The following is a 54,472-nucleotide window of genomic DNA, read 5'->3' as shown; positions in this document are numbered from 1 at the left end:
GTCGTCGCTCTCGTTGGCGCTGTCCTTGGCGCTGTCGTTGGTGGTCCCGCTCATGCTGAGCCCTCGTTGGCAAACAGGCGGTCAGCAACGTACGGGTTGCTGGCGCGCTCCTCGCCAAAGGTCGAGACCGGCCCATGGCCCGGCACAAAGGTGACGTCGTCGCCGAGTGGCCACAGCTTGGTACGGATCGCGTTGATCAGGTCCGCATGGTTGCCACGCGGAAAATCGGTGCGGCCGATCGACCCCGCGAACAGCACGTCGCCGACGATGGCAACGCGGTCTTGCGCGCTGAAGAACACCACGTGGCCGGGTGTGTGGCCAGGACAGTGGAACACCTGCAGTGTGCGGCCTGCGGCTTCCACGGTGTCGCCGTCTTCCAGCCAGCGGTCGGGCACGAACGCCTTGGCGGGCGGAAAGCCAAAGCGCTGGCTCTGCGCTGGCAGCTGATCGATCCAGAACGCTTCATCCTTCTGCGGCCCTTCGATCGGCACGCCGAGCTGCGTGCGCAGGGCGTCGGCGGCGGCGCAGTGGTCGACGTGGCCATGCGTGAGCAGGATTTTTTCGATGCGCGCGCCGTGTTGCTTGGCGGCAGCCAGGATGCGCTCGATATCGCCGCCCGGGTCGGTGACGGCGGCAGTGCCATCGTCACCAATCAGCAGCGTGCAGTTCTGTTCAAACGGCGTAACGGGGACGACAACGACTTTCATGTGATCTTATGTGCGCATTTGCACGTGGCAGGGATAACCCGATTGTATCGGGCCGAGCCCGCGCCAGCACTGGGCTTGCGGGGTGCGCCGTTACATCGGAAAGAAAATATTACAAAATTGGTGCGAGATGACAGCATGATGTGATCGTTTTAATAGGAAATGTAAATAAACGATCGAAGCATGCATGTTAGACTCGCGGCCATGCTCAAGTTGACCCGTCCGATTTCCAGCCTTCCGGCCGGCCGCACCCTGCGTGCCTGGCTGACGCATGGCACCGCGCTGCTGGTGCTGGCGGGCTGTGCCGCAGTTCCTAGCGAACCGCCCGCGGGCAGGCAATCCGGTCTTCAGGCCAGCAAACCCGCTGCGCCTGCATTGAAGCTGGCCGACCCGCGCGACAACCCCGATGCCTGGGGCACGCTGTCGTTCCGTGGCGTGCCGGATTCGAGCAGCCTCAAGCTCGACGAGAACACCGATACGAGCCCCGGCCTGCGCGCTGACCTCGGCACCTTCGAACAGCGCGGCCTGGCGTCTTGGTACGGCCGCGGCTTCCACGGCCGCCGCACCGCCAGCGGCGAGCGCTTCGATATGCATGCATTCACGGTGGCGCATCCGTCGCTGCCGCTGCAGAGCTGGGTGCTGGTGCGCAATCTCGCCAATGACCGCGTGGTCGTGGCCAAGGTGACCGATCGCGGCCCCTACTATGGCAAGCGCATCCTCGACATGTCGTATGCCGCGGCCAAGCGGCTGGACTTCGTCAAGCGCGGCTCGACGCAGGTGGAAATCCGCCGACTGTCACGGGCGGAAGTTGAAGCGCTGCGCCCTGAGCTGACGCAGACCGATGTCGCCAGCAACGACGGCGATGCCGATGTGGGTGGTGATGAACCCGCACCGGCGAAGAAGAAGGCGATGAAGCGCCGCGCCAAGCACCGCTGAGCCGCTGATTCGGCCACCGTCCTGCCTCAGTCCTTCCCTTCGTTTTTCAACGCCAGCGCGCTCTGATACAGCGTGTCTACCGACGCGCCCGTAATCGCTCCGGCCAGCTTGGCTGCGCGCTTGGCGGGCAGCTCGACCAATAGCAGACGCAAGACCTGATCCGCCGCCATGGCGGTCGGTGCCGCGTCCTGCGCGCCTGCGCCTTCCACGACCAGCACGAATTCACCCTTGCCGTGCGAGGCATCGGCGGCAAGCCATGCGGGCCCATCCGCAGCGGGCAGCACGACGATCTGCTCGAACAGCTTGGTCAACTCGCGGCCGATCAGGATGCGTCGGGCGGGCAGGTGTTCTGCCAACGCGGCGAGCGTGGCCTCGATGCGATGCGGCGCCTCGTACAGAACCCATGCCGGCCCGTGCGTGGCCCATTGGCGGATGGCCGCTTCGCGCTGCCCGGCCTTGGGCGGCAGGAAGCCGACGAAGGTGAACTGCCCGCCGGACGTGTCGAGCAATTCCCCGGCGGCGGAAAGCGCCGTCACCACCGCGCTCGCGCCCGGTAGCGGAATCACGCGCTGGCCTGCAGCGCGCACCGCCTCGACAATGCGCGAGCCCGGGTCCGATACGCCCGGCGTGCCCGCATCCGACACATAGGCGATGCGCTCGCCCTGCGCCAGCCGCGCGACGATGCGCGCCGCGGCCTCGCGCTCGTTGTGTTCGTGCGCCGCGAGCATCGGCCGCGACAGCCCCAGCCGATGGAGCAGTTGCCCGGTATTGCGCGTGTCTTCGCAGGCCACCGCGTCGACGATGCCCAGCACGTAACGCGCCCGCAGCGACACGTCGGCAGCGTTCCCGATGGGGGTAGCCACCACATATAATGCGCCGGCGGGATAGTGCTGGTCGTGCGCCAGCAGGGTCCAGTCAGGATCACTCACGAGAACTTCTCTCTGTTACTTGATTCAAACCGCGAATGCATGCGCCGCAGCCCATCACAGCCGCCACCGGTGAAGCCGGTGAAGACCGCGCGCTGCGCTACTTGCAGGCACGCGGGTTGGCCGTGGTCAGCCGCAATTATCGCTGCAAGGGCGGCGAGATCGATCTGGTGATGCGCGATGCCGCCGGCGCGCTGGTGTTCGTTGAAGTGCGTGCCCGCGTGGCGCGCTCCACGCAGCGCTTCGGCGGGGCGGCCGCAAGTGTCACGCCCGCCAAGCAGCGTCGCCTGATTGCCGCGGCTGAAGATTTTCTCGCGCGGCAGGTTGAAGATGTGCCGGCCTGCCGTTTTGACGTCATCGCCATCGATGGCGCGCGTATCGAATGGATGCGCGATGCCTTTGGTGTTGACGCATGAACCCCGCTCTTCTTTCTTCCGCACTTCATTCAAGGACAGCATGAAACTCTCGTCGCCTACGTTTGCCCGTTTCCGTCGCACGGTCACGCGCACCGCCGTGCTGGCCGCCCTGGCCGGCATGACCGCAACGCAGTTGACCGCCTGCTTCCCGCTGTTTGCGGGCGCCGTGGCCGGCGGCGTGGCGCTTGCGACCGACCGGCGCCCAACCGCCACCCAGACCATCGACCGCGGCCTGCAGATGGAAGCCGAGAACACGCTGATCTCGCGCTACGACGGCCGCGCCCACGTGAACGTGACGGTCTACAACCGCAAGGTCCTGCTGACCGGCGAAGCCGGCACTGAGCAGACCAAGCAGGAGATCGGCCAATACGCGCAGAAGCTGCAGAACGCACGTGAGGTCGTCAACGAGATCGTGGTGACGCCGGAGTCGAGCACGTTCGGCTCGCGCACCAATGACACGTACATCACCACCAAGGTGAAGAGCGTGCTGGCCGGCACGGAAGGCCTGCCCTGGAACTCCATCAAGGTGACCACCGAAGCGCAGACCGTCTTCCTGCTGGGCGTGGTGACCGAGGCCGAAGGCAACCGCGCCACCGAAGCCGTGCGCACCGTGAGCGGCGTCAACAAGGTCGTGAAGGTGTTCGACTACGTGACCGAAGACGAGCGCAAGCGCCTGGACGCCAATGCCACGTCGACCAACCCGTCGACCGCGCCCGACGCGTCGCAAGGCACGCCAACCCGCACGCAGGGTACGCCGACGGCCACGCAGGCACCGGCCCCGGTCACGTCGGCCGCGCCGGGCGTGACCGTGTCGCCCACCACCTCGCCCGCGCTGCCGCCGGGCAAGCAACTGCCGTAAGCCAGCGCGGCCACACCGCATCGCAAGAAACGCAGGCACCGCGCTGCGTTTTTTGTTGGCTGCACGCATCACAGGGCGCATGGCCGGCCGTGCGTGTTAGCGTATGACGCTCCCGCGACTTCGCAGCCCCCCCGATGCCCGTCGTCCACCGCCCTGCCGCCGCAGCACTGCTTGCGGCGCTGCTTACGGCCCCTGCGCCCGATGTGGCCCATGCGGCCGATCATCCCCCCACCAATCTGCAGGCCCGCACCTGGGCTGCCACGTGCGCCAGCTGCCATCACGCCGATACCGCCCCTGGCGCCAAGCTCCCCGCGCAGACGTTGCCGCCGCTGACCGGTCGCTCGCAGGCCGAGCTGATCGACACCATGCAAGCCTTTCGCAGCGGCGCGCGCCCCTCCACGGTGATGGGCCAGATCGCCCGCGGTTATGACGATGCGCAGATCGCCGCCATTGCCGGCTGGCTGTCGCGCCAACCGCAGGAGGCGCCATGAGCGAACGGCTGCGCAAGGATCGACGCGCACTCCTGCGTGCGCTCGGGGCAACTGCGCTTGCCGGGCCGCTGGCCGCATGCGCTTCGCTGTCGGGTGTGCGCAATGCGCGCGTTGTAGTGGTTGGCGGCGGCTACGGCGGCGCGACGGCTGCCAAGTATGTGCGCGTGTTTTCCGGCGGCCATGTCGACGTGACGCTGGTCGAGCCGAACGCCGCGTTCGTCTCATGCCCGCTGTCGAATCTCGTGCTGTCGGGCGACCGTGACATGGCGTCGATCACCGTGCCGTATGACGCGCTGGTCGAGCGCCACGGCGTGCGGTGGGTGCGCGACCGCGCATCGGCCATCGACCCTGGCGCCAAGCAGGTGCGGCTGGCAGGCGGCGGCACGCTTGATTACGACCGGCTGATCCTCTCGCCCGGCATCGATTTCGTGCCCGGAGCCATCCCGGGTCTCGCCAATGCGGCCACCGCGGCGCAGGCGCCGCACGCATGGAAGGCCGGCGTGCAGACGCTGGCGCTGCGCCATCGGCTCGAAGCCATGCCCAACGGCGGCACGGTGGCGATCAGCATTCCGCTGGCGCCATACCGCTGCCCGCCCGCGCCGTACGAGCGTGCGTGCCTGATCGCCAACTGGCTGCAGCGCGCCAAGCCCGATTCGCGCGTGCTCATCCTCGATGCCAACGACGACGTCACGTCCAAGGGGGCGCTGTTCAAGCGCGTGTGGGCAGAGCGTTATCCACAGCACATCGAATATCGCCCGCAATACAACGCCGTCGACATCGATGCCACGGGCCGCGTGCTCAAGTTCGATGTGCAGGACGACGTGCAGGCCGATGTCGTCAACCTGATCCCGCCGCAGCGCGCCGGGGCGATTGCCGTGCAAGCCGGGTTGGCGACGGCCAACGGGCGCTGGTGCGAAGTGGACTTCCTGTCGTTTGAATCCAAGGTGGCGCCGGGCGTGCATGTGATTGGCGATGCCATCCAGACCGCGCCGCTGATGCCCAAGTCGGGCCACATGGCCAATCAGCACGGCAAGGTGGCCGCCGCCGCCGTGGTGGCGATGCTGGCCGGGCACGCGCCCGATGCGTCACCGCTGTACACCAACACCTGCTACAGCTTTGCCACGCCCGACGAGGCCATGCACGTGGCAACCGTCCACCGTTACGACGCGACCGAGCACACCATGGTGACGGTGCCCGGCGCCGGCGGGCTTTCCGACGTGCCTTCCGCAGCGGAGGGCAAGCTGGCGCAAGGCTGGAGCCGCGCCATCTGGTCGGACATGCTCGGTTGAATGTCAGGCGGAAGGTGCGGCCCCGGGCACAAACAATGCGCAAGATTGTGCAAGTCGTGTAAGCGGCCCGCGCCTACAGTGCGTCATGTGGCCGCACGGGCGGCCGTCCGAACCTTCCGATCATCATGTCTCCCAAGGATCTGCTGCTGGCCCTGACCGTTGTGCTGGTGTGGGGCGTCAACTTCGTCGTCATCAAGGTGGGCCTGCACGGCGTGCCGCCCATGCTGCTGGGTGCGCTGCGCTTTGCGCTGGTCGCCTTCCCGGCTGTGCTGTTCGTGCCACGCCCAAAGATTGCGCTCAAGTGGCTGGTGGCTTACGGCGCCACCATCAGCTTCGGGCAGTTCGCGTTCCTGTTCTCCGCCATGTATGTGGGCATGCCGGCGGGGCTGGCCTCGCTGGTGCTGCAGTCGCAGGCGTTCTTTACGCTGACGATTGCCGCCATCGTGCTGCGCGAGCCGATCCGCTGGTTCCATCTGGCCGGCATGGCGGTGGCCGCGGGCGGGTTGGCCGCTATCGGCATGGCGGGCGGCGGCTCGGTCACGGGCATGACCACCGCCGGCTTCTTGCTGACGCTGTGCGCGGCGTTTTCGTGGGCCAGCGGCAACATCGTCACCAAGCGGATCGGGCCGGTGAATGTGGTGAGCCTGGTGGTGTGGGGTGCGGCCATCCCGCCGGTTCCGTTCTTCCTGCTGTCGTACTGGCTGGAGGGGCCGGAGCAGATTGCGCACAGCCTGGCGAACATCAGCGCGTCGAGCATCGGCGCGATCGTCTACCTGTCCTTTGGCGCCACCATCTTCGGCTACAGCCTGTGGAGCCGCCTGCTGGCGCGCTACGCGGCCAGCCAGGTTGCGCCGCTCACGCTGCTGGTGCCGGTGGTGGGGCTGGTGTCGGCGGCCGTGCTGCTGGGCGAGCGCCTGGTGCCGGCCCAATGGCTGGGCGGCGCCGTGGTGATGGCCGGGCTGCTGCTCAACGTGTTTGGCGGCCGGCTGGCGGCGCGGCGGGCGATGGCCTGATCGCCGCATCCCCATCAAACCAGCGCCCGGGCCGAAAAGTACCGGGCGTTTTGCTTTGCGGGCGACATTTGCGGGCGACATAGGATTTGGCCTGTTTCGGGCACAATACCGGGTCCGATTCCCGCCATTTCGCCCGCACACGCATGCGGGCAGCCTCGTCTTCTGGAGACCACATGAAGTTCGCCCCCACGCTCGCGGCTGCGGCGGTGCTGGCCGGCCTGGCGCTGTCCGCCACGCCCGCCCTGGCTGCCGTTGATGCTGCCCGCGCCTTGTCCATCGCCAACCAGAACGCCTGCATGGGCTGCCACGCCGTCGACCGCAAGCTCGTCGGCCCGGCCTACCAGGACGTTGCCGCCAAGTACAAGGGCGATGCCGGCGCGCAAGCCAAGCTCATCAAGAAGGTGCGCGAAGGCGGCATGGGCAACTGGGGCCAGATCCCGATGCCGGCCAACCCGAAGATTGCCGATGCCGATCTGAAAACCGTGATCGACTGGGTGCTCGCGGGCGCCCCGGCCAAGTGAGGAACGGACGATGAACGACGCAATCAACCTGGGCCGCCGCGACGTGCTGCGCGCCGGCGCCATGATGGCACTGCTGGTGTCCGCCGGCATTGCCACGCCGGCCCAGGCGGCCGAGTGGAACAAGGCCGCCTTTGCCGTGAAGGGCGTGAACGACGTGCTCAAGCAACTGGGCGGTGGCGCGGTGGAGAAGGGCGGCGCCGGCATCCAGCTCACCGCACCGGACATTGCTGAGAACGGCGCCGTGGTGCCACTGGTCGTGACCAGCACGCTGCCCGGCACCGACCTTATCGCCATCCTGGTCGAAAAGAACCCGAACACGCTGGCCGCAACGTTCGCCATTCCGGCCGGCACCGACCCGTTTGTGAGCACGCGCGTGAAGATGGGCGAGACCTCAACGGTCTACGCCGCCGTGCGCGCCAACGGCAAATGGGTGCTGGCGAGCAAGGAAGTGAAGGTCACCCTTGGTGGCTGCGGCGGTTAAACCTCAGGAGAACACACCATGGCTGACCCGATGCGCATTCGCGCAATGGAAAACGGCGGCACCACCGACGTGAAGATCCTGATGAAGCACGACATGGAAACCGGCCAGCGCAAAGACGCGTCCGGCAAGGTCGTGCCCGCCTGGCACATCACCAACGTGACGGTGCAGCACAGCGGCAAGACCGTGCTCGACGCGCAGTTCGGCCCGGCCGTGTCGAAAGATCCGTTCCTCAACTTCAAGTTCAAGGGCGGCGCCAAGGGCGACAAGGTGACGGTCACGTGGGTCGACAACCACGGCGACAAGCGCACCGACGAAACGTCTATCCAGTAAGCCCCCGGAGGCCCAAATGCGACGCAGCTTCTTTCGTGTGACCGCCGCGCTGGCGGCCTTGGGCGTGGCCGGCAAGGCCGCTGCCCAGAACGCCCCGCGCGCTGGCGGCGGCGGTGCCCGCTACAAGGTGGTCTACCAGTTGAGCGAAGGCATCGACCAGGCTGTGCGCGCCATCGGCAACCTGCGCAACCACCTGAACGGCGCACCCGGCACGAAGATCGTGGTGGTGGCGCTGGGCCACGGCATCGACTTCCTCGTTGAAGGCGCCAAGGATGCGCAGGGGCGCCCGTTTGATGCGCCCGTGGCCGCGCTGGCCAGCATGGGCGTGGAGTTTCGCGTGTGCCACAACTCGCTGATGGCCTTCAAGGTGCCGGAAGACAAGCTGCTGCTCGAAGCCAAGGTGGTGCCGGCCGGCGTGGTGGAAATCACCCGCTTGCAGCAGGAAGAAGGTTTCGCCTATATCAAACCGTAGGCGACCCACGGAGGGGACCGTGAAACACAAGACATGGACGATGGTGCTGGCTGCGGCGTGGGTTGCCGGCAGCGCCGTCATGGCATCCGCGCAGGACGCCAAGGACAGCACCGCCGCCGGCATCGCGCAGTACCGCGAGATGCTGGCCGACGGCAACCCGGCCGAACTCTGGGAAGCCGCCGGCGAAGAACTCTGGAAGAAGCCCGCCGGCCCCAAGCAGGCCTCGCTCGAAGCGTGCGACCTGGGCCTGGGCCCCGGCGTGGTGAAGGGCGCCTACGCCAAGCTGCCGCGCTTCTTCAAAGACACCGGCCGCGTGATGGACGCCGAACAGCGCCTCATGCATTGCCGCATGACGCTGCAAGGGCTGACCAAGGAAGAGGCATCGGCGCGCCCGTTCTCGTCGCCCGGCAAGGCGTCGGACATTGAACGGCTGATGGCGTACGTGGCTTCGGAATCGCGGGGCGCGGCCATCGACATTCCGCTCGCCCACCCCGAAGAAAAGCGCGTGTACGAACTCGGCCGGCGCATGTTCTTCTACCGCGGCGGCGCGTACGACTTTGCCTGCGCCACGTGCCATGCCCAGCCGGGTTTGCGCATCCGCCTGCAGGAGTTGCCTGACTTGCTGACCGCCGACGGCGCGCGCTTTGCGTATTCCACATGGCCCGGTTATCGCGTCTCGCAGGGAGAGGTACGCACGATGCAGCACCGCCTGTACGACTGCCTGCGCCAGCAGCGCTTTCCGGAACCGCTCTACGGCAGCGAGGTGATTACCGCGCTGGAGATGTTCCTCGCCCGCAACGCCAACGGCGGCAAGATGGACGCGCCGTCCATCAAACGATGACACGATGAGGCCACGCATGACCCGACTGACCCCCATCGTTCTGACGGCGCTGACACTGGCCCTGGCTGCCGGCACGGCGCACGCAGCGGACGCCACCGCCAAGGGCGTAACCGCACCCAAGCCCGATGCCAAGGCCGACGCGGCACTCGCCAAGGCCATCCACGAGAGCTTTGTCTCCAAAGGCCCGGCCACCGTCGAAGGCGTGACCGACCGCGACGACGTGCAGAAGATCTGCAGCCAGTTTGCCGACCGCAACGCCGTGCCCGCAGCAGTTGCCAAGAAGCTGGAAGACGCGCAATTCAAGACCATCCACTACCCGGCTGACAACACCTGGCTGGGCGACTGGAAGGAAGGCGAGAAGACCGCGCAGAGCGGCCGCGGCATGCAGTTTTCCGACCCGGCCGGCGGCGCGAACGGTGCCAACTGCTATGCCTGCCACCGCCTGTCGAAAGACGAAGTGTCGTACGGCACCATCGGCCCGTCGCTGTACCAGTACGGCAAGCTGCGCGGCGATTCTGAGGCGATCCTGCGCTACACGTGGGGCAAGATCTACAACTCCAACGCGTATGCGGCGTGCTCCAACATGCCGCGCTTCGGGCACAAGGGCATCCTGACCGAGCAGCAGATTCGCGATGTGATGGCGCTGTTGTTCGACCCGGCCTCGCCCGTGAACCAGTAACGCCATGCGTACGCTTCGACGGTTCCTGATGTGGACGGCGGCAATGGTGCTCGTTGCCAGCACCGCGCAGGCCGTCGAAGTGGGCGACGTGGCGGCGCTGCCCGACGTGCAGCTGCTCGACGGCACGCGCGTGCCGGGCGATGCGTGGCGCGGGCACCCCGTCATCATCGCCACGTGGGCATCGTGGTGCCCGTTCTGCGCGCTGCAGAATCCGCGCCTGCAAAAGCTGTATGACGCCACGCGCGGCACGGACCTGCGCATCCTTACCATCAGCATCGACGCCAACCCGCAGCTTGCGAAGGACTACGTCGCCAAGCGCGGCTTCACCTTTCCGGTGACGATGGAAACCGACGCGCTGTGCGCCGCCACCGGCCCGCGCAAGGGCCTGCCCGAACTGCTCGTGCTCGACGCCAAGGGCCGCGTGGTGCGCAAGGAAGTCGGCGAGATGCTGGAAGACGACGTGGCCGACCTCGCACGCTACGCACACAACCCCAAGCAATGAACCGCCGCGAATTCGTTCAAGCCCTGGCGATTGCCGCAGCCGCCGGCCTGCGCCTGACCGACGCCCACGCAGATACGTTCAGCTACGACGTACCCCGTTTCGGCAACGTCCACCTGCTGCACTTCACCGACTGCCACGCGCAGTTGCTGCCCATCGAATACCGCGAGCCCAACGTCAACCTCGGCGTGGCGCAATGGGCCGGGCAGCCGCCGCATCTGGTCGGGCACGCGCTGCTCAAGCGTTACGGCATTGCGCCGGGCTCGCGCGCCGCGCACGCGCTCACGTCGCTCGACTTTACCGAGGCCGCGCGCCGCTACGGCCGCATGGGCGGCTTTGCCCACCTGGCCACGCTCATCAAGCGGCTGCGCGCCACGCGCCCGAATGCGCTGCTGCTGGACGGCGGCGACACCTGGCAGGGCTCCGCCACCGCGCTGTGGACCAACGGCCAGGACATGGTCGACGCCGCCCTCGCGCTGGGCGTGGACGTCATGACCCCGCACTGGGAAATGACCTACGGCGCCGACCGAGTGCGCCACGTGGTCGATCACGATTTCAAGAACAAGGTCGCCTTTGTCGCGCAGAACATCCAGACCGCCGACTTTGGTGATCCGGTGTTCGACCCGTATGTGCTGCGCGAGCTGAACGGCGTGCCGGTCGCCATCATCGGGCAGGCGTTTCCGTACACGCCGATCGCGCACCCGGCCGATTTCACGCCCGACTGGACCTTCGGCATTCAGGAAGAACGGCTGCAGAAGATGATTGACGAGGCGCGCGGCAAGGGCGCCAAGGTGGTTGTGCTGCTGTCGCACAACGGCATGGATGTCGACCTGAAGCTCGCCTCGCGCGTGCGCGGGTTGGATGCCATCCTGGGCGGGCATACGCACGATGCCGTGCCCGCGCCCGTCAAGGTCAGCAACCCGGGCGGTGTGACGCTCGTCACCAACGCGGGCGCCAACGGCAAGTTTGTCAGCGTGCTCGATCTGGATGTGCGCGGCGGCACCGTGCGCGACATCCGCTATACGTTGCTGCCCGTGTTTGCCGACCTCCTGCCGCCCGACCCCGCCATGACGGCGCTGATTGACCGCGTGCGCGCGCCGTACAAAGACAAGCTGGGCGAAACGCTGGCCACCAACCGCGGCCTGCTGTACCGGCGCGGCAACTTCAACGGCACGTTCGACCAGCTCATCGTTGATGGGCTGATGCACGCGCAGGGCGCCGAGATTGCCTTCTCGCCCGGCTTCCGCTGGGGCACCACGCTGCTGCCCGGCGAGGCCCTGACCATGGAAGCGCTGATGGCCCAGACTGCCATCACGTACCCGGCCACCACGCTGACTGAGATGACCGGCGCCACCATCAAGACCGTGCTGGAAGACGTGGCCGACAACCTGTTCAACCCAGACCCGTACTACCAGCAGGGCGGCGACATGGTGCGCACCGGCGGCCTGCGCTACACCATCGACCCGATGAAGCCCATGGGCCAGCGCATTACCGACATGCGCTTAGGCCCGGGCGACGGCAAGCCCATCGACGCCGACCGCCGCTACAAGGTGGCCGGCTGGGCCGCCGTGTCACCCGAAGCCCGCAAGGCCGGCGGCCGCCCCGTATGGGACGTGCTGGCCGACTGGCTGCGCGACCAGCGCGAAGTGACCGCAAGGCCGCTGAACACGCCGCGCATTGTCGGCATGGAGGGCAATCCGGGCATGGAAAACGCGGGTTAAACCCCCGATTGAAAGGGCCTGGGGAGTTCGGGTAGACTCATTTCCCACGGGCTGATAGCTCAGCTGGGAGAGCGCCGCGTTCGCAATGCGGAGGTCGGGAGTTCGATCCTCCTTCGGTCCACCACATAAGAAAAAACCAACCGTTTTCGGTTGGTTTTTTGTTTGCCCGTTCCCTCCAGTGTTGGTGGAGGTTCGGCTACCTAGCCCGCGTGAAAGATTGATTAGACCGTTCCGCCGACGCCCTTAAACTTTTCTACGAAAGCGGCGATCTTCCGAAATACGTTTTGCTTTTTGGACAGGTATTGCGGATTTAGCGGACTCATCTTGGGCAAGAGGGCATTGAGTTCGGTCCCATTGTCACTGGCAAATTCACGCTTGAGCGAGGTGGCGATATAGCGTCTCGCTGCTTCCGCATTCAGGCTTTCGTCGGTGATCAACTCTTGCGCCTCGCGCTGTTGCTCCGCTTGGGCAAAGGTGAAGAAGGCATCAATCACACTGGCTTTGTCGCCAATCTGATCCAGATCGGTCTGATTGATGAAGTCCACCAGCAAGCTCTCTTTGGCGCGGTTGCCCAGGCTTGCGCGAATTACGCGGCGCACTTCGTCCACCAGCTCCGACTTGCTCTTCACCTTCTTGTTGTGCTCGAAGATCAGCTCCAGGATGTAGTCCAGGTTGATTTCCTGCGATTTGAGCAGGTCCACCTCAAAGACCACGTCATCCCAGTCGACGGTCGATTTTTCCTTCTCAGCACCCGCCTTTTCGCGGCGCAACCAATCGCGCACATCGTTGTAGGTGGAGCGGTAATCCTGAATTTTTCGCTCTGTGGGGAGCTTGATAGCTTGCAGTTCTGTCAGATCCTCGTCGTTCAGATAGTGTTTGGCCTTGAACGCCTCCACCGCTGCGTTCCTTCTAAAGCGGATATCAACGTCATGCCGATTGGCACAACCCGGTGAGGTTGGCTACCGCTGCGGCGTATCGCAATGCTGTACACAACTTTTGACGGAAAGCGCCCGCACATGGGGCGAGCAAGCCCGCTCACGCCGTTCGAATGTTGGAGCGTGAAGCGCGAGCCTCGAACCGTCGAATTCGACGCTCTGACACTGACGCTCGACCCTCAGACGGTGAAACGTGACCCTCAGACAGTGAGGTTCGAGTGTTTGAGGCTCAAACGCGACCACCAAAGGGTCGAATTCGACTGTTTGACACTGGCGCTCGACCCTCAAACAGTGAAACGCCAGTGTTTGACTCTCGCGTTCCACTGTCTGAGGGTGAAGCGCCACTGTTTGAGGCTGGAGCGTGACCTTCCGACCGTCGCTCCTGACGAATCAAGAATCCAACTTTCGCCGCTGCCCCCGTCGCTATAATCCATTCCGCTGCCGCACCAACGGTAGCCGGGTGTAGCGACCTGATCTATGCAGTACCTCTGGACGGCACTCGCACAGCGATTCGCCGGCAGGCACTCGCGCGCTTTCAAGGGCGGGCCGGGTGGGGAGACCTTCGGGTCTGCCGGTGCTCCAGAGAACCGGTTCGCTACCCCCGCCGTCTGGCCCGCCACCCCCGTGTAGCGACGAGCTGGCGGGCCTCCAACCACCTCTGGAGGCTCTATGCCAAATGCTGAAAGCGGGCACCGCCCCGCGTCGTATCCATCTCCACCCGCACCACCCAGCACTGCGCCCACGTCCTCCGACACAGGCAGGCTCACCAAAAACCGCACCTACCTGAACGGCGCAATCGCAGCGCAGGCGTATCTCAAGCGCACACGCACCGCCATGCGCACACACGGCCAGTGCCGCCCCGGCATGCTGCGCGAGCAGCTTCAACATCTGTCCGCGCACGCATTTCCGCCGGCTTTTATCAAAGGCTTTGTGGACGCGATTGATGCGTACGTATCGATGTCGCTCGGGGGCCGCGACGTCGATCCGCAAACGTGGGACGTATTAGCCGCCATAGAGCGGCGGGGCTACAGCCAATAACAACAGATTGACGCATTCCCGTGACGGGCGGGGATGCCTGGGTGGGCTCGGAGTGGTAGTTGCGCGTTGGCTGTTGGATTTGCCCGCTTCCGGCCCGAAGCGGTCGTTCCGGTATCCCTCTTGTTGGGTCCCGCGACTGAGCAAGCGCTAGACTGAGCAACCCCAAACCGCTCTCGTCAATCATGCAATGCACCGCCAGAAGGCTGGCTATGATCAGCATGCTCTTGTTGTCAGGCGCTGCATTGGCTCATCAGCCGTCGCAGGCAGACAAGCCCAGCGAATCAGCGCATCGGGCGGGGCCGAATGGTCTTGAAGGTTGGACGGTGATCTATCCGTCTCCGGACGGTCGGGGCTACCCCACCACCTTGGTTATCGCCCAGTTGGGGCACGTTATCCGTCGAATCCAAGGAGATCCATTGGTGTGGAAATGGATGTTTTGGGAAAACGGAAACCAAGTCGCCTATCAGACTGGATCGTTGCACTTCAACATGGCGTGCGTGCTAGTCGATATCGCCAGTGGCCGACAACTGGCGAATCTTGATTGCTATCGCGAACTTGCCGAGGATGCCCCTGCATGGAAGAAAGCCTTGCAGGGCGCACAGTAGATTGGCGGTCAATACAACGCATTGATGGAATCGTTCCGCCGGCATATCGCAGCCTAGAATCTTGCGCGGATGTTCGGTGAGCCGTCTGGCGACGGCATTGAGCTTAGCCTGCGAACTGAGTCCGTCGCTTTGAGTTGGATCGCCTCTAGCATGGAGTGCGCCTCGTCTCCGACTACATCAAGTTCCCAGCCCGGATGGTTCGATACGCTTGAAACGTCCCGCTACCCCTCAGCCTCTCAACCCGTCAGCCAAACTTGCGCGCCGCATCGCGCGCCAGCCCAGAACCGATCCCGCCGAACAGGTCGCCCTCAACGCGCCGCGCCGACGGCAGCACTTGCGCCAGTTGCTCGCGCAGCAACGGCACCCCGCTGGAGCCGCCGGCAAAAAGAATGGTATCGACCTTTTCCGCTGCAACGCCCGCCGTCTTCAGCATGGCCTGCACCGTCGAGACCGTCTTGCCGACCAGCTTCCCAATCGAGTGGTCGAAATCTTCGCGCGTGACGGGCTGCTTCAACTCGGGCGCGATGCGGTGCAGGTCGATCTCCGCCACCGGGGCGTCCGACAGCGCGATCTTCGCGGCTTCCACCTGGATGGCGAGCCAGTGGCCCGCGCGCTCGCGGATCAGGCGGATGAGGCGGTCGAGTTTGTTGGTGTCGGCGGCATCTCGGTAGTTGTCCATCACCACCGCCCACGCCTTGCGCGTGTACACGTGGTTGATGGTGTGCCAGCTCGCCAGGTCGAAATACTGGCCGGACGGCATTGCCTTTCCGTTGCGCACTGAACTGTTCAGGCCCAGTAGCGGCATCACGCTGGCCAGGCTCAGGGCGCGGTCGAGGTCGGTGCCACCGATGTGAACGCCGCCGTTGGCGAGGATGTCTTCGCGGCGGTCAAGGCGTTTCGCGCGGTCGGGCGACAGGCGCACCAGCGAGAAGTCCGACGTGCCGCCGCCAATGTCCGCCACGAGCACAAGTTCTTCGCCGCTGATGCCGGCCTCGTAGTCGAACGCGGCGGCGATGGGCTCGTACTGGAAGGCGATCTCGTCAAAGCCGGCATCGCGCGCGATGTCCGCCAGTGTGTCTTCGGCAAGCTGGTCGGCCTCGGGGTCTTCGTCGATGAAGAACACCGGGCGGCCAAGCACGGCGCGGCGGAATTCATGGCCGGCGGCGTGCTCGGCGCGCCGCTTGAGTTCGCCAATGAAATGCGCCAGCAGCTTGCGGAAAGGCATGGCTTGGCCCATGACCTCGGTGCTGTCGTCCATCATCGATGTGCCGAGCAGGCTCTTGAGCGAGCGCATCAGGCGGCCCTCGTAGCCGGCAAGATAGTCGGCCAGCGCGGCCCGCCCGTAGCTGACCGTCGGGTCTTCGGCATGAAAGAAGATGACGGAAGGCAGCGTAGCCTTGCCGTCTTCGAGCGGCAGCAGGGTGGGCGCGTCCGGTCTCAGCCAGCCGACGGTGGAGTTGGACGTGCCGAAATCGACGCCGCAGGCGTTTGACATCATAGGATTGGGGCTTCTGGAGTGCAGCGGGAGGCATGCGCCTGCACGGGGTGTCAGGAGCGGGCGCCAACGGCGAAGGCGCGCTATTGTAGTGGCTTTGTGCGACGGATCTGCACGACGGTGGATGCCTTGGTTGCCACGGTTGTTTGGGCTTCCAGGTTGGGCTGTTTCATGCGGCTAGCGTTGCAGACCGAAACACAACGCAACACGCCCACCGCGTGCAAAAGACACGGGCGGGCGCATTGCTGGCTGACCAATGAACGGTGAAGGCGGCGAAGGCGGTGAAACAACCCGCCCACCCAATTACTTCAACCGCGCCTTCAGCTCTTCACTGGCTTGATGCAGCGCTGCACGCGTTGCAGGCACACCGGCCAGCGCATTGAGCAAGCCGAAGTCGTGAATCATGCCGTTGTAGCGCGTGGCCGTGACGTCCACGCCGGCGGCGTCGAGCTTGCGTGCGTAGGCTTCGCCTTCATCGCGCAACACATCCTTCTCGGCCGTGATCACCAGCGCTGGCGGCAGCCCCTTCAACTGGTCGGGGGTGGCCAGCAGCGGCGATGCGTAGATCTGCTGACGCTGTGCCGGATCAGTCGTGTAGGCGTTCCAGAACCACTGCATCATCGGCTTGGTCAGGAAGTGCCCCTGCGCAAATTCGTCGTACGACGCGTTCTCGAAGCTGGCATTCGTAACCGGCCAGAACAGGACTTGCGTGCGCAGTGCGGGCGTACCGTGCGCCTTGGCCATCAGGGTCACCACGGCGGCCATGTTGCCGCCCACGCTGTTGCCGGCAATCGCCAGCCGCTTGCCGTCTACGCCAATCTGCGCGCCGTTTTCTGCCACCCATTTAGTGGCGGCGTAGATCTGGTTGATGGCTACCGGATACCGCGCCTCGGGCGACGGCGTGTAGTTGACAAAGACAGCGACGGCGCCGGAATCGGCCACCAGGTCGCGCACAAAGCGTTCGTGCGTGGGGAAGTCGCCCAGCACCCAGCCGCCGCCGTGCACGAAGATGAAGCCAGGCAGCGTGCCCTTCGCGCCGGCCGGGCGCACGATCGTCAGGCTGATCGGCTTGCCATCCACGGTGATGGTTTTCTGGCTAACGTCCGCGGGCGGCAGCGACACCTTTGCTGCGGCCTGCGCGCCCACCAGCACGGCACGCGCATCTGCGGGGGACAGTGTTTCCAGCGGCTGTCCGCCGCCCGCGGCCAGGGCGTCGAGGAAGGACTGGGTGTTGCGTTCCACGCCCGGGCTGCCCGCAGCAAGGGCAACGCTTGCTGCCACAGAGAGCAGGGTGCCGGCGGCAAATTTGGTCATGCGGTTCATAGCAGTGCTTCTTATCGGTTGTCGGGGGAGGGGGGTGCGGGTCAGACCAGGCTCAGGCGTACGTCGATGTTGCCGCGCGTTGCGTTGGAGTACGGGCAGACGATGTGCGCGCGGTCGATGAGCGTTTGCGCTTCGGCCGGGTCCATGCCGGGCAGGCTGATCTTCAGGTCGACTTCAATGCCAAAGCCGTTCGGAATGACGCCGATGCCAACGGTGCCCTGCACGGACACATCTGCCGGCACGCGGATCTTGTCGCGCGCGCCCACAAACTTGATGGCGCCCAGGAAACACGCGCTGTAGCCGGCGGCAAACAGCTGTTCGGGGTTGGTGCCTTCGCCGCCGGCACCGCCGAGTTCGGTCGGGGTGGTCAGGCGCACGTCGAGCCGGCCATCGTCGGTGATGGCGCGACCATCGCGGCCGCCGGTGGCGCGAGCATTGGCACGGTAGAGGACGTTTTCGATCGACATGGTGGTTCTCCTGTGAGAGGGGGGGTACGCGCATCGGCTGTCGAGGCCGCGCCGCATTGCTTACTATTAAATAGCGCACTACTTAATCAGTTTAAAAAAACGGACGCGATCAGGCGCCCGTCGGCGATACGCATGTGCTCAGGCGGCGTTCTTGAGGAGCCGCCCCCGCAATGCATTCAACTGTGTGCGCAGTTCTTCCAGCTCGCCGGGCGCGCACTCCATGGCCGCAGCCATGCATGCCGGCACTTTCTCGGCCCGCTTCTCCAGCGCCTTGCCGGCCGCCGTGAGCGAGATGATCACCCGCCGCTCGTCCTCAGCCGAGCGCTGCCGCTCGATCAGCCCCGCCGCCTCCAGCCGCTTCAACAGCGGGGTGAGCGTGGCGGAGTCGAGGAACAGGCGCTCGCCAATCTCCGACACCGTTTGGGCGTCCTGCTCCCACAGCACCAGCATGACGAGGTACTGCGAATACGTCAGGTCCAGCGCCTTGAGCAGTGGCCGGTACGCCTTGTTGATCCCGATCATGGTCGAGTACAGCGCAAAGCAAAGCTGCTCGTCCAGGGCGAGGTCACGGCGTGCGGAGGAAGGCTTGCGTGTGTTCATGGAGGAGAATATATATAGCGTGCTATTGAATTGCGAGCTAATTTTTTAGATGAGCTGTTCGGTGCGGGCGAGGCGTGATCAACGCGCGCAAAAGCGGGCCGCTAGAATGGGCCGCACACACGTTGCCAGCACTCCGAGAACTCAGCGGTTTCCGAGTCTCCAATTCTGGATATGGGCGGGTCATGACCACGTTGATTTTTATCGCACTGTTTCTGGTTGCCCTGCTATGGGCAGCGTTCCCTGGAACGAAGTTGCCTGCACCGTTCAGTGGCCGCAGCTGTCAGGGAAAGAGCTGGCGCAGAGCTTTCCCGTCTGCCTCGAAGTTGGAAATCCGAGAATTTTTGCTCGTCTTTGTCCGAGCGTTTGCGCTGCGCGATGGGGAGAAGCTGATGCTCAGGCCGGACGATGAAATTCTGGCCATATACCGCGCGCTATACCCACGACGATGGACTCCAGACGCGCTTGAACTCGAAACCCTGGCAGAGGATATTGAGAAGCGGTATGGGCTGGAGCTGCGCCGTATCTGGAACGAAAGGCTAAGCCTCGGTCAGCTGTTCGCACACGCCCAGCAGCCCCCGCTGGCGACGCCGATCAAGGTTTCGGCGATCGACTGAGGTCACATGGCTGCCTTGCTGGAAGACTAACAAATGCCGCGAAAACTCAGTGTCTTTTTGATTGCGGCGGTCTGCGTCATCGCGCACGCCGAAGAGGCGGAGCAACCAGCATGGCGCGCCAAACCTCAGGCATACGCCACAGTCAACAATATCTTCGCGACGCGCGAGCCATTCAATCGGGCACTTGTTGTTGACCAAGCGTTTGTAGAACCGACGCCCGACAAGGGGCTACGTTTCTGGTTTCGCGTCTATGGCCCCAACTACCGCGTTTACTCTGAAGCGGGCGATGCGAAAAAAATCGCCGAGGGGATGTACCGCTACACCGGAAACGGAGAAACGACTTGCGACCTGCTGTTCCGGCTCTCGCCCTTGCGTACCCTTCGCATCCAAGGCGTGCCGACGCCCGACGGTAACCAAGGCGGCGCCCGATTCTGCCCCACCGCAATCACTCTATCCTTCAAGCCATAAATGACCACAAGGAGAACCGCATGATCAAAGTGACCGTGATGTACCCCTACGCCGAAGGCGCACGCTTCGACCACGACTATTACCGCGAACGCCACATGCCGCTGGCGAAGGCGCGACTTGGCAATGCCTGTGCGTATTACACCGTCGATAAAGGCCTGGCCGGCGGAGCACCCGGCACCCCACCTGCCTACGTGGCGATGTGCGCGTTCATCTGTGAATCGGCCGATGCGTTCCAGGCGGCCATGAAGCAGCACGGCGCGGAGATCCTGGCCGATATCGTCAACTACACCGACATTGCACCGGTGCTTCAGATTAGCGAGGTCGTCGTCGAGCGCTCGGATCGTTGAGTGCGGCGGGCCGCCAGCGAGATCGTGTATCCGGCGGGGCGGCACCGTGATTTACGGGCGGGTCGCCGGCAAGCCGGAAGCCGCCCTGGGCCGCCCTAGGCCGCGCCCTTCTGCGGCTTAGAGTGGACCGAGCCGTCTTTGCTCGGCGGGCTGGGACAGGGGCGAGTCGCTCAATCAACGCCATGCCATTCCGGTTAGCGAGGTGGCAGCTTGGCTCACTGCAAACCTCACGTCGCGCCGCAGCGCGTAAAGCAGGCGCGGTCGCGCTTTGCGGCGCTTCGACCTATAGCGACCTGAGCCAGGCCACCGATTGCGCCAGCGCACCCTTGCCGGCGTCGGTGTCCAACCGGAACTGATATTCGTGCCCGAGCTGGGGCTGGTAGTCCTTCGGGAAGAAGAGGCTCGTTACATTCACTCCCTGCGCCTGCAGCGCGGCTGCGAGGGCCACCGACTGCGGCCCGAGCGGATCGGCATTGCCCGCACTCACAAACGCGCGCGGAAAGCTGCGGGCGATGTAAGGGGTGATCGACATGGTGTCGAACCCCGGCACCTGATGCCAATCTCGCTTGCCGCTGTACGCCCACGCGGTCGCCTTGACGAACCAGGCACCCAAGCCGCCGCTTTGGCCCATCTGCGTGATGTCGTACACGCCGCAATAGAGCAAGACGCCGGCGATCTGGTTTGCCAATGGCTCGGGTGAGATTTCCAGCGCTTGCGCATAGCGCTCGTTCGTCACCAGGGCCGCCGTCTGCGCCGCGATTTGCGCCCCCGCACTGTCGCCCGCCAAGACCATCTTGTTTGCATTGATCTTCAATTGCGAAGCCTGCGCGGACAGGAACGCAAGCGCCCTGTTGGCCTGCCGGATGGGCGTGGGATAGGTCGCCTCGGGCGCGATGGTGTAGTCCACATTGACGACCGTAAAGCCCTTGCCTGCGAGGATCTTCAGATAGTTGGCGAGATCGGCCCGGCGTCCGGAAACAAATCCGCCGCCATGAAACCACACGACGACAGGGCCGTCCGGGGTGGCCGCCTTGCCGCGATAGATGTCCAGGCGCCCATCCGGATCGCTGGGGTCGTAGACCAGGCCGGTTTGCACAGCCACATCGTCGGGAACAAACGGCTCCAATGCGTTGGATGCCTGCGCAGCGCCGTGATCGAAGATGGCGCGGATGGCCAACACGCTGGGCCATGGCGATGCAAGGACAGCGATCACCACAATCATCAACAGAAGCAGGGCAGAAAGGACAAGGCGTTTCATGGCCATAGCGCAAATCCTCCCGGGTGAGTGGTATTGACCTTTTTGCGGCTGGTCGATGGTGGCAGTTCGCGCGATTCTAGCTTCCCATCGCCGGCGGGTGGTTGGAGTCCATGGCGTGACCGCCTTGCCGGGAGCGAGCCAGCGTGCCTCATGGGGTGAGAGCGTCGTCGCTGTCGCGGTATGTGCGTGAGTGTCGACAAACGTAGCCGCTTCACGGCTGAAACATTCCATTTGGCATGCCTGACCGGACGATCCCTTGTCCGGGCAGGTTTGCTTCCCTCAATTCAGTGACTTGCCTGTTTCAGCCATGACACAAAAATGCGTGCTGGAGGGGTGCGTGGTCTCTCCTGATGGGTGATTCCCTAGACAAATCAGGCGGTTAGTCGTCATGGCATGGATGTCGCTCTAGGGCCCCCGGGGAGGAGCGAGCCATGCCGACAATCACCTCACAGCGCCATGCTTGGCGTTGGGCGACCTTTTGCGCGATGGAGCCGACCGCACTGGCTGCGTGTCTGGCGATGGCGCTTGCTTTCGCGCCGGCACATGCCGATGAAGGCGACATCATCGTGCAGCGCGATGTCACCCCGCGCGTCGCCTATCGGGGCGTTCAGACCGATGCATTGCCCGTCCGCACGGCAGTGAGCCCGTTTCCTACGCAGGCGTTCAATCAATCCGTCGGGTCGGTCATGTCCGTGCTGTCTGACGGCGAACTCGGCGCATCGCGCGCTGCTACCAGCAACGCAACGACAGGCCTGCAGCGCGCCCTGACTTCATCCACGGGAAGCGGATTGCAACCCACCGCCGGCGGGCTTTCCGTCGGTAACGCCGTGAGCGGCGCTGCCGTCGGCGGCGTGGGCGGGCAAGTGGTACAGGCCACGGCGGGCATTGCGTCGCAGATCAGCGGCGCACTGGCGCCGCTCTCGCGTGGCGGGCAGCCGTGAGGTCTCTAACGTGGCACTTCGTTGTGGCGGTGCTGGGCGCCGTGCCGGCTGGCGCGGCGTGGGCCCAAAGTGCGCCGGTGTCCGCCGTGGTGGAGGGCGATGCCGCTGCAAACACGGCCGGGCGCGTGGCCGTCAATCAGGCCTCGGGGGCGGGCAACGTGCAGGCCAACGTGGCCGCCGTGTCGACCGATGAGGCCCGCGTCGTGTCATCGCAGTTTGTTGGGCGGGTTCGATCAGGCATATCGGCATCGAGCCGGCTGGCGGGCGCGTCTTTCAATGGTGCGGCGGGTCTAGTGTCGATCAATCAGGCCAGCGGTGCCGGCAACGCACAGGTGAACGTCGCGGTGATCGCCCCCACTGCGTCGGTTGTGCAACAGCAATCCCATCACATCGAGCCACTTGCCGACAGTGCCCTGTCGGGCGTGGCTTCACAGTCTCGTCGTCAGGATGCCGCGCCCGCGGCGGAGGGCAGGCAAGACGCGTCGATTGCATCGACGGCGTTGCGCAATACCTCCGGCGTTGTGCAGGTCAACCAGACGGCAGGAACGGGGAATGTCGTATCCAACGTCTTTGTGCTCCGTCCCCCGGCGGGCACTCTTTTTTAACAGCAACAGAAGGAAGGGAGATCACCATGAAAGCCAAACTGACTGCCATTGCTGTACTCGCCCTGCTGGCTGCAGGTGCAGCCCACGCTCAGGGACGAGACGATGGTCCGCGCTCCTCCGGGGCGGTTATCAGCAACGTGACCGAAATCAGCAATGACATCCACGTGCAGGGCTACGGCCTCGCGCTGGGTTTTGTGCCGTTCAGCTCGGAATCGTCGGCGGTTGTCGATTCCACGCAATCCAGCAACAACAACTCGGTCGACCTGCGGCGTGGCAGCAATACGGCGACGGTTGATGGACAGGCGCTCAAGGGCGCGCAAGGTGCGGTTGGGGTGAACGTCACGTCCGGCGCTGGCAATGTGCAGTCCAACGACGTTGCGCTGGCGGCCGTGGATGCCGGCAAGGTGTTCGCTTCGGCCCAGGTGTTCAACAACCAGGCGGACCCGGGTGAGTCGCTGTCCATCGGCAATGCGCTCAACAAGGCATCGCTGGGCGGTAGCGCTCTGAACGGCGCCAAGGGCACCATCGGCGTGAACATCGCTGCGGGCGCGGGTGAGCTGCAAGAGAACGGTATGGCTGCATCGACCAACACCTCGGGCCGTATCGCCAAGGCCACCGACTACAACAAGCAGTCGGCTGACAACAACTCGCTGCGCCTGAATGGTTGCGATCCGACCAATGTTGCTTCGCTGAACGGCACTGCCCTGATGAACGCCATGGGCAACATCGGCGTCAACATCGCGGCTGGCGCGGGCAACCTGCAGCACAACGGCCTGGCAATCGCCACGGCCAAGGCCGCCAACTAAGGCTAGCGTCCAAACACCCGGCCGCTGCTCCGGCGGTCGGGTGTCCGTTCCCCAAGGGGGGGATTCATGCGACTGAACCGGCAATCGGTGGGCAGGGTGATGTTGTGTCTCTTCTGCGCAGGCGGCTTGTGGGCAACGCAGGCCAGTGCCCAGGAGGGCGCGATTGCGTTGCGCGCCGACAGCGAAATGCCACTGAACAAGCCGGTCAAGAGCATGGCGGAGCTGCGCTATCGCAGTGTGATGCGACAGCAGCAGGATTTCAGTTGCGGGGCGGCTGCGGTTGGCACGTTGCTGCGCTACGGCTATGGCTTGGACATCGATGAGCGCCGCGTCATTGCCGACATGATGAAAGTGAGCGACCCGAAGCAGGTCGCCGAGCAAGGGTTCTCCATGCTCGATATGCGCAACTATGTGCAGACACTCGGCTTTCGGGGCCGTGGCTACCGTGTGGACATGGCGGCATTACGCGATCTGGCGATCCCGGTGATCGTCTTGTTGAGCTTGAACGGGTACCAACATTTCGTGGTCGTCAAGCGCGCGGCCCAGGGGCGGGTGTTTATCGCCGACCCCGCACTGGGCAATCGCATCATGCAGGAGTGGGAATTTGCGCCTGCGTGGAATGGCCTCGTATTTGCAATCGTCGGCGACGTGTCGGTCCAGGCCGATTCCGGATTGCTGCAGACGAATGCTCCCAGCTTGCGCGCGCGTGAGAACGCCGCGTTCTCGGGAGGGATGCTGCCGATCCAGATGGAATTTGGACCTGCCCGGTGGGACCTGTTCTGATGAAAACCAAGACACTCGCATGGATGCTGCCGCTCGCGTATGCCGGCTGGTGTGCCGGAGCCAGCGCCGGGCCGCTCCCTGATCCTTCCGCGCCGGCCGAAGCGCACGACAGTGCCGTGCTGTTTCATTCCGGCACCGCAGTCGAGCTGGCCGATGACGGCGAGCTGGCCCAGCAGCGCGGCAAATACCTCGGCGCCAGCATCGTCAGCGGATTCATGATTGAAATGGCCTCGCAATGGCGCAACGAAGCAGGGCAGGCAGCGGCCGAAGCGCGGATGCTCGCCACCAACCTGCGCACCAGTACCGCCAGCGTCGCAGTGAGCACACTGGCGTCGGTGCAGATGGGCATGGGTGCTCTGGCGGGCGCCGCACCCGGGGCGACAGCCTCCGGCGGGGCCGGTGTACAGGTCAACGGTGTCGGCCAGGTGACACAGGTGGCTGGCAACAACAATCTGGCGAGTAACACCACATCGATCTCGATGCAGGCCGCTCCATTGCCTACACTGCCTTCGGGCAGCGCGTTGGCAACGGCGGCGCAGAACGGATTCACCGCCCAGGCCCAGGTGGGCGCGGGCGGCGTGCAGGTTGCCATCACCAGCCCGATGGGCGTCGTCTCGCAGTCGGTGACGCCCAATCTGGCCGGGGCGGCGGGGAGCGTGATGCAGGTGGCGCAAATGGCGGGCAATGCGCAGTTGATTGCCAATCAGTTGTCGATCCAACTGCAGATGCAGACGATGTCGCGTCAGCAGCTGGCTCAGATCGGCGTGGCGCAGGCATTGCAGGCGGTGGCGGGTTTACGCCGCTAGACGTGCCGATGCAGAATTCCCTATAACGACGCAATAAAAGAACACACAGGCAGGCAGTGAGAGGCGGCGCCCGGCAATAGGGCCGGTGCGCTGAAATGGAGGCTCTTCAGCCTCCGCCTTGCTTTCCGGGGGGAAACATGGGACACCGACGCACGGCAGTGGCGTGGGCAGTGGCATGTTGGTTGTTGCTTCCTGCGGCGGCCGAAGCGCAATCGGCACCGGCTGCCGCAGACTCCTTTGACGCGCGCCTGGCGCGCCTGCAGCGCATCATCGAGCGGCAGCAGAAGATCATTGATGCATTGGAAGAGCGCGTCGGCGACCTGGAGCTGGTGCGCGTGCGCGGGCGTGGCGTTGGTGCCAGCAACGCACAGGCATCCGCTGCGGGCGCAACCACGGCAACACAATCGCCGTCGTCTGCGCTGGTCGCCCAATCCGGCAACACGGCGCCTGCGTCGGAAAGCACAACCGCCGCCCGCCCCGACCCCAACGACAAGCCTCGCATCCAGAGCAAGGACCTTGTCTTTCAATCCGAGCACGCGCCGCTGTTTGAGCGACGTTTCACAATCGATACCGGCATCAGCTACAGCTACTACGACCGCCGCAACCTCGCGCTGTCGGGCTTTCTGGCGCTGGATGCGATCTTTCTCGGGCAGATCAACCTGGTCCAGACCAAGGCCAATGTCACGACCTTCGACGTCACCGGCCGCTATGGCTTCAGCGATCGGCTGAGCGCGGATTTCACAGTGCCGGCCGTGTATCGCTCCAGCACGTTCTTCAGCGGCGGTGCGGGTGGGGCATCGAGCACCGTCAGCGAGGCAGACAAGACGTCCGCGGGCTTGGGCGATGTGAGTGCCGGCATCTACTATCAGCTCGTCAAAGAGTCAGCGGATTTGCCGGACATTGTCGGCAGCTTTCGCGTGCGTGCACCGACCGGGCGTTCACCGTTTGGCATCAAGCTGATCCATGCCGACAGCAATAACAACAACCTGATCATCGACCAGCAACTGCCGACCGGCAACGGTGTCTGGAGCGGCACGCTGGGCATGTCTTTCCTGAAGACGTACGACCCGGTGGTGTTGTTTGCCAATGCCAGCTACACGTACTACGTGCCGCGCTCGTTTGCTGACATCTCCTCGACCGAAGGCGTGGTGCAGCCGGGCAAGGTCAAGCTGGGCGATACCATCACCTTGGGCGGAGGCCTTGCATTGGCGCTGAACGACCGCACGGCGCTGACGATGGCTTACAGCACCGCATTCTCCGGCAACACGCGCATCACCCCAGAGGGTGGCGCCGAACAGTCGGTGGTGGGCAGCAAAACCAACGTAGGCACGATGACGTTCGGGATCAGCCATGTGCTGACCAAGAACTTGTCGATCAGCGCCACGCTGGCCATGGGCCTGACGCCGGACGCGCCGAACTACGTCTTTACGCTTCGCTTCCCGTACACGTGGTAGCGCAGGGGTTGTGGCGCCCGGCAGACGGCAAGGCGTGGCGTAGGTGGAGCGAACGGCAACGCAACGAACGCGCCTGAGCGCCGGGTGTTCTGCCTTGGATCGAGAGATGCGCCTGCAAAGTCACAGGCTAGTCGGCGTCCCGGCGAGCGGATCCCGGTGCAACGCGTTTTTGACGATCGACCGCATTCAACGCCCGTAGCACGGAGCGTCCGGTATCGGTCAGCCGCGCACGGCGGCGGTGCCCTTCGGCGGAGCGTTCGAGCATGACCACTTGCCGCTCCAGCAACGCATCCAATTCAGCGCGGTTCATGTCGACCTGCTCGGGTGACTGAGTGATCAACATCAGGGTGGCAAATTCGTGTGCACTCAGCATCTTTGTCTCCGAGTAACCAACATCCGTAACCAGGGGGCACGGTGCCAAATGCAGGCGCGCAAGGAGCGCGCCCGCTTGCAAGGCAAAACAGCGGCCGGTGATGCGCTCAGCCGGCGTGGACTTCGATACGCCGCGGCTTCGCCTCGTCGCGGCGCGGGATGGTCAGCTTGAGAACGCCGTCGCGCAACTGCGCATCGATGCGCGAAGCGTCAAAGTCCGGGCTCAGCACAAAGGTGCGCGAGAAATGCGGGTGCCGAACTTCGCCATGCTGCAGACGCAGACCTGACGGGGTGGGCACCATCAGTTCGGCATCGACCGTGAGGGTGCCATCCTGCACGCGAATATCGAGCTTCTCGCGCGGCACGCCCGGCAGGTCGGCAAACAGCGTGATGCCCTGGCGGTTTTCGAAGATGTCGACAGGCGGCGCCAGGTGCGTCTGGCGTGCGGCGGGTTGCTCCGCCGGCTGCTTTGCGACCGTGGCACGACCCGGCTGCGCCTGGGTCGCCAATTGTGCGGTGTCGTTCATGATGGGCTCCTTCATGCTTGGGCAAGCTGTGGCTCAGCCTTGCACTGTGATCTGACGCGGCTTCGATGCCTCCGACTTGCCGACGCTGATGGTCAGGCAGCCGTTGACGTACCGTGCATTGACCTTGTCGGGGTCGACGTCCTGTGGCAACTCAATCACGCGGCGGAACGCGCCGGTGAAACGCTCGTCGGCATACACGCGCGTGTCGTCGGTCATCTCGAAATCCGGGCGCTTGCGCTCGCCGCTGATCGTGAGCAGCCCCTTGTCGATCGAGACATCGATCTGCGCGGGGTCCAGCCCCGGGGCGAACGCGACGATCTCGACCGAGTCATCGGTGCTGCCAATGTTGACAGGTGGAAAGGTGCCCAGGCGCGTGGCGCGCAGGCTGGCGGGTGCCCCCGCAAAGAGAGTGGCCATCTGCCGTTGCAGGCGATCAAATTCGCCCAGCAGATCGGTGCCAAAAAACAGATCGCTCATGGCTGGCTCCTGAAGGGCCCGCACGGAGATTGAACCGAACTACGCGCTCCAGTTCATCCGTCCGTGGTGGGCCACTGACACACAAATCGAAACACGCAGCGCGAGAACCGCGACTGCATTGACGAAACCTAAAATAGGGAAGCAGGCAGAAATTTCAAGAGGCCATTGGACACATCATTCGGAGGCTTCATGGACCTTTTCAGCACAGTGCATGAACAGATGGACGCGGTGCGTCTGCCGTTGGTCGCGGTGACCGTGACAGCGGCCCGGCGCCTGAATACGCCGCTCGTGGCGATCCTGCATTGGCATGGATTTCGCCGCGCCAGCCCGCTCGTGTTGCCGGGAGTCGACATTCCACCGCGCTCCGTACCGGGCTCGGCCATTCAACTAACGCACGCCTGGCAGAGCGTCGAAGCCGTTGACGAGGCGCTGCTCGACGCCGCCTGGCAGCTCGGCGCATGGGATCTTGAGCGTGTCGAGCGACGCGGTTGCAACGTGGTGGGCGCATCCGCAGGTGAAGCGCTGGCATGCCGTCAGGCATTCGGCGATTACGAGGGTGCATCGGCGGACGAGGCACTCATCGATGGCGCCCCCGATCGTGCCGAGTTGATGCAGATTGCAGCGAACGAAGGCTACCTGCGCTGGCTGTTCCGGCCCGTCAAGGGTGGCGTGTGGCAGGCGCTTGAGGAGCCGGACGATACGCTCGGCCCGGATGGTGGACGCGAGCCGCCCTGTCCTGTCCTTCCAATCCCCCGCCAACTACCGCGCCACCGGCCGGTACGCAGCCGTACGGTCTACCGCCTTGGAGCCGTCCGGCGCATCCTGTTGCCGTGAAACATTTTGTTACAAACACGCCGTTCGCGAGCCTCTTGAAGTCGCCGCGGAGCGCTTCTATTTTGCAATCCGCCAAGCATTTGGCACGGTTTGTCAGCCCCGTTCAGGCGCCATGCTTGAACGGCGCGCAAGCCGGATTCCCTTTTTTGGTGATCTATCGCTCAGGAGATGGAAATGAAGATTCGTCCCCTCTACGACCGGGTTATCGTCAAGCGAATCGAACAGCAACGGACGACGGCCTCGGGCATCGTGATTCCTGATTCCGCCGCAGAAAAACCCGAGCAAGGTGAAGTCATTGCGGTCGGCACGGGCCGCCTGCTTCAGGACGGCACGCAGCGCGAACTCCAATTGAAGGTCGGTGACCAGGTGCTGTTCGGCAAGTACGCCGGGCAGACCGTCAAGGTCGATGGCGAGGAACTCCTCGTCATGCGTGAAGAAGACGTCATGGGCGTCATCGAAACCCACGCCGAGGCGGTTGCCAAGGCCGCCTGAAGCCTCGAGCCGCTCGCGGACACTGCCGGACAGGACACCGCAAATAGGCCGGTTGTTCGCGACGTGTTGAGTCAACGACTTATCCGGAGCAACAAACATGAGTGCAAAAGACGTCAAGTTCCACGACAGCGCGCGCGTCCGTATCGTCAAGGGCGTGAATGTTCTTGCCGATGCCGTGAAGGTGACGCTCGGGCCCAAGGGCCGCAACGTGGTCATCGAGCGCAGCTTTGGCGCCCCGACCATCACCAAGGACGGCGTGTCTGTCGCCAAGGAAATCGAGCTGAAGGATCGCTTCGAAAACATGGGCGCGCAGATGGTCAAGCAGGTCGCATCCAAGACTGCGGACATTGCCGGTGACGGCACCACCACCGCCACCGTGCTCGCTCAGGCCATCGTGCAGGAAGGCATGAAGCACGTGGCCGCCGGCATGAACCCGATGGATCTCAAGCGCGGTATCGACAAGGCCGTGGCCGCCGTGCTCGATGAGCTTCGCAATCTGTCGAAGCCGATTTCGACCAACCGCGAGATTGCCCAGGTGGGCTCCATTTCGGCCAACTCGGACGAGGCCATCGGCAAGATCATTGCCGATGCCATGGAGAAGGTCGGCAAGGAAGGTGTCATTACGGTCGAGGATGGCAAGTCGCTCGACAATGAGCTGGACGTTGTCGAAGGGATGCAGTTCGACCGCGGCTACGTCAGCCCGTATTTCATCAACGACCCGGAAAAGCAGGCGGCCTATCTGGACGACGCGCTGATCCTGCTGCACGACAAGAAGATCTCGAATATCCGCGACCTCCTGCCGATCCTGGAAGCGGCATCGAAGGCCGGCAAGCCGCTGCTGATCGTGGCGGAGGATGTCGAGAGCGAAGCGCTGGCCACCCTGGTGGTCAACGCCATGCGCGGCATCCTGAAGGTCGCTGCGGTCAAGGCCCCCGGCTTTGGCGATCGCCGCAAGGCCATGCTTGAAGACATCGCCGTGCTGACCGGCGCAACGGTCATCTCCGAAGAAACCGGTAAGCAGCTCCAGAAGGCTACGTTGGAGGACCTCGGCCGGGCCAAGCGCGTGGAGGTTCGCAAGGACGACACCATCATCATCGACGGTGCCGGCGACCAGGCCAGCATCGATGCCCGCGTCAAGTCCATCCGCGTGCAGATCGACGAGGCCACGAGCGACTACGACCGCGAGAAGCTGCAGGAACGCGTGGCGAAGCTTGCCGGCGGCGTTGCCGTCATCAAGGTGGGCGCGGCGACCGAAGTCGAGATGAAAGAGAAGAAGGACCGTGTCGACGATGCCTTGCACGCCACCCGCGCGGCTGTGGAAGAGGGCATCGTTCCGGGCGGTGGCGTGGCCTTGCTGCGCGCCCGCTCTGCAGTGCTCAACCTCAAGGGCGCGAACAGCGATCAGGATGCCGGCATCCGCATCGTGCAGCACGCGCTGGAGGCACCGTTGCGCGCCATCGTCGCCAACGCCGGTGAAGAGCCGTCCGTCGTCATTGCGAAGGTCGCCGAAGGCAAGGGCAACTACGGCTACAACGCAGCCACCGGCGAGTACGGCGACCTCGTGGAAGCAGGCGTCGTCGACCCGACGAAGGTCACGCGTACGGCGCTGCAGAACGCTGCGTCTGTCGCCGGGCTGATCCTGACCACGGATGCGACCATCGCGGACGCACCGAAGGAAGACAAGCCCGCGCAAGTGCCGGCCCCTGAGCTGGACTACTGAACCACGCAGTTGTGCTGCCATCGACTGGCCGGTTCGCCGGCCGGTGCAACTGCATTCCGGCGCCGCTATCCCCGTTGCGGTGCCGGCTTTTTGAGGTTCGATCACGCCCATGAAGCTGCAACTCACCATTGACGCGAAGCACCTGGACGTAGAGATCGATGACGTCGTTGCCGGCTTGCTGGCTGCACGCCTGGGCCTTCCGGAAGGTGCCGACCACTGCGATGCGATCGCGCGGCATCTCAGCGAGGTCAGCGCTCCGTGGGTGCTGGACGAAGAGCACATGCGCAAACGCGTGCTACGTCGTCTCATTCTCGAGATCGCGGACCCGGCACTGTTGATGCGTCATCTCATGATGGATTGGTGCTCGACTTACCAGCTCGGGCCCGGAAGACGTCACGCCTGCAACGAGGCCATGTAGAGCGCGAGAACGCCGCTGCACGCCCAACCATGACGGCATTCCTGGTCCCGTATCGACCCAGCTCAAAAGGGGATAGGGGCGCGCGCATGTGCTGCCCGGTCGATATTTTCAGGCTTGGCTCTTTCCGAGCGTCTTGGCCATACAGAGCAAAGGCTTGCCAGAACCCACGTCCACGACACCGCTCCAGCCCAGAGACGCCCCTATTGCCCGCCTATCCGGCACAGGGTAAAAATCGGTCTATTGCCCCCCAATCTCGACTGGGAGTCGCGCATCCATGGACCAATCCGCCAAGCTCAATGCCGATTCCCTGGGTATCGTTGAATCGGTGATCATGGGCATCGCCGGTACTGCCCCGGCCTACAGCATCGAGATCACGACTTCCACCATCATCGGGACGGCCGGCACGCAGTCGCCGGCCAGTATCCTGGTGTGCGGGCTCATCATGTTTGGCATCGCGTACGCGTTCATCAACATGAACCGTGCCCTGGCGAGTGCCGGCACCTCGTATTCGTGGGTGAGCATGGTATTCGGGCGCGCACTCGGCTTCTTTGCCGGCTGGGCGCTGCTGGTGCTGTGCTGCGTGTTCATGGTGTCTGCCATGATTCCGGCGGCAAATGCCACGCTGCTCATCTTTGATCGGCCCATGATGAACAACGTGCACTACGTGACGTTGATCGCGGCGGCATGGCTCACGTTTGTCAGCGTGGTGGTCGTCAAGGGCATCAAGCTCACCAGCTACGTGCAGGTGCTGATGACGATTGTCGAGGGTGTCATTCTGCTGGGGATCATCGTCGCGAGTTTCATGGTGTTTCCGCGTACGCCGCAGCACCCGTTCTCGTGGGTCTGGTTCTGGCCTTTCGCGTTCACACCCAAGCTGTTCGCCAACGGCGCGTTGGTGGCGATCTTCTTCTTTTACGGCTGGGACGTGACGATGAACCTCAGCGAAGAGACGCGCGACGCGAACCGCACGCCCGGCCGCGCCGCGTTCTGGTCGATGGTGTTCTTGATGGTGTTCTTCCTTGTCTTCATCGTCATCACGCAGCTCGGGCTGTCCGATGCCGAGATCCAGCACTACAACACGAACATCATCTTCGCCATTGCAGAGAAGCTGTTTGGGCCGACCTGGGGCTACGTCGCGATCGTCGCGGTCTTGCTGAGCACGGTGGGAACCGTCGAAACCCAGATGCTGCAGTTCACGCGCACGCTCTTTGCCAAAAGCCGCGACGGCGCACTGCACGCGCGCTATGCGCGCCTGCATCCGGTTTGGCGCACGCCGCACATCGCCATCTTCTTCATCTGGCTGACGGGGCTCGCACTGCTGTTCGTGTCGTCTTATCTGCCGACGATCAACGTCATCCTGCAGGATTCGATTACCGCCATCGGCTTCCAGATCTGCTTCTACCTCGGGCTCACCGGGCTGGCTTGCGGCTGGTACTACCGCAAGGTGCTGACGCAGGGGCCGTGGGTCGCCATCACCCATGTCATCTGGCCGGTGGCAAGTGGGCTCTTCCTCTTCTTCATTGCGCTCTACAGCATCCCGACCTTCGACTGGGTCACCAATGTGGTGGGCATGGGCGGCATCGCCATCGGTGTCATTCCGCTGCTGCTGAACCGTAAAAAGATCTGGTCGGCTCGCTCCGCCTGAGCCAGTCCGATGCACCCGTTGCCATTCACCCGGCGCCAACCTGGGGCGCCGAATGCTGTCAGGCTGCGCTGACAGCGCCTGCCGTATTCACCTACAGAAATAAGGGCGCGCCCGGACAACATAATGAGCGCCCGCTGATAGCGACAACTGGGCGTCACACAGATACTGAAGTCGGTGACATCCGGCTCTCGATAAAGGTCATTGCCATGGACGACTATTGCACGCTGTGCGGGCGGCGCGGGCATTCTGCGTCGCACTGCCCATGGGGTTCGTATATGCGAATCCGTCGCTGTTCTCCGGTCGTGTTGAAGAACGACCGTTCATTGACGTTTCTAAAATGCCCCACTTGATGCGCCACACGTAACGGGTGGGCTTTCCATTCGGTCGAGTGGAAGACGCCTACCGACCGGATGGCAAATCGAGCGCGATCGCTGTCCGCGGAATCGCAAGCTGGATGCGGTATCCGCCTTGCGGGAGCGGCCCCGCAGCGAAAGTCCCTCCCAGGCGGCGCACGCGCTCGCGGATGCCGGCGATCCCCGATGACGGCGGCCGCCCGGCTGCGGGTTTGGTGGAGTGCGTGACGACGGCGCCATCGTTGTGAATCGCCAGCTCGCAATTTGACCGGTCGCATCGGAGATCGACCACGACTTTCGTTGCCGACGTCGCATGCCGGGCAACGTTGGTCAGACCTTCCTGCACGATCCTGAACAGCGCGGTGGAGGCGGCGTCGTTGAACGCCACCGTATGCGTATTGCAGTTCAGTGCGACCCGCAGGCCGGTATGTTGTCCGAAATCGGTGACGAGCCAGTCGAGCGCGGGCAGCAGCCCCAGGTCGTCGAGCATGGTCGGCCGCAGGCCCGCGGCAAGACGCCGGACCGACGCGAGCGCGTGGTCAATAGCATGGCTCATCGCCAGTGTTCTTTCGCGCGCGTACGCCAGGGCTTCCGGCGTGGTGCTGTCATCTGCAAGCAGGGCGGTGATGATCATCTTCAGCGCAGTCAATTGCTGCCCGAGGTCATCATGAAGCTCGCGTGCAATACGCTTCTTTTCTTCTTCGCGAGTGGCTTCGACCCGGGATGCCAGCTCGCTCGCGTACTCGAGCTGCTTGAGCCGCTCGCGCTCGGTCAGGTCCCGGGTGACCTTGGCAAAGCCGATCAGGTCGCCGTCTTCATCCCGCAGGGCAGTGATCACCACGTTGGCCCAGAAGAGCGAGCCGTCCTTGCGGATGCGCCATCCTTCGTCTTCCCAGCGGCCAAGGGCGGCCGCGCGTTTGAGTTCTTCGCCCGGATGGTTCTGCGCAATTGCCTCGGCAGGATAGAAGACCGAGAAGTGTTGGCCGAGGATTTCGTCGGCGTGATAGCCCTTGATGCGTTGGGCACCGGCATTCCAACTGGCAATGTGACCTGTGGGATCCAGGAGGAAGATTGCATAGTCCTGTATCGCGTCGACCAAGGTGCGATAACGCTCCTCCACGGGCACGTGGGCGATGGCTGCATCGCTTGCCGGTTTTCGCAATCTGTCTGCGTTGGTATCCATATCAAGCCCCGTCGCAGCGGGTTCGGGCGTCTAAGGCAGGCCAGTTGGAGGCCGTTTTCCGAGCATCTACCCAAGAATATGATGCTGGAGGATGGCAATCAAAGGCACCGATCTGGAAGCGCGCTTGCGCGCATGGACATGGTCGCGATTGCCGCTGTGGATATGTGGATAAGCGCGTGAAGAACTTCAGGGACAACTGTGTTGGCTGCCCGGGGTCAGGTTGTCCGCAGCACGGGAATAACTTTGATGGTTGCCGAGAGGGTGGGGCGTGCCCTGCACGAGTCATCCACGCAACGGCACACACTGTCCGATGGGTTGTGCAATTCGCAAGCCGTTGACGCTAAAGCGTTTTCTGCAGCTATCCACAGAAACGGTCCACCGTTATCTACTACTACTATTTTTATATACAGAAGAAATAAAGAAGACAGCAAAGACGGGCAGGGCAAACGCTCACGGGTGCTTGATGTTTGATGTGCGTTACGTGAGCGCGCCCAGCAGAAACGCGGCGATGCTGGCCGTGGTGAACGCAGTCAGCGCGCACATCGGCATGAAGGGGTTGGTCGCAGGCCATTGCAGGCCTGCGCGTGGTGCAGCGACGCCCAGCGTCAACAAGATCAGCAGCGCAATCGCACCGGCAAACGTCGCCTGCCGGCGTGTGTCCCGCTGAATCAGACAAATTTCCATTCATCCCCGGGGTTCGAGACTGTGCGTGTCCGACCTGCCCGCGTGTCGGTGTGCCTACATCCTAGGGAGCGTCAGGCGGTGGGAAAAGCCTAGGCAATGATCCGGGCAAGGAGGAGATCGCTACGGCTGGCCTAAGTCGGGTGGCCTAGGCTTGCCCACAGGCCGGTTCCAAGGGAATTGAAGGGAATTTTTAGTAGTGTGGGTCCGGCATCTCACGGTTGTTGAACCCCCCGGGCCCTTGGCCAACGCTGTATGGAATCACTCAATCACACGCTGTTTCTTTGGATCAACGCGCCGGCCGACGCATCGGCTGCCACCGTCTGGCTGGCGATGGCCTTTGCCGAATACGCGATCTGGCTGGTGCCGCTCACGCTCGTCGCCGGCTGGCTGTGGGGTGAGCCCACCACGCGCAGGCAGGCACTGCAGACCGGCGTGGCTGCAGCGCTGGCGTTGTCGATCAACGTCGGCTTCGGCCTCGCGTGGTATCACCCCAGGCCGTTTGCGATTGAACTGGGCACGAATCTGCTGCCGCACGCGCCGGATTCGTCGTTCCCCAGCGACCACCTGACGGCGCTGTGGACCGTGGCATTCAGCCTGATGTGGAACGCACGCCTGCGCCGCGTGGGCGTGTTGCTGGCGCTTTTGGGCTTGCCCATGGCGTGGGCGCGCATCTACCTGGGCGTGCACTATCCGTTCGACATGCTGGGCGCGGCGGCTGTGTCGGCCCTGTGCGCATGGCTTTGCAGCGGGCGTGTGGCGTATACGCTGTCGGAGCCGCTGCACCGGCTGGGGCTGGCCTTGCATGGCGTGGTGCTGGCGCCCTGCGTGCGGCGCGGCTGGGTGCGCAAGTAAGCCCGCTCAGGCGTGACGGCGCCACGCGCGCCAGAACAGCACGAAGGACAGCACCGTCGCCGCCACGTTGTAGAGCGTGGCCAGCGCAAACGCGTGGCCGTAGTGCGCAGCGTGTGTTGCCGCTTCCGCCGCGACCGCGCCATCGGCCCCCTCCACCTGACCGAGCAGCGAGAACAGCAGCACGCCCACCACCGTCACGCCCACCGCATTGCCCACGGCCTGCATGGTCGTAACGGTACCGGCGCCCATGCCGGCCTGGGCTGTTTCCACGCCGCTCAGGATGGTGTTGAGCGACAGCGGAATCACCATGCCTTGCCCGAAGCCGTTGAGCATCAGCGGCAGGATCAGCCACGCAGTGCCCGCGCCCAGTTGCGCCATGGTGGCCAGGACAACCATGCCCACGGCGAAGATCGCTACGCCCAGCAACAAGGCGCGCTGCCCGATGCGTTCGGCCAGGCGGGGCGCCGTCAGCGAGCCCGTAAAGAAGGCGACGGCCGCCGGCGTGAACACCAGCCCCGCTGCCAACGCCGACAAGCCGCGCCCGAACTGCAGCAGGATCGTCAGCGCCAGGAAGTACGAACTGATGGCCGTGTAGAACAGAAAGATCGCCAGCACGCCCAGCACAAAGCTGCGGTTGCGGAACAGCGCCATCTCGATGATGGGGACGCGGCCCGCCGCCGACAGCGTCTGCTCCACCCGCACAAAGTGGCGGAAGACCAGCAGAGAAGCCAGCGGCACCGCCCACGACCACCACGGCCAGCCGGACTCGCGGCCCTGCATGATCGGCACCAGCAGCATTGCCAGCGCCACCGCGCCGGCCACGGCGCCGTGCACGTCCAATCGCGCGGCCACCGGCGCACGCGATTCCGCCACGGAGGCCCGCGCCGCCAGCAGCGCCGCAATGCCGATTGGCACGTTCACCAGGAATACCGCGCGCCAGCCCGACACGTTGGCCGCCAGCGGATGCGCGATCAGCCAGCCGCCGATGATTTGCGAGACCGACGCCGCCACGCCCTGCACGGCGCCCATGGTGCCGAATGCGCGGCGTCGCGCATCGCCGTCAAACAGTACGCGCAGCGAGGCCATCACCTGGGGCATGAGGATGGCCGCGCCCAGGCCTTGGCCGACACGCATGGCGATCAGCATCCACGGCGTGGTGGCCAGCCCGCACAGCGCAGATGCGAGCGTGAACAGCGCCATGCCTGCCAGAAACATGCGCTTGCGTCCGAACAGATCGCCCAGGCGCGCGCCGTTGAGCAGGAACACCGCATACGCCGCGCTGTAGCCGACCATCACGAGCTGGATTTCGGCAAAACTCGCATGCAGGCCGGCCCGGATGTCCGGAATCGCCACATTGACGATGAACAGGTCGAGAATGGTGACGAAGTTGCCGGTCAGCAGCGCCGCCAGCGCGGGCCAGTGCCGTTTGGCTGGCGAGGCAACGCTACCGGCGGAAAGGGATTCCGTTGACATGGGCGATCTCGGGTTATTAATATACGGTCGTACGTATACTAAAGGGCGATTGGCCCACGTCAAGGGTCGATTGTGTTGACCCCACTCATCGATAGGGCATTGCCATGAACAAAACCGACGGCCGCCGCCAGCGTGGCGAACGCGCGCGCGCCCAGGTGTTGGAGCACGCCACCGCCATCGCTTCCACCGATGGGCTGGAGGGCCTCACCATCGGCCGCTTGGCCACGGATGCAGGCGTGGGCAAGGGCAATATCCAGGTGCTCTTCGGCGACAAGGAAACGCTGCAGCTCTCCACGCTCGACGCGGGCGTGGTGCACTACCGCGAGAAGGTGGTGAAGCCCGCGCTGGCGCTGGAAAGCCCGCTTGCCCGCCTGCGGGCGCTGACCGACGGCTGGTTCGACTACGTGGCCAGCGGCGCATCGCCAGGCGGCTGCTTTGTCTGCGCGGCCAGCTACGAATACCGGGCCCGCCCGGGCGCGATCCAGGATCGTGTGCGCGGACACCGCGAGTCGGTGCGTGCGCGGTTTCGCGAGACGATTGCCGCGGCGCAGGCGGCCGGTGAATTGCGCGCGGATGTCGACGTCGATCAGCTCGTCTTTGAGATCGAATCGTTTCGCTCCAACGCCAACGTGGCGTTTCTGATGGGCGACATGGCGGTGTTCGAGCGCGCGCGCCGCAGCACGCAGGCGCGCATCGACGCGGCGCTGGCCTGAGCGCGGCTGACCCGCGGCCGACGCGCGCGCACAACGCTGGTACTCAGGTCAGTCCCTCTCCGTCACCTTTGGTTACACTTCAGCGGCATCGAGCGTGCGTGCCACTGCGCTCGAAGAAGGAAATGCCGATCTCAGAAAAGGTTGCCTTTGGGGGGGAGCGCATGACGCTCAGAATGACCGCCTCTTTGTTGGGAGGCGCTTTGTGGCTTGCGGGCTGCGCACAGCCGTATGTAGAACCGCCCGCGGGTGCCCGGACCGTGCCGGTTGAGTTTATACGGCCCGCCAGCGGCGCGGCCGCCGCATTGCTGGTATTCGATGACGCCCGCACATGCACGGGGCAACGCGTGGCAATTGCCACGAACCAGCCAGCGCGCTCCGTGCGTGTGCTGACCGACGTGCCGACGACCATGGCCGTGAACTTCGTGCGTCCGGCGGGGAACCTGACCTATTTCTGCTCGGTTGCGGTGAGTTTCGTTCCGCTGACGGGGCACCGTTACCAGTTGCGTTCGACTTACTCCGAAAGCGAGCGGGGCTGTCGGGCGGCACTCATCGAATCCAGCAATGGGCTGTCATGGCGCCCGGTGGCTGCGCGCTATCGGCAATGGGCAACGCAATCTGCTTGCCAGCCCTTGACCGACGCCGATATCGCGCACATGCGTGATCGCACCCGTTCGGAAGATGGATCGACCACGCTGAGCGACCTCAAAGATTTGCTGGTGCCCCAATGAGGCGGCCCGCTTGACTAACATGCATATCGTTCGACTGGTTTCACTGCTGGCTGCTGCCGTGGTCTGCGCCGGCGCTGCAGAGCGCGCGGTCGCGCTTGAGCCCGCAGCGGTCTTTGCCAAGGTCTCGCCTAGCGTCTGGGAGGTCCGCGTTGCGGGTTCGGACGGCCGGCCGCTGTCCATTGGCAGCGCAGTGGTCATTGCCGATGGTGTGGCGATTACGAACTGCCATGTGCTGCGCGGCGGCAAGCAAGTCTGGCTCAAACGCGGCAACGCAAGCTACGGTGCTCGCTTGCAGTATCCCGACGTGGAGCGCGACCTCTGTCAACTGCGGGTCGCGGATTTCCACGCGCCTGCAGTGACGCTTGCTCCGGGTAGCGCGCTCGTGACGGGGCAGAAGGTGTACGCAGTCGGCAATCCGCTGGGGCTGGAGCTGACGATCAGTGAGGGTTTGATCTCGTCATTGCGTACCGATGACGAAGGACGTCTCAAGAGCATCCAGACGTCTGCCCCAATCTCACAAGGGTCCAGCGGGGGCGGCCTGTTCGATGCGGACGGCCGATTGATTGGCATAACAGACCATCAAGTCGTGCTCACCATGGGGCAGAACCTGAACTTCGCGATTCCTGCGGACTGGATTGCCGATGTCCCTGCGCGCGGGCAGAAATCGCTGGCTCAGGCGACGGCTGCACCGGCCGCTTACGCATCGAGCGCGCAGGCGGCGCCACCAGGCCGCTCCGGCGAACTCGGGCGAAACCAACAGGCCGGCTTCGATATGTATCTGAAGAAAACGTGGCCGAAGATTTTTGTCGCCTCCGACGGCGATCACTACTCCTGGGCCGTAGGCCAGAACGCAGAATTTCGGGCGATGGCTTTCTGTACCGAGCGATGGGTCAATTGCCGCGTCTACGCCCGAGACGACACCATCGTCGAGGCCAAGTGACCACCGTTGCTACGCCGGAATGCTATTAAGATGTCGGCCTCTGCGGCATCTTGGGGCGCTCTTGTGCTGCGAGTAATCCCCGTCGAATAGGAACCTGCCAACATGAATTGGACCGCGACCCGGCCGATCCGCGTGATCGTGCTCGATGACCATGCGGTTGTCCGCCATGGTCTGGCTGCGCGCCTGAAACAGGAGGCCGACATCGAGGTTTCCGGCATGTTCGCCTCGGGTCGCGAAATCGTGCAGGCACTCAAAGACAAAAGCCTTGAGGTGGATGTCCTGCTGATGGACTACTCGCTCGGACCCACCGAGATTGACGGGCTGAACCTGATCCGCCTGATCCGCGTGCGCTATCCGGACTTGAAGATCCTGGTGGCGTCGGCGCATCACAACATGGCGACGGTGGGCATGGTCATGCATGCCGGCGCACGCGGTTTTGTCGGCAAGGAAGAGGATCTGTCGGAATTGGTACGCGCCATCCGCACGGTGGCCGCGGGCGGCAAGCGCCTGAATGCCGCGCTGGCTGCCGAGATGGAGCGCGATGCGCTTTCCGCCGATGCGCCCGCGCCCGTCACCAATGGCACCAAGCTGTCCGCCCTGATCGACCGCTCCGAACTCAGCCCGCGCGAGCGCGAGGTACTGCGCTGCTGCCTGGACGGCATGTCGGTCACGGACATTGCCGAGAAATTTGCGCGCAGCATCAAGACGATCAGCTCGCAAAAGCAATCGGCCTATCGCAAGCTGGGTATTCGCACCGATACCGAGCTGTTCAAGATCAAGCACGAGCTTGAGGGGCAGTGAGCGCTAAGCGGCACCCGCCCGAGCCCCAGCGCACCGGCAACGCTGTCGGCTGAGACTGCCCAACCGAAAACGCCTGATCCGATCAGGCGTTGTGCAGCACGCGCAACAGCAGGTTTTCCAACTGCTTGACCTCGGTTTGCGAAAACCCGCGCAGCAGGTGGTTCAGCACGTCGATGATTAGCGGCCGGATTTCCGGATAGAGCGCGCGGCCCTGCTCGGTGAGCGAGACCACCACCGAGCGGCGGTCCGCATCGCTGGGCGCGCGCTTGACGATGTTCTTCTTCTCCAGCCGATCGATCAGCCGCGTCATCGCGCCCGGATCGTAGTGCAGCAGGCGCGAGAGTTCGGCCGGCGTGGTGGCCAGGTCTTCGGCCAGGTAGATGACGACCGTCCATTGCGCGGCTGTCAAGTCCAGCGATGCCAGGGCACTGTCGATATGCGTCACCAACGCGTGTCGGACCCGGTGCACGAGCCTACCGATGTTGGTATCGCGGTCCATGGTGTCAAGCTGGTAGGCGCCTTCACTGGTGCTGGTGTCGGCGGCCTCAGGTGTCTGTACGTCGATGCTCATGGTCGTGCTCCCCGTTCTGCCGGTGATCCGGCTTGTAAGGCGCGCCGCGTTCCCGTAACGCTGGGCGTACTTCATTGCACACTAATCGTCGCTTGCCCAGGCCGTCAAGCCGGGATCGATACCAACGCCGATCGTCAAATCTCGTTGGATACCGCTGCAAAACGATTGCGGCTGCCAAGGGGCGAGGCGGTTCGTATCATGGTTGAAACGTCGACGCCGTGACCAACTTGCACCATGTGGCGCGGCGTGCTCGTCCTCCTCCATTTTCCTTTTTTGAATGCCATGAACCTCCACCTTCAGAACAAGCTCGCTCTCGTGACCGGCTCGACCAAGGGCATCGGTCATGCCATTGCTGTAGCACTGGCCGCCGAAGGCGCCCGCGTGATCGTCAACGGCCGTACCCAAGCGTCCGTGGACGACGCGATTGCACGCCTGCGCACCGAAGTGCCCGACGCCCAGGTCGAGGGCTTTGCCGGTGACCTGTCCGATCCGGGCCAGGTCGACGCGCTGCTCGGCCGCTTTCCCAAGGTCGACATCCTCATCAACAACCTCGGTATCTTCGACCCCAAGCCGTTCGAGGAAATCGACGACGCCGAGTGGCAGCACTTCTTCAACGTGAACGTGCTGAGCGGCGCGCGGCTGTCGCGCGCCTACCTGCCTGGTATGCGTGCACAGAACTGGGGACGCATCGTGTTCATCAGCAGCGAGAGTGGCGTGCAGATTCCGGTGGAGATGATCCACTACGGTGTCACGAAGACCGCGCTGCTGGGCCTCTCGCGCGGATTGGCCGAGTTGACCGCGGGCACGGCCATCACGGTGAATGCCGTGCTGCCGGGGCCGACGCGTTCCGAAGGCGTAGACGCGTTTGTCGAAAAGCTCTCGGGCGGGCAGAGCTTCGAAGCGTTCGAGAAAACCTTCTTCGAGACGGCGCGGCCGACCTCGCTCATCAAGCGCTTTGCCACCACGCAGGAAGTCGCCAACCTGGTTGCCTACGTGGCCAGCCCGCTGTCGTCGGCCACCACGGGCGCTGCGCTGCGTGTGGACGGCGGCGTGGTGAAGTCGGCGTTCTAGAACGTCAGCCCTGACGAACGCACCATTCCGGCGCGCGGCCCCGGCTTTTACGCTGGCCGTGTCGCTGGTGCATGCCGGCGGGACCCGCCGGCAGTGCGTCTGTTCGCCCGTATCGTTGAGAACGCAGACCAGGCAGACCGCGCGTGTCCTTGCCCGTGCGCCGGCGGCATTCCTTCCACATCTTCGGAGTGATTGCCATGTCCCACTGCAAAGTCTACGGAACCAAACCTGATAACGGCCCGGGTCAACTGGCGGCCCAGGCCGCACGCGATCGCGTCAACCAGGCGCATGGCACCTGGGCTGTCACGCTGGCCTACGACAGCGGCTCGACAACTGTTGTCTACACGTCGGCTGTCGCCAGCGTCGACGACCTGGAGAAGGCGTTCGAAGCGGAATTCCCGCACTACACGGTGGTCGGTTACTGAGCCGGGTTCCCGCCATGTGCCCCCAAGGGGCATCGCGGCGGGCACGCCCCGGCCCACAAACATTGCAATCGGATGGCCGCCCGGCACAATGCATGTCGGACAGACTTTTCGAGGACCGGGATGCAGGACACGCAGGCAAAGGGCAGCAAGTTATCGTGGCGGTGGCCGATGTGGCCGATGTGGCCGATGTGGCTGGGTGCCGTGGCGTTGGCGCTCGGCGTTGCGAACGTTCGTGCACAGCAGCCGACGACGTCCGCTTCGGCAGAGCCGCAGATCGCCTTCTACTACGGCCGCGATGTCCCCGTCGCTGAACTGCAAGCCTTCGACTGGGTCGTGCTGGAGCCGGCCACGGCCGGCAGCTTCGATCCGAAGCAACCATCGCCCACGCTCTGGTTCGCTCGCGTGGACCTGACGCAGCAGACCGACGCAATGCGCACAAGCGCCTGGCCTGCCAACGTGATCGACCAGGTCTTTGCGCCGCTGCTCGCGCAGGGCTACGCGGGCTTCCTGCTGGATGGGCTGGACGCGCTCCAGCGCGGCGCGCCCGATGCCGCCAATGCCGTTGCGGCACTGGTCCAGGCGTTGCATGCGCGTGCACCGCAGACCAGGCTGCTGGCCGGCGGCACGGCGTGGCTTGAGACGCTCGCGCCGCAGTTGTCCGGCGTGGTGACGGCCGGGCTGGTGCGCGAGCGCACCGGCGGGGAAGGCTTGCAAGAGGTGACCGATGCCGACCGCGCCGCACGCGTTGCCACGCTGCGCAAGATCGGTGCGCAGTACCGCATACCCGCCGTCGCACTTGATTACTGCCCCAACTACAACCGTACCTGTCTGCGTGAGACCGCCAATATGGCGCGCGCTGCAGGCGTGACCAGCTACGCCACCACGCCCGGCGCCGACTTCATCGGCATCGGCCGGCTGGAAGTGATGCCGCGCCGTGTCCTGCTGGTCGAACCCCAGGAGCCCGGCACCAGCCGCAACACCGCGCCATCGGTGCTCTATCTGGCCATGCCCATCAACTATCTCGGCTATCGCACCGAATTTGCCGACGCCAACAAGCCGTTGCCGGCCGTGACGCCCGACCGCTATGCCGGCGTCGTCACCTGGTTCGACGGCAACGCATCGCGACCGGGCACGTGGTCATCGTGGCTCAGGCGCACGATGGGCGCCGGTGTTCGCGTGGCGATGTTCAACCAGTTCGGGCTGAACATGGATGCCACCACGGCGCGGATGCTGGATCTACAGACCGTGCCCGGCACGCCGGCGGGGCCGCTTGACATTGTTTTGCGCGATCCCATGGTGGGCTTCGAGTTGCAGCCTCATCCCGACCGGCGCATGGCCGTGGGGGTGAAGGTCGACCCCAGCGTCGCGGGGGCGCAGTCGCTGCTGCGGCTCTCCGCCGGCAGTTACGCCTACGATGCGGCGGCCATCATGCCGTGGGGCGGCTATGTGCTGCAGCCGTTTGGCGTCTTCCGCATGCCCGATGTCGACCAGGCGCGCTGGGTGATCCAGCCGCTCGATTTTCTGCGCCGCGCGCTGCAACTGCCCGCCATGCCCGTGCCAGATACCACGACGGAGAACGGCCGCCGATTGATGACCGTTCATATCGACGGCGACGGATTCGCCTCCCGCACTGAGTTTCCACCGAGCGAGTTCTCCGGCCAGGCATTGCTGCGCGAGATCCTCGATCGCTACAAGGTGCCGACCACCGTGTCGATCATCGAGGGCGAGGTGGCGGTCGACGGCGTGTACCCGAAGCTCACGCCGCAGCTCGAGCCGATCGCGCGCACCCTCTTTGCGCAGCCCTACGTGGAGCTGGCCAGCCATACGTTCTCGCACCCGTTCAACTGGCTGCGCACCACCAACCCGCCCGATCCGGCCTCCGCCGCCACGGCCGAAGGCACCGACACCGCCTTCTCGTTGAACATTCCGAATTACCGCTTCAGCTTCGATCGCGAGATCGCGGGCTCCATCCACTACATCAACACCAAGCTCGCCCCGCCAGGCAAGCAGGTGAAGGTGCTGCTGTGGAGCGGCAACGGCCAGGTGCCGCCGATTGCCGTGCAAAAGACCGTCGAGGCCGGTGTGCTGAACATGAACGGCGGCGACACCTACATCACGCGCTCCAACCCGAGCTGGACCGCCGTGGCGCCGCTGGGCGTAGACAAAGGCGATGGCCTCTTCCAGGTATTTGCGCCCGACCAGAACGAGAACATCTACACCAACCTCTGGCACGGCCCGTATTACGGTTTCTCGCGGGCCATCGAAACGTTCGAGCTGACCGAAAAGCCTTACCGCTTCAAGCCAATCGGCATTTACTACCACATGTATTCGGGCACCAAGCTGGCCTCGGTGACGGCTCTGCGGCAGGTGTATGACTGGGCTGTCGCGCAGCCGGTCATGCCGGTCTACGCGTCGGACTACATTCGCAAGGTGCTCGATTTCCGCACCTACGCTGTAGCCCGCGACGGCGATGCCTGGGTCGTGCGCGGCAATGGCGACCTGCGGACCGTGCGCTGGGCCGGACCCGGCGTGCCACGCCTTGCCGATGCACGCGACGTGGCCGGCTACGCTGCGGGCCCGGGGGGAACCTATATCCATCTGGCCAGTGGTTCGGCGCGCTTCGCGCTAGAGAACACCACGCCAACGCAGCCCTACGTGCGCGAGGCCAGCGGCCGGTTGTCGAACTGGCGGCGCAGTGCGGATGGCCGCTCGCTGTCGGTCGATGTTGCCGGCTATACGCGACCGTTCATCCGCTTTGCCAATGCAACCCGTTGCCGGGCGACCGTGGACGGCCGCGACGTGACCGCCGTGCACGGGGCTGACTGGCGTATCGAACTGGGGGCGGGCAACCCCGCCAGGCTCACGCCTCAGCACGTCGAGCTGACCTGCGACAGATGACGTCCGAGATTGCGGAAACTCGTCTGGTCTGCCAGACATAAGGGGCTGCAAAACGTTTGCGCTCAAGCTTTTCTGGGTTGATCCGTTGTTAACTTGACTGACGACCCCCAGGAAAAAAGCATGAGAGCGTCTGCGCCCCTTTCTGAGGTTTCACAACCTCCAACAAGCCTCGGTACCAGGCTGGCGGTGATTGGCCTGATCGCCCTGGTGCTCGTGTTCGGCATGTTTGCCTTGGCGAACTCGCAATCGAGCCTGCGCATGCTGGAGGCCAATACACAATCGGCCATGCATAACCAGGAGGCCGCCATGCGCGACATGATCGGCCTGTTCGACGGCACCATGCGCACCGAGGCCGACCGCTTCCTGACCGCTTTTGCCGACGCCGCGCCCGGGCCGTACAGCGTAGATCCGGCGCAGACCGTTGAAGTGGCCGGCAAGCCGACGCCCACGTTCAAGAGCGGTGACACGGTGCTGAACCTCAACTTCACCGTGCCGGACCAGTTCTTCGCGCGCACCGGCGGCACGATCGCCACCGTGTTTGCCCGGACCGGCGACGATTTCGTGCGCGTGACCACTTCGCTCAAGAAGGAAAACGGCGAACGCGCGATCGGCACGCTGCTTGATCGCGCCCACCCGAGCTACAAGGCGCTGATGGCCGGCGAGCCGTTCCGCGGCCTGGCCTGGCTGTTTGGCGCGCCCTACATGAGCAAGTACGAACCCGTGCGCGATGCCTCGGGCAAGGTCATCGGCGCGCTCTACGTAGGTGTGGACGTGCGCTCGGAACTGGCGCTGCTCAAGGACAAAATCCGCTCGCACGGCATCGGCAAGACGGGCGGCTATTTCGTTATCGACGGCAAGCCCGGCGCAGACCAGGGCAAGGTGCTGATCGACCACACGCAAGACCGCGAAGGCAAGAACCTGCTCGACGCCAAGGACTCGGCCGGCCAGGCCTGGGTGCGCGAGATGATCGCGCGCAAGGACGGCACGTTGCGCCACACGCTGGCCGACACGGAAGCTGGCACCGCGCGCGAGCGCCTGACCGTCTTCACCCAATACCCGGATTGGCAACTGGTGATTGCCGGTACGGCCTATGTGGATGAACTGGACGCCGATCTGGTGGCTGCCCGCAACCGCTTTCTGCTGTTGGGTCTGGCACTCGGCGCGCTGCTGGCCGGCGGCCTGTACTGGATGCTGCGCCGTACCGTGAGCACGCCGCTGGCCGAGGTGGTGAACGTCGCGCAGCGTGTGGCTGCGGGCGATCTCACGCACCGCCTGCCCACCACGCGCAGCGATGAAATCGGCCAGGTCATGCGCGCCGTCAATGGCGTTGGCGACGGCCTTTCGGGCATCGTCGACAAGGTGCGCGCCAGCGCCTCGACCATCGCGTCGAGCACGGGCCAGATCGCCGCCGGCAACGCCGATCTTTCCGCGCGTACCGAAGCGCAGGCCGGCAACCTTGAGCGCACCGCATCGAGCATCGAACAACTGGCCGCCACCGTGCGCCAGAACGCCGAGAGCGCGCACCACGCGCACGACATGGTGCAATCCGCCAGCGAGGCGGCCAACGCAGGCGGGCAGACCGTGGAGCGGCTGGTCGGCACCATGTCGGGCATCCATGCCACGGCGCAGAAGATCGCCGACATCACCGGCATCATCGACGGCATCGCGTTCCAGACGAACATCCTGGCGCTGAACGCCGCCGTGGAAGCCGCCCGCGCAGGCGAACAGGGCCGCGGCTTCGCTGTCGTCGCCGGCGAGGTGCGCAGCCTCGCCCAGCGCAGTGCAGCCGCCGCCAAGGAGATCAAGGAACTGATCAGTCGCTCGGTCGAAGAAGTGCAGGCCGGCAATGAAGCCGCCCGCGGCGCCGGTGACGCCATGCAGGACATCGTGACGCGCGTGGAGCGCATCGCCGGCCTGATGGGCGAGATCAGCCACGCGTCGCGCGAGCAGTCGCAAGGCATCGAAGAGGTCAACCACGCGGTCACGGCGATGGACGAGGTGACGCAGCAGAACGCTGCGTTGGTCGAAGAAGCTGCCGCTGCGGCCGAAAGCCTGCGCCAGCAAGCCCAGGAACTGCGCGGCGCGGTGGACGTGTTCCGGCTCGCCTGAAGCGGCAAGATGTCATGAACTAATGATGTGGTGTAGCAATCGGTACAAGGATTGACTGGCAATCGTGCAAACTTGTACCGCGCGGAACCTGATCCGCACCGGTGACTCGCAACATGGAACCCCGCTCAGTCACCGCCCGCCATGTCCGCCACAGAACCAACCTTCCATTCGGTCGTTGCCATCGACGACCACCCGATCGTCCTCGAATCCATTCAAGCCTTGCTTGCCGGATCGCCGCATCTCCAGCTTGTCGCCACAGCGGCCGATGGCGCGCAGGGGCTGCAGTTGATCCGCTCCGCGCGCCCTAAGCTCGCCATCGTTGATATCAATCTGCCAAATCTGGACGGGCTGGAACTCGTGCGTCGCGTGCGCGCGCAGCGCCGCGATATTGGCCTAGTCGTCACGTCTGCCCAGACCACCGGCAACGAGGCACGGCTCGCTTTCCTGGCGGGCGCCAACGCCTACGTGCCGAAATCGGAAGCGACCTCTGTGCTGACGGCGGCACTGTTGCTGGCGGCACGCGGCTATCTCTCGTTTCCCGCCTCTGCGATGGGGCCATCGGAAGGCGCTGGGCTTGCCACGCTTACCCAGCGCGAAATGCGTGTGAACCAACTGCTGGCCGAAGGCCATCGGAACACAGAGATCGCCAAGCGCCTCGGCATCTCGCCCAAGACGGTGTCCACGTTCAAGCATCGCATCTTGAGGAAGGTCGGACTTCCCGCCTGACCCATCGGCGCAATTGACAGGCAAAAAAAGAGACCGCTGTTTAAGGCGGTCTCTTAAAGTCGATGTGAAGCTGTGAAACTGTCATTCAAGCTTCGGGCCGAATCATAATCGAAAATCCGCACGTGCTAATACTTTAATTTTTATCATCGCTTGGATGATTTTTCTGATGCAATGGATTACGTCGCGTAAGCCATGGGATTGCCTTCTCGTAAGCCATGCTTACGGTTCTCGAACTGTGATAGCAAGGTGTTGATTCATATGATTAATTTCGCTGCAAATGCTTGGGTTTCATATTTACCACAGGCTGTTTTTGAAATTGGTGAAGATGAGAAACCGGAATACATAATGGCCGCCGATCGCAAATCCTCGCGATAGTGTTTTTCAAGGAAGACGATATGAAGATCAAGCTGTTTGCGGCCGCTGCTGCCGCCCTGGTTTCGGCTGGCGCCTTCGCTCAATCGAGCGTGACGATGTACGGTGTGGTCGATGCCGGCGTTGAGTGGGTCAACAAGGCGCCGAATGCTGCTCGCACGGAAGGCAACTCCCGCGTCGGCATGCAGTCGGGCAACATGTCCGGCTCGCGTTGGGGTCTGCGCGGCGTTGAAGACCTGGGCGGTGGCCTGAAGGGCGTCTTCAACCTGGAAAGCGGCTTCGACATCGACGACGGCCGTTCGGCGCAAGGTAACCGCCTGTTCGGTCGCGCTGCCTACGTCGGACTGCAGGGCCAGTGGGGCCAACTGACCTTGGGCCGCCAGCAGAACCTGCTGTACGACTTCGCGCTGCAATACGACCCGATGGCGATCGCCTCGCGCTATTCAATCGCTTCGCAAGATGCCTACTTGGCTGGCCGTGCTGATAACGCGGTCAAGTACGTCGGTACCTTCGGCGGCCTGACGGCATCGGCGCTATACGCGTTCAATCGTGACGGCAACGAGCAAGCTGGCATGACGAAATTGGGCCGTGAGTGGAGCGCCGGCCTGAACTATGCCACCGGCCCGTTCGCGGTCGGTGCGGTGTATGACCAGTCGAATGGCGCTAGCAATGCCTTCTTCACCAACGGTTTCATGGCGGACCTGAAGGAGCAGCGTGCCACCATCGGTGGAACCTACGCTGTCGGCCCTGCCAAGTTTTATGCAGGCTACCGCTGGTACAAGATGAGCCATGACCTGGGCTCGACCGGTGTCAATGGCGACCTGCGTTCGAACCTGTACTGGCTTGGCGCCGGCTATCAAGCGACGCCCGCGCTGACGCTGACCGGTACCGCCTACTACCAGACATTCAAGAACGGCGAATTGCTGGGTGCTCTGGCGAGCAACGATGCGAATACCAACGTCGGCAATCCTTGGCTGTTCGTGGTCGGGGCTGACTATGCCTTGTCCAAGCGCACCGATGCGTACATGAACGTGGCCTATGCCAAGAACAGCCGCAGCTCGATTCTGGGCGTCGCGGGCATCAATGGCACCTCGTCGAATCTTTCGACGCTGCAATCGAACCAGAACCAAGTGTTCGATGGCAACCAACTGGGCGCCGTGGTCGGTATCCGCCACAAGTTCTAATCGGCATTCTGTCGGCTAGATATAAAAAACCCGGGCTTCAACCCGGGTTTTTTGTTGGCGCCTCCTTCGTGCGCGGCGATCTAGTGCAGCATCACGCGCCGCACCACGGCCACCAGGGGTGGCCGGATCGAGCGCTCGAAGCCCGGGCGCAGGTGCAGCGGCTTGAGCAGCATCTTGGCGGCCATGTCGAGCGGCAGATAGGAGCGCACCAGCGCGCTGACGCGCGAGTTCAGGGCGCGCACATCGGCGTCAGGCACATCTTCCTGGCCGCGCTCGATGCGCAGCACATTGCGCAGCGCGATCATCGAATCTTCATTCTTGATTTCACGCAGGCGGGAGGCGAGCGCCCTGAGCACGCGCGCGCGGCCCACCCCCTCGCTTGCGTTGCACTCGTTGAAGAATCGCAGGAAGTGTTTGTAATGCCGGACTTCATCGGCCGAGATGCGGCTGGCGAGGTCGCGCAGCACCGGTTCATCGGCTTCAGCCGCTGCCTGTGCGATGGCGCGATAGAAGGTCGCCGTGCCCATTTCGACGACACAGCGCGCGACCATTTCCAGCGCCTGCGTGGGCTCGAACTGGTCGACCGAACAGGTGACCGAGTATTCCTCGAAGAAGCGGGCGTAGCCGCGCTCCCAGTCGAACTCGGGCCAGACGGTTTCAACGTAGCGGCGCAACGCGCGACCGTGCTGCAGCTCTTCGCGTTCCCAATGATGGGTCAGCCAATGCGCGGTTTCGGGCCGATCGGCGTAGTACTGAGCGAGGTTGCCGGCGTAGAGGTCGGAGCCGCTCTCGACAAACGAGGCACTCGCAACCAGGTAGAACAGGGTGCGGTTTTCGCGCACGCGCGCAACGTCGATGCTGTCGTAGCCGATCTCTTGGATCGACCACGGCATGCGCTCGCTCGCAGATGGCGTTTCCAGACGAACCTGTGACAAGGCGTTTCCTCCGTCGGCAATCTCGCAAAAAGCGGGCCGCCTCTCTTATGAGAATGAAACATCACGTCCCATCTTTCAAGACAGATGTGCGCTTGCAAAGGTTCCGAAAAGCAATCTTGTGTCCACAAAGTGCCGAATGCGTCATGGCAATTGCGTCACCTCGGGACGCGACGCAGCGTTAGGCACGATCAGGAAGCGTGCGCGTCCATCAGCATCCGCAAAGCTGCCGCGTCGACGATCTCGACTGTCCGGTAATGGCAGCGGATCCAGCCTGCACGCTGCCAGGCCTGCAGGTACTTCGAGATCGTCTGTCGCGAGCGTGCCAGCATGCGGCCGAGTTCTTCATTGCTGGCGGCCACGGTGCGGCCATCACCGGCGCGGGCGAGCTGCAGCAGGCGTTGGGCAAGGCGCGCATCGGCGGGCATTTCGCTGGCGTGCTCGAACTCGTCGAAGATCAGGCGGATGCGCTGGCAGAGCTGCTGCATTAGCGCCCACATGCCGGCCGGGTAGGCTGACACCACACGCGCAAACGCCGCGCTGCCCAGCAGGACGAGCGTGGTCGGCCCCTGCGCATGGGCGCTGTGCGTGCGGCCGCCGCCGTCGATGAGCGCGATCTCGCCAAACCATTCGCCCGCGCGCAGCACGCCGTAGACGAGTTCGCTGCCGCCGTCGGTTGTCCGGCTGATGCGCACGCGGCCGCGCATGATCAGGAACATGCCCTGGGCGGGGCCGCCGTGCGGGTGGACGCATTCGCCGTCGGGGTAGGTGATCACACGCGCGGTGGGCGCAATCTCGGCCAGCAGGTCGGCGGGGGCGTCGCGCAGCCAGCCCTGCGCGAGTTGCGAGGGCGTGGGAGCAGGGGCGGTATGAGAGGCGTCTGCGGGCATGGCGGCAGGATGCGGCGAGGGCAGTCCGATCATTGTCAAACGCTTGACAGTCTGCACGCAAGCGCCGGGCAGAGAATGGTCGGCTAGCCGCGCATCCAGCCATTCAAGAACTACGACGCGGCACCAACGCGACCATTCCGGCGATGAAGGAGACACCCCCAATGACCGATCCAAAGCACACCGCCCCGCGCGCGGCGTTTTCTCACATGGAGCAGGGCACGCGCGAGGACTGGGCCGCCATCTCGGCGGAATTCATGCCGTTTGCCCGCGCCCTGCCCGACCGCGTGCTCGCGCACCTGAAGCTGCTCGACGGCGATTGCGGCGGCTTCCCGATCGACCGTCTCGCGCACTCGCTGCAAACCGCCACGCTCGCCCACCGCGATGGCCGCGACGAGGAATACGTGGTCTGCGCGCTGCTGCACGACATTGGCGACACGCTGGGCAGCTTCAACCACCCGGACATCGCTGCGGCGATCCTCAAGCCGTTCGTGAGCCCCGAAAACCTGTGGATGGTCGAGAAACACGGCATCTTCCAGGGCTACTACTTCTTCCACCACCTGGGGCTCGACCGCAACCTGCGCGAGCAGTACCGCAGCCAGCCTGAGCTGTTCGAGCGCACGGCCGAGTTCTGCGCCAAGTACGACGCCGCGGCCTTCATGCCCGACTACGACAACCTGCCGCTCTCGTTCTTCGAGCCGATGGTGCGACGCGTGCTGGCCAAGCCACGCAACTCCATCTACGTGAAGGAAGGCGAAAGCGAACTGTCGCAGCCGAAAGCCGCGGCAGCTTGATCGGCCGGCCTAAGCCTTCACCACATTGACGGGTGCACCTGCCGCCCACGCCGCCACGTTGGCGAGCGTGGTGTCGGCAATGCCCGCCAGCGCCTCGCGCGTGAAAAACGCCTGATGCGCGGTGACGATGACGTTGGGAAAGCTCAGCAGGCGCGCCAGCACGTCGTCCTGCAGCACGTCGGCGGAGCGGTCTTCGAAGAACAGATCGGCCTCTTCTTCGTAGACATCCAGCCCGAGGTGGCCGAGCTGGCCGGTCTTGAGGGCGTCGATCAGCGCGGGGCTGTCGACCAGGCCGCCGCGGCTCGTGTTGATGAGCATCGCGCCCGGCTTCATGCTGGCCAGAGCGCTGGCGTCGATCAGGTGATGTGTGCCAGCGTTGAGCGGACAGTGCAGGCTGACGATATCGGCCTGCGCCAGCAATTCCGGTAGCGGTACGTAACGCACGCCCAGGGGCGCCAGCGAGGCTTGCGGAAACGGATCGAATGCCAGCAACTGGCAGCCGAAGCCGGCCATGATGCGCGCGAACACCTGTCCAATCTGCCCGGTGCCGATCACGCCGACGATCTTGCCCGCGAGGTCGAAGCCGAGCAATCCATCCAGCGAGAAGTCGCCTTCGCGCGTGCGATTGCAGGCGCGGTGCAGCCGCCGGTTGAGCGTGAGAATCATGCCGACCGCATGCTCGGCCACCGCGTGTGGCGAATACGCCGGCACGCGCACCACCGTCAGCCCCAGACGCTGGGCGGCCGGCAGATCGACGTGGTTGAAACCCGCCGAGCGCAGCGCGATCAGCCGCGTGCCGCCCGCAGCCAGCGCTTCGAGCACTTCCGCGCTGAGGGAATCATTCACGAACGGGCACACCACCTCAAAGCCGGCGGCAAGAGACGCCGTTTGCGCGTCGAGGTGCGCACGCTGGAAGACAAGGTCGAAGCTGTGGCCGCCGCGCGCGAGTGAGGCGCGGAAGCTGTCTTCGTCGTAACGGTGGCTGCTGAAGAAAAGGATGCGCATGGGGGTGGCTCGGGCGCGTCGGCGCGTCAGTGAAGGTGGGCAACGGCGTTAGCTTACTCTCGCGCCACCCCGGGTTTGCGCGGCCCTGGCGGCAGGCTGTTAGCATGCCGGCATCTTCAGTGTTTTCCAGCGAGCCGCTGCCTTGCCTGTCACTCCCACCTTTCTCTGGCACGACTACGAAACCTTCGGCGCCGTGCCGCGCCGTGATCGCCCGGCGCAGTTTGCGGGCATCCGCACCGATGCCGAGCTGAACGAGATTGGCGAGCCGGTCGAACTGTTCTGCCAGCCTTCCAACGACTGGCTGCCCGATCCGGTGTCGTGCCTCATCACCGGCATCACGCCGCAGCAGTGCGCCCGGCAAGGCATTCCGGAATACCGTTTCGCGCAGGCCATCGAGCGCGAACTGGGCACGCCCGGCACCATCGGCGTAGGCTACAACACCATCCGCTTCGACGACGAAGTCACACGCCACCTGTTCTGGCGCAACCTGATCGACCCATACGCCCGCGAGTGGCAGAACGAATGCGGGCGGTGGGATCTGCTCGACGTGGTGCGCACCACGT

Annotated in this window: 61 protein-coding genes, 1 tRNA gene and 1 pseudogene (1 of these 63 cut by a window edge); 44 read left to right on the top strand and 19 right to left on the bottom strand. The window is 64.2% G+C overall.

Annotated features, from left to right (window positions below; genetic code table 11):
* Nucleotides 1-54, bottom strand: the beginning of a protein-coding gene (locus tag BEK68_RS06995) for a hypothetical protein (protein ID WP_004628715.1). The gene continues 678 nt to the left of window position 1, outside the view; only the first 54 of its 732 coding nucleotides appear in the window; its start codon is at nt 52-54; its stop codon lies beyond the left edge, outside the window.
* Nucleotides 51-707 carry an MBL fold metallo-hydrolase gene (locus BEK68_RS06990; protein WP_004628716.1) on the bottom strand — a complete coding sequence of 219 codons (657 nt, stop codon included), beginning with the start codon at nt 705-707 and terminating at the stop codon, nt 51-53. Before BEK68_RS06990 ends, BEK68_RS06995 begins: the two co-directional genes overlap by 4 nt.
* Before the next feature lie 201 nt (nt 708-908).
* On the opposite strand from BEK68_RS06990, the gene BEK68_RS06985 reads away from it, so the two are divergent.
* Nucleotides 909-1,640 (top strand): septal ring lytic transglycosylase RlpA family protein, encoded by a 732-nt coding sequence (locus BEK68_RS06985; RefSeq protein WP_024542308.1) that lies wholly within the window; start codon nt 909-911, stop codon nt 1,638-1,640.
* Between the two features lie 26 nt (nt 1,641-1,666).
* On the opposite strand, the gene rsmI is transcribed toward BEK68_RS06985, so the two are convergent.
* Nucleotides 1,667-2,569: a 16S rRNA (cytidine(1402)-2'-O)-methyltransferase gene (rsmI, locus tag BEK68_RS06980; protein WP_004628718.1), complete on the bottom strand. Its 903-nt coding sequence runs from the start codon at nt 2,567-2,569 to the stop codon at nt 1,667-1,669.
* 35 nt (nt 2,570-2,604) lie between these two features.
* Here rsmI and BEK68_RS06975 point away from each other — a divergent pair, with 35 nt between their 5' ends.
* The 14 genes from BEK68_RS06975 (at nt 2,605) to BEK68_RS06910 (ending at nt 12,302) form a co-directional block, all read left to right on the top strand.
* Nucleotides 2,605-2,982: a YraN family protein gene (locus tag BEK68_RS06975; RefSeq protein ID WP_004628719.1), complete on the top strand. Its 378-nt coding sequence runs from the start codon at nt 2,605-2,607 to the stop codon at nt 2,980-2,982.
* 40 nt (nt 2,983-3,022) lie between these two features.
* The gene (locus tag BEK68_RS06970) at nt 3,023-3,841 is read left to right on the top strand and encodes a BON domain-containing protein (RefSeq protein WP_004628720.1); all 819 of its coding nucleotides are present in this window, start codon (nt 3,023-3,025) and stop codon (nt 3,839-3,841) included.
* 134 nt (nt 3,842-3,975) lie between these two features.
* Nucleotides 3,976-4,332, top strand: a complete 357-nt coding sequence (locus tag BEK68_RS06965) for a c-type cytochrome (protein ID WP_012436696.1) — start codon at nt 3,976-3,978, stop codon at nt 4,330-4,332.
* Entirely contained in the window at nt 4,329-5,621 is a 1,293-nt protein-coding gene (locus tag BEK68_RS06960) for an NAD(P)/FAD-dependent oxidoreductase (protein ID WP_012436695.1), read from the top strand. Before BEK68_RS06965 ends, BEK68_RS06960 begins: the two co-directional genes overlap by 4 nt.
* A gap of 125 nt (nt 5,622-5,746) precedes the next feature.
* A complete protein-coding gene (locus BEK68_RS06955; protein WP_012436694.1) occupies nt 5,747-6,634 on the top strand; it encodes an O-acetylserine/cysteine exporter in 888 nt (295 codons plus the stop codon).
* Nucleotides 6,635-6,807: 173 nt separating this feature from the next.
* Nucleotides 6,808-7,155, top strand: a complete 348-nt coding sequence (locus BEK68_RS06950) for a c-type cytochrome (RefSeq protein WP_012436693.1) — start codon at nt 6,808-6,810, stop codon at nt 7,153-7,155.
* A gap of 10 nt (nt 7,156-7,165) precedes the next feature.
* Complete coding sequence (gene soxY, locus BEK68_RS06945; RefSeq protein WP_012436692.1) at nt 7,166-7,636, top strand: thiosulfate oxidation carrier protein SoxY; 471 nt, start codon at nt 7,166-7,168, stop codon at nt 7,634-7,636.
* Nucleotides 7,637-7,654: 18 nt separating this feature from the next.
* On the top strand, nt 7,655-7,966 hold the full coding sequence (gene soxZ, locus BEK68_RS06940; RefSeq protein WP_004628733.1) for a thiosulfate oxidation carrier complex protein SoxZ: 312 nt from the start codon (nt 7,655-7,657) through the stop codon (nt 7,964-7,966).
* Nucleotides 7,967-7,982: 16 nt separating this feature from the next.
* Entirely contained in the window at nt 7,983-8,438 is a 456-nt protein-coding gene (locus tag BEK68_RS06935) for a DsrE family protein (RefSeq protein ID WP_012436691.1), read from the top strand.
* Between the two features lie 40 nt (nt 8,439-8,478).
* Nucleotides 8,479-9,279, top strand: a complete 801-nt coding sequence (gene soxA / locus BEK68_RS06930; protein WP_027693088.1) for a sulfur oxidation c-type cytochrome SoxA — start codon at nt 8,479-8,481, stop codon at nt 9,277-9,279.
* Nucleotides 9,280-9,295: 16 nt separating this feature from the next.
* Nucleotides 9,296-9,958 carry a sulfur oxidation c-type cytochrome SoxX gene (gene soxX, locus BEK68_RS06925; RefSeq protein WP_012436689.1) on the top strand — a complete coding sequence of 221 codons (663 nt, stop codon included), beginning with the start codon at nt 9,296-9,298 and terminating at the stop codon, nt 9,956-9,958.
* A 4-nt stretch (nt 9,959-9,962) separates the two neighbouring features.
* Nucleotides 9,963-10,460: a TlpA family protein disulfide reductase gene (locus BEK68_RS06920; protein WP_012436688.1), complete on the top strand. Its 498-nt coding sequence runs from the start codon at nt 9,963-9,965 to the stop codon at nt 10,458-10,460.
* Entirely contained in the window at nt 10,457-12,178 is a 1,722-nt protein-coding gene (gene soxB / locus BEK68_RS06915) for a thiosulfohydrolase SoxB (RefSeq protein WP_012436687.1), read from the top strand. The genes BEK68_RS06920 and soxB overlap by 4 nt, the downstream gene beginning before the upstream one ends.
* Nucleotides 12,179-12,226: 48 nt before the next feature.
* Nucleotides 12,227-12,302, top strand: a tRNA-Ala gene (locus BEK68_RS06910).
* A gap of 97 nt (nt 12,303-12,399) precedes the next feature.
* On the opposite strand, the gene BEK68_RS06905 is transcribed toward BEK68_RS06910, so the two are convergent.
* A complete protein-coding gene (locus BEK68_RS06905) occupies nt 12,400-13,074 on the bottom strand; it encodes a type I restriction endonuclease subunit R, EcoR124 family (RefSeq protein WP_012436686.1) in 675 nt (224 codons plus the stop codon).
* A gap of 708 nt (nt 13,075-13,782) precedes the next feature.
* Here BEK68_RS06905 and BEK68_RS06895 point away from each other — a divergent pair.
* Both BEK68_RS06895 and BEK68_RS06890 read left to right on the top strand, forming a co-directional pair.
* Entirely contained in the window at nt 13,783-14,151 is a 369-nt protein-coding gene (locus BEK68_RS06895) for a hypothetical protein (RefSeq protein WP_012436685.1), read from the top strand.
* A gap of 209 nt (nt 14,152-14,360) precedes the next feature.
* Entirely contained in the window at nt 14,361-14,756 is a 396-nt protein-coding gene (locus BEK68_RS06890; RefSeq protein WP_082873110.1) for a hypothetical protein, read from the top strand.
* Between the two features lie 244 nt (nt 14,757-15,000).
* On the opposite strand, the gene BEK68_RS06885 is transcribed toward BEK68_RS06890, so the two are convergent.
* The 4 genes from BEK68_RS06885 to BEK68_RS06870 form a co-directional block, all read right to left on the bottom strand.
* Complete coding sequence (locus BEK68_RS06885) at nt 15,001-16,254, bottom strand: Hsp70 family protein (protein WP_012436683.1); 1,254 nt, start codon at nt 16,252-16,254, stop codon at nt 15,001-15,003.
* 300 nt (nt 16,255-16,554) lie between these two features.
* Nucleotides 16,555-17,574, bottom strand: coding sequence for an alpha/beta hydrolase (locus tag BEK68_RS06880; protein ID WP_012436682.1), 1,020 nt, complete (start codon nt 17,572-17,574; stop codon nt 16,555-16,557).
* 41 nt (nt 17,575-17,615) lie between these two features.
* Nucleotides 17,616-18,041 carry an organic hydroperoxide resistance protein gene (locus BEK68_RS06875; RefSeq protein ID WP_009239632.1) on the bottom strand — a complete coding sequence of 142 codons (426 nt, stop codon included), beginning with the start codon at nt 18,039-18,041 and terminating at the stop codon, nt 17,616-17,618.
* Between the two features lie 138 nt (nt 18,042-18,179).
* On the bottom strand, nt 18,180-18,641 hold the full coding sequence (locus BEK68_RS06870) for a MarR family winged helix-turn-helix transcriptional regulator (protein ID WP_012436681.1): 462 nt from the start codon (nt 18,639-18,641) through the stop codon (nt 18,180-18,182).
* A gap of 182 nt (nt 18,642-18,823) precedes the next feature.
* Between BEK68_RS06870 and BEK68_RS06865 the strand changes: the two genes are divergently transcribed.
* From BEK68_RS06865 to BEK68_RS06855, 3 genes are read left to right on the top strand one after another with little or no spacing between them, the layout of a single operon-like run.
* Nucleotides 18,824-19,255, top strand: a complete 432-nt coding sequence (locus BEK68_RS06865; protein WP_012436680.1) for a hypothetical protein — start codon at nt 18,824-18,826, stop codon at nt 19,253-19,255.
* Nucleotides 19,256-19,288: 33 nt separating this feature from the next.
* The gene (locus BEK68_RS06860; RefSeq protein WP_012436679.1) at nt 19,289-19,723 is read left to right on the top strand and encodes a hypothetical protein; all 435 of its coding nucleotides are present in this window, start codon (nt 19,289-19,291) and stop codon (nt 19,721-19,723) included.
* Between the two features lie 20 nt (nt 19,724-19,743).
* Nucleotides 19,744-20,070, top strand: a complete 327-nt coding sequence (locus tag BEK68_RS06855; protein WP_009239636.1) for an EthD family reductase — start codon at nt 19,744-19,746, stop codon at nt 20,068-20,070.
* A gap of 283 nt (nt 20,071-20,353) precedes the next feature.
* Here BEK68_RS06855 and BEK68_RS06850 read toward each other — a convergent pair whose 3' ends face one another.
* Nucleotides 20,354-21,559, bottom strand: a complete 1,206-nt coding sequence (locus BEK68_RS06850) for an alpha/beta hydrolase (RefSeq protein WP_249262907.1) — start codon at nt 21,557-21,559, stop codon at nt 20,354-20,356.
* 200 nt (nt 21,560-21,759) lie between these two features.
* Here BEK68_RS06850 and BEK68_RS06845 point away from each other — a divergent pair, with 200 nt between their 5' ends.
* The 6 genes from BEK68_RS06845 to BEK68_RS06820 all read left to right on the top strand — a co-directional run bounded on the left by BEK68_RS06845 (nt 21,760) and on the right by BEK68_RS06820 (nt 26,723).
* Nucleotides 21,760-22,269, top strand: coding sequence for a hypothetical protein (locus BEK68_RS06845; RefSeq protein WP_012436677.1), 510 nt, complete (start codon nt 21,760-21,762; stop codon nt 22,267-22,269).
* On the top strand, nt 22,266-22,874 hold the full coding sequence (locus BEK68_RS06840; protein ID WP_012436676.1) for a hypothetical protein: 609 nt from the start codon (nt 22,266-22,268) through the stop codon (nt 22,872-22,874). Before BEK68_RS06845 ends, BEK68_RS06840 begins: the two co-directional genes overlap by 4 nt.
* Before the next feature lie 26 nt (nt 22,875-22,900).
* Complete coding sequence (locus BEK68_RS06835) at nt 22,901-23,680, top strand: hypothetical protein (RefSeq protein WP_009239640.1); 780 nt, start codon at nt 22,901-22,903, stop codon at nt 23,678-23,680.
* 66 nt (nt 23,681-23,746) lie between these two features.
* Nucleotides 23,747-24,463, top strand: coding sequence for a C39 family peptidase (locus BEK68_RS06830; RefSeq protein ID WP_012436675.1), 717 nt, complete (start codon nt 23,747-23,749; stop codon nt 24,461-24,463).
* Nucleotides 24,463-25,269 carry a hypothetical protein gene (locus tag BEK68_RS06825; protein WP_012436674.1) on the top strand — a complete coding sequence of 269 codons (807 nt, stop codon included), beginning with the start codon at nt 24,463-24,465 and terminating at the stop codon, nt 25,267-25,269. The genes BEK68_RS06830 and BEK68_RS06825 overlap by 1 nt, the downstream gene beginning before the upstream one ends.
* 137 nt (nt 25,270-25,406) lie before the next feature.
* Nucleotides 25,407-26,723, top strand: coding sequence for a hypothetical protein (locus BEK68_RS06820; RefSeq protein ID WP_012436673.1), 1,317 nt, complete (start codon nt 25,407-25,409; stop codon nt 26,721-26,723).
* 127 nt (nt 26,724-26,850) lie between these two features.
* Here the strand turns inward: BEK68_RS06820 and BEK68_RS06815 are convergent, their stop codons facing one another.
* The 3 genes from BEK68_RS06815 to BEK68_RS06805 all read right to left on the bottom strand — a co-directional run bounded on the left by BEK68_RS06815 (nt 26,851) and on the right by BEK68_RS06805 (nt 28,099).
* A complete protein-coding gene (locus BEK68_RS06815) occupies nt 26,851-27,096 on the bottom strand; it encodes a hypothetical protein (protein WP_012436672.1) in 246 nt (81 codons plus the stop codon).
* Nucleotides 27,097-27,202: 106 nt separating this feature from the next.
* Complete coding sequence (locus BEK68_RS06810) at nt 27,203-27,622, bottom strand: Hsp20/alpha crystallin family protein (RefSeq protein ID WP_004628759.1); 420 nt, start codon at nt 27,620-27,622, stop codon at nt 27,203-27,205.
* Between the two features lie 33 nt (nt 27,623-27,655).
* Complete coding sequence (locus BEK68_RS06805; protein ID WP_009239646.1) at nt 27,656-28,099, bottom strand: Hsp20/alpha crystallin family protein; 444 nt, start codon at nt 28,097-28,099, stop codon at nt 27,656-27,658.
* Nucleotides 28,100-28,288: 189 nt separating this feature from the next.
* Between BEK68_RS06805 and BEK68_RS06800 the strand changes: the two genes are divergently transcribed.
* From BEK68_RS06800 to BEK68_RS06780, 5 genes are all read left to right on the top strand, one after another.
* Entirely contained in the window at nt 28,289-28,933 is a 645-nt protein-coding gene (locus BEK68_RS06800) for a hypothetical protein (protein WP_012436671.1), read from the top strand.
* A gap of 174 nt (nt 28,934-29,107) precedes the next feature.
* Nucleotides 29,108-29,425: a co-chaperone GroES gene (locus BEK68_RS06795; RefSeq protein ID WP_004628765.1), complete on the top strand. Its 318-nt coding sequence runs from the start codon at nt 29,108-29,110 to the stop codon at nt 29,423-29,425.
* Nucleotides 29,426-29,522: 97 nt separating this feature from the next.
* On the top strand, nt 29,523-31,145 hold the full coding sequence (gene groL, locus BEK68_RS06790) for a chaperonin GroEL (protein ID WP_012436670.1): 1,623 nt from the start codon (nt 29,523-29,525) through the stop codon (nt 31,143-31,145).
* Nucleotides 31,146-31,254: 109 nt separating this feature from the next.
* Complete coding sequence (locus BEK68_RS25690; protein ID WP_012436669.1) at nt 31,255-31,563, top strand: hypothetical protein; 309 nt, start codon at nt 31,255-31,257, stop codon at nt 31,561-31,563.
* 274 nt (nt 31,564-31,837) lie between these two features.
* Entirely contained in the window at nt 31,838-33,208 is a 1,371-nt protein-coding gene (locus tag BEK68_RS06780; protein WP_012436668.1) for an APC family permease, read from the top strand.
* 399 nt (nt 33,209-33,607) lie between these two features.
* On the opposite strand, the gene BEK68_RS06775 is transcribed toward BEK68_RS06780, so the two are convergent.
* Both BEK68_RS06775 and BEK68_RS06770 read right to left on the bottom strand, forming a co-directional pair.
* Entirely contained in the window at nt 33,608-34,744 is a 1,137-nt protein-coding gene (locus tag BEK68_RS06775; RefSeq protein WP_012436667.1) for a PAS domain-containing sensor histidine kinase, read from the bottom strand.
* A 486-nt stretch (nt 34,745-35,230) separates the two neighbouring features.
* Nucleotides 35,231-35,428, bottom strand: a pseudogene (locus BEK68_RS06770) (diguanylate cyclase); the annotation flags it as partial.
* Between the two features lie 252 nt (nt 35,429-35,680).
* Between BEK68_RS06770 and BEK68_RS06765 the strand changes: the two are divergent.
* Complete coding sequence (locus tag BEK68_RS06765; protein ID WP_012436665.1) at nt 35,681-36,280, top strand: undecaprenyl-diphosphatase; 600 nt, start codon at nt 35,681-35,683, stop codon at nt 36,278-36,280.
* Nucleotides 36,281-36,286: 6 nt separating this feature from the next.
* Here BEK68_RS06765 and BEK68_RS06760 read toward each other — a convergent pair whose 3' ends face one another.
* Nucleotides 36,287-37,753: an MFS transporter gene (locus BEK68_RS06760; protein WP_012436664.1), complete on the bottom strand. Its 1,467-nt coding sequence runs from the start codon at nt 37,751-37,753 to the stop codon at nt 36,287-36,289.
* A gap of 104 nt (nt 37,754-37,857) precedes the next feature.
* Here BEK68_RS06760 and BEK68_RS06755 point away from each other — a divergent pair, with 104 nt between their 5' ends.
* The 4 genes from BEK68_RS06755 to BEK68_RS06740 all read left to right on the top strand — a co-directional run bounded on the left by BEK68_RS06755 (nt 37,858) and on the right by BEK68_RS06740 (nt 40,935).
* A complete protein-coding gene (locus BEK68_RS06755) occupies nt 37,858-38,466 on the top strand; it encodes a TetR/AcrR family transcriptional regulator (protein WP_012436663.1) in 609 nt (202 codons plus the stop codon).
* A 344-nt stretch (nt 38,467-38,810) separates the two neighbouring features.
* Nucleotides 38,811-39,194, top strand: coding sequence for a hypothetical protein (locus BEK68_RS06750; protein ID WP_249262905.1), 384 nt, complete (start codon nt 38,811-38,813; stop codon nt 39,192-39,194).
* A gap of 19 nt (nt 39,195-39,213) precedes the next feature.
* Entirely contained in the window at nt 39,214-40,134 is a 921-nt protein-coding gene (locus tag BEK68_RS06745) for a S1C family serine protease (protein ID WP_012436661.1), read from the top strand.
* A 102-nt stretch (nt 40,135-40,236) separates the two neighbouring features.
* A complete protein-coding gene (locus BEK68_RS06740) occupies nt 40,237-40,935 on the top strand; it encodes a response regulator transcription factor (RefSeq protein WP_004628787.1) in 699 nt (232 codons plus the stop codon).
* Between the two features lie 82 nt (nt 40,936-41,017).
* On the opposite strand, the gene BEK68_RS06735 is transcribed toward BEK68_RS06740, so the two are convergent.
* On the bottom strand, nt 41,018-41,506 hold the full coding sequence (locus BEK68_RS06735; protein ID WP_004628789.1) for a MarR family winged helix-turn-helix transcriptional regulator: 489 nt from the start codon (nt 41,504-41,506) through the stop codon (nt 41,018-41,020).
* Between the two features lie 282 nt (nt 41,507-41,788).
* Here BEK68_RS06735 and BEK68_RS06730 point away from each other — a divergent pair, with 282 nt between their 5' ends.
* From BEK68_RS06730 to BEK68_RS06705, 6 genes are all read left to right on the top strand, one after another.
* Entirely contained in the window at nt 41,789-42,577 is a 789-nt protein-coding gene (locus BEK68_RS06730) for an SDR family NAD(P)-dependent oxidoreductase (protein ID WP_012436660.1), read from the top strand.
* Nucleotides 42,578-42,774: 197 nt separating this feature from the next.
* Entirely contained in the window at nt 42,775-43,002 is a 228-nt protein-coding gene (locus BEK68_RS06725; RefSeq protein ID WP_004628794.1) for a hypothetical protein, read from the top strand.
* Nucleotides 43,003-43,122: 120 nt separating this feature from the next.
* The gene (locus BEK68_RS06720) at nt 43,123-45,900 is read left to right on the top strand and encodes a polysaccharide deacetylase family protein (protein WP_012436659.1); all 2,778 of its coding nucleotides are present in this window, start codon (nt 43,123-43,125) and stop codon (nt 45,898-45,900) included.
* A 120-nt stretch (nt 45,901-46,020) separates the two neighbouring features.
* Nucleotides 46,021-48,009, top strand: coding sequence for a methyl-accepting chemotaxis protein (locus BEK68_RS06715; protein ID WP_012436658.1), 1,989 nt, complete (start codon nt 46,021-46,023; stop codon nt 48,007-48,009).
* A 141-nt stretch (nt 48,010-48,150) separates the two neighbouring features.
* Nucleotides 48,151-48,735 carry a response regulator transcription factor gene (locus BEK68_RS06710; protein WP_004628799.1) on the top strand — a complete coding sequence of 195 codons (585 nt, stop codon included), beginning with the start codon at nt 48,151-48,153 and terminating at the stop codon, nt 48,733-48,735.
* Between the two features lie 395 nt (nt 48,736-49,130).
* Nucleotides 49,131-50,291 carry a porin gene (locus BEK68_RS06705; RefSeq protein WP_012436657.1) on the top strand — a complete coding sequence of 387 codons (1,161 nt, stop codon included), beginning with the start codon at nt 49,131-49,133 and terminating at the stop codon, nt 50,289-50,291.
* Nucleotides 50,292-50,371: 80 nt separating this feature from the next.
* On the opposite strand, the gene BEK68_RS06700 is transcribed toward BEK68_RS06705, so the two are convergent.
* Nucleotides 50,372-51,184 (bottom strand): ferritin-like domain-containing protein, encoded by an 813-nt coding sequence (locus tag BEK68_RS06700; protein ID WP_012436656.1) that lies wholly within the window; start codon nt 51,182-51,184, stop codon nt 50,372-50,374.
* Between the two features lie 230 nt (nt 51,185-51,414).
* The gene (locus BEK68_RS06695; RefSeq protein WP_012436655.1) at nt 51,415-52,146 is read right to left on the bottom strand and encodes a Crp/Fnr family transcriptional regulator; all 732 of its coding nucleotides are present in this window, start codon (nt 52,144-52,146) and stop codon (nt 51,415-51,417) included.
* Nucleotides 52,147-52,274: 128 nt separating this feature from the next.
* On the opposite strand from BEK68_RS06695, the gene BEK68_RS06690 reads away from it, so the two are divergent.
* Nucleotides 52,275-52,904 (top strand): HD domain-containing protein, encoded by a 630-nt coding sequence (locus BEK68_RS06690; RefSeq protein ID WP_012436654.1) that lies wholly within the window; start codon nt 52,275-52,277, stop codon nt 52,902-52,904.
* Between the two features lie 9 nt (nt 52,905-52,913).
* Here BEK68_RS06690 and BEK68_RS06685 read toward each other — a convergent pair whose 3' ends face one another.
* On the bottom strand, nt 52,914-53,909 hold the full coding sequence (locus tag BEK68_RS06685) for a 2-hydroxyacid dehydrogenase (RefSeq protein WP_012436653.1): 996 nt from the start codon (nt 53,907-53,909) through the stop codon (nt 52,914-52,916).
* Between the two features lie 142 nt (nt 53,910-54,051).
* On the opposite strand from BEK68_RS06685, the gene BEK68_RS06680 reads away from it, so the two are divergent.
* Nucleotides 54,052-54,472, top strand: a 421-nt coding sequence (locus tag BEK68_RS06680; RefSeq protein WP_249262904.1) for an exonuclease domain-containing protein, incomplete at its 3' end; no start/stop codon positions are given.

This window comes from Ralstonia pickettii (assembly GCF_001699815.1).
In the GTDB taxonomy this organism is placed as follows: Bacteria; Pseudomonadota; Gammaproteobacteria; order Burkholderiales; family Burkholderiaceae; genus Ralstonia; species Ralstonia thomasii.
The sequence above is the reverse complement of the archived record's forward strand: the minus strand, read 5'-3'. Positions and strand labels throughout refer to the sequence as shown.

Bases quoted from the DNA above. Each gene is read 5' to 3' on its own strand.
- BEK68_RS06990 (WP_004628716.1), bottom strand. From the start codon at position 707: ATGAAAGTCGTTGTCGTCCCCGTTACGCCGTTTGAACAGAACTGCACG.
- BEK68_RS06985 (WP_024542308.1), top strand. From the start codon at position 909: ATGCTCAAGTTGACCCGTCCGATTTCCAGCCTTCCGGCCGGCCGCACC.
- BEK68_RS06975 (WP_004628719.1), top strand. From the start codon at position 2,605: ATGCATGCGCCGCAGCCCATCACAGCCGCCACCGGTGAAGCCGGTGAA.
- BEK68_RS06970 (WP_004628720.1), top strand. From the start codon at position 3,023: ATGAAACTCTCGTCGCCTACGTTTGCCCGTTTCCGTCGCACGGTCACG.
- BEK68_RS06965 (WP_012436696.1), top strand. From the start codon at position 3,976: ATGCCCGTCGTCCACCGCCCTGCCGCCGCAGCACTGCTTGCGGCGCTG.
- BEK68_RS06960 (WP_012436695.1), top strand. From the start codon at position 4,329: ATGAGCGAACGGCTGCGCAAGGATCGACGCGCACTCCTGCGTGCGCTC.
- BEK68_RS06955 (WP_012436694.1), top strand. From the start codon at position 5,747: ATGTCTCCCAAGGATCTGCTGCTGGCCCTGACCGTTGTGCTGGTGTGG.
- BEK68_RS06950 (WP_012436693.1), top strand. From the start codon at position 6,808: ATGAAGTTCGCCCCCACGCTCGCGGCTGCGGCGGTGCTGGCCGGCCTG.
- soxY (WP_012436692.1), top strand. From the start codon at position 7,166: ATGAACGACGCAATCAACCTGGGCCGCCGCGACGTGCTGCGCGCCGGC.
- soxZ (WP_004628733.1), top strand. From the start codon at position 7,655: ATGGCTGACCCGATGCGCATTCGCGCAATGGAAAACGGCGGCACCACC.
- BEK68_RS06935 (WP_012436691.1), top strand. From the start codon at position 7,983: ATGCGACGCAGCTTCTTTCGTGTGACCGCCGCGCTGGCGGCCTTGGGC.
- soxA (WP_027693088.1), top strand. From the start codon at position 8,479: ATGGTGCTGGCTGCGGCGTGGGTTGCCGGCAGCGCCGTCATGGCATCC.
- soxX (WP_012436689.1), top strand. From the start codon at position 9,296: ATGACCCGACTGACCCCCATCGTTCTGACGGCGCTGACACTGGCCCTG.
- BEK68_RS06920 (WP_012436688.1), top strand. From the start codon at position 9,963: ATGCGTACGCTTCGACGGTTCCTGATGTGGACGGCGGCAATGGTGCTC.
- soxB (WP_012436687.1), top strand. From the start codon at position 10,457: ATGAACCGCCGCGAATTCGTTCAAGCCCTGGCGATTGCCGCAGCCGCC.
- BEK68_RS06895 (WP_012436685.1), top strand. From the start codon at position 13,783: ATGCCAAATGCTGAAAGCGGGCACCGCCCCGCGTCGTATCCATCTCCA.
- BEK68_RS06890 (WP_082873110.1), top strand. From the start codon at position 14,361: ATGATCAGCATGCTCTTGTTGTCAGGCGCTGCATTGGCTCATCAGCCG.
- BEK68_RS06885 (WP_012436683.1), bottom strand. From the start codon at position 16,254: ATGATGTCAAACGCCTGCGGCGTCGATTTCGGCACGTCCAACTCCACC.
- BEK68_RS06880 (WP_012436682.1), bottom strand. From the start codon at position 17,574: ATGAACCGCATGACCAAATTTGCCGCCGGCACCCTGCTCTCTGTGGCA.
- BEK68_RS06875 (WP_009239632.1), bottom strand. From the start codon at position 18,041: ATGTCGATCGAAAACGTCCTCTACCGTGCCAATGCTCGCGCCACCGGC.
- BEK68_RS06870 (WP_012436681.1), bottom strand. From the start codon at position 18,641: ATGAACACACGCAAGCCTTCCTCCGCACGCCGTGACCTCGCCCTGGAC.
- BEK68_RS06865 (WP_012436680.1), top strand. From the start codon at position 18,824: ATGACCACGTTGATTTTTATCGCACTGTTTCTGGTTGCCCTGCTATGG.
- BEK68_RS06860 (WP_012436679.1), top strand. From the start codon at position 19,289: ATGCCGCGAAAACTCAGTGTCTTTTTGATTGCGGCGGTCTGCGTCATC.
- BEK68_RS06855 (WP_009239636.1), top strand. From the start codon at position 19,744: ATGATCAAAGTGACCGTGATGTACCCCTACGCCGAAGGCGCACGCTTC.
- BEK68_RS06850 (WP_249262907.1), bottom strand. From the start codon at position 21,559: ATGGAATGTTTCAGCCGTGAAGCGGCTACGTTTGTCGACACTCACGCA.
- BEK68_RS06845 (WP_012436677.1), top strand. From the start codon at position 21,760: ATGCCGACAATCACCTCACAGCGCCATGCTTGGCGTTGGGCGACCTTT.
- BEK68_RS06835 (WP_009239640.1), top strand. From the start codon at position 22,901: ATGAAAGCCAAACTGACTGCCATTGCTGTACTCGCCCTGCTGGCTGCA.
- BEK68_RS06830 (WP_012436675.1), top strand. From the start codon at position 23,747: ATGCGACTGAACCGGCAATCGGTGGGCAGGGTGATGTTGTGTCTCTTC.
- BEK68_RS06825 (WP_012436674.1), top strand. From the start codon at position 24,463: ATGAAAACCAAGACACTCGCATGGATGCTGCCGCTCGCGTATGCCGGC.
- BEK68_RS06820 (WP_012436673.1), top strand. From the start codon at position 25,407: ATGGGACACCGACGCACGGCAGTGGCGTGGGCAGTGGCATGTTGGTTG.
- BEK68_RS06815 (WP_012436672.1), bottom strand. From the start codon at position 27,096: ATGCTGAGTGCACACGAATTTGCCACCCTGATGTTGATCACTCAGTCA.
- BEK68_RS06810 (WP_004628759.1), bottom strand. From the start codon at position 27,622: ATGAACGACACCGCACAATTGGCGACCCAGGCGCAGCCGGGTCGTGCC.
- BEK68_RS06805 (WP_009239646.1), bottom strand. From the start codon at position 28,099: ATGAGCGATCTGTTTTTTGGCACCGATCTGCTGGGCGAATTTGATCGC.
- BEK68_RS06800 (WP_012436671.1), top strand. From the start codon at position 28,289: ATGGACCTTTTCAGCACAGTGCATGAACAGATGGACGCGGTGCGTCTG.
- BEK68_RS06795 (WP_004628765.1), top strand. From the start codon at position 29,108: ATGAAGATTCGTCCCCTCTACGACCGGGTTATCGTCAAGCGAATCGAA.
- groL (WP_012436670.1), top strand. From the start codon at position 29,523: ATGAGTGCAAAAGACGTCAAGTTCCACGACAGCGCGCGCGTCCGTATC.
- BEK68_RS25690 (WP_012436669.1), top strand. From the start codon at position 31,255: ATGAAGCTGCAACTCACCATTGACGCGAAGCACCTGGACGTAGAGATC.
- BEK68_RS06780 (WP_012436668.1), top strand. From the start codon at position 31,838: ATGGACCAATCCGCCAAGCTCAATGCCGATTCCCTGGGTATCGTTGAA.
- BEK68_RS06775 (WP_012436667.1), bottom strand. From the start codon at position 34,744: ATGGATACCAACGCAGACAGATTGCGAAAACCGGCAAGCGATGCAGCC.
- BEK68_RS06765 (WP_012436665.1), top strand. From the start codon at position 35,681: ATGGAATCACTCAATCACACGCTGTTTCTTTGGATCAACGCGCCGGCC.
- BEK68_RS06760 (WP_012436664.1), bottom strand. From the start codon at position 37,753: ATGTCAACGGAATCCCTTTCCGCCGGTAGCGTTGCCTCGCCAGCCAAA.
- BEK68_RS06755 (WP_012436663.1), top strand. From the start codon at position 37,858: ATGAACAAAACCGACGGCCGCCGCCAGCGTGGCGAACGCGCGCGCGCC.
- BEK68_RS06745 (WP_012436661.1), top strand. From the start codon at position 39,214: ATGCATATCGTTCGACTGGTTTCACTGCTGGCTGCTGCCGTGGTCTGC.
- BEK68_RS06740 (WP_004628787.1), top strand. From the start codon at position 40,237: ATGAATTGGACCGCGACCCGGCCGATCCGCGTGATCGTGCTCGATGAC.
- BEK68_RS06735 (WP_004628789.1), bottom strand. From the start codon at position 41,506: ATGAGCATCGACGTACAGACACCTGAGGCCGCCGACACCAGCACCAGT.
- BEK68_RS06730 (WP_012436660.1), top strand. From the start codon at position 41,789: ATGAACCTCCACCTTCAGAACAAGCTCGCTCTCGTGACCGGCTCGACC.
- BEK68_RS06725 (WP_004628794.1), top strand. From the start codon at position 42,775: ATGTCCCACTGCAAAGTCTACGGAACCAAACCTGATAACGGCCCGGGT.
- BEK68_RS06720 (WP_012436659.1), top strand. From the start codon at position 43,123: ATGCAGGACACGCAGGCAAAGGGCAGCAAGTTATCGTGGCGGTGGCCG.
- BEK68_RS06715 (WP_012436658.1), top strand. From the start codon at position 46,021: ATGAGAGCGTCTGCGCCCCTTTCTGAGGTTTCACAACCTCCAACAAGC.
- BEK68_RS06710 (WP_004628799.1), top strand. From the start codon at position 48,151: ATGTCCGCCACAGAACCAACCTTCCATTCGGTCGTTGCCATCGACGAC.
- BEK68_RS06705 (WP_012436657.1), top strand. From the start codon at position 49,131: ATGAAGATCAAGCTGTTTGCGGCCGCTGCTGCCGCCCTGGTTTCGGCT.
- BEK68_RS06700 (WP_012436656.1), bottom strand. From the start codon at position 51,184: ATGCCGTGGTCGATCCAAGAGATCGGCTACGACAGCATCGACGTTGCG.
- BEK68_RS06695 (WP_012436655.1), bottom strand. From the start codon at position 52,146: ATGATCGGACTGCCCTCGCCGCATCCTGCCGCCATGCCCGCAGACGCC.
- BEK68_RS06690 (WP_012436654.1), top strand. From the start codon at position 52,275: ATGACCGATCCAAAGCACACCGCCCCGCGCGCGGCGTTTTCTCACATG.
- BEK68_RS06685 (WP_012436653.1), bottom strand. From the start codon at position 53,909: ATGCGCATCCTTTTCTTCAGCAGCCACCGTTACGACGAAGACAGCTTC.